At 30.2% G+C, this 57671-nt stretch carries 52 protein-coding genes (1 of these 52 running past the window's edge); 24 read left to right on the top strand and 28 right to left on the bottom strand.

Annotated elements, in window-relative coordinates:
- Positions 1-2040, top strand: the 3' portion of a protein-coding gene (locus tag HYY52_06300) for a tetratricopeptide repeat protein (protein MBI2996303.1). 9 nt of this gene lie to the left of the window's left edge; only the last 2040 of its 2049 coding nucleotides appear in the window; its start codon lies off the left edge, out of view; the stop codon is at positions 2038-2040.
- Entirely contained in the window at positions 2041-3993 is a 1953-nt protein-coding gene (locus tag HYY52_06295; protein ID MBI2996302.1) for a hypothetical protein, read from the top strand. It begins immediately after the preceding gene.
- Here the strand turns inward: HYY52_06295 and HYY52_06290 are convergent.
- Positions 3979-5391, bottom strand: coding sequence for an alpha/beta hydrolase fold domain-containing protein (locus HYY52_06290; protein MBI2996301.1), 1413 nt, complete (start codon positions 5389-5391; stop codon positions 3979-3981). The two genes, HYY52_06295 and HYY52_06290, sit on opposite strands and share 15 nt — an antisense overlap.
- Positions 5392-5437: 46 nt before the next feature.
- Complete coding sequence (locus HYY52_06285; GenBank protein ID MBI2996300.1) at positions 5438-7516, bottom strand: tetratricopeptide repeat protein; 2079 nt, start codon at positions 7514-7516, stop codon at positions 5438-5440.
- Between the two features lie 53 nt (positions 7517-7569).
- Here HYY52_06285 and HYY52_06280 point away from each other — a divergent pair, with 53 nt between their 5' ends.
- Both HYY52_06280 and HYY52_06275 read left to right on the top strand, forming a co-directional pair.
- A complete protein-coding gene (locus HYY52_06280; GenBank protein MBI2996299.1) occupies positions 7570-8361 on the top strand; it encodes a class I SAM-dependent methyltransferase in 792 nt (263 codons plus the stop codon).
- Between the two features lie 19 nt (positions 8362-8380).
- On the top strand, positions 8381-10075 hold the full coding sequence (locus tag HYY52_06275) for a hypothetical protein (protein ID MBI2996298.1): 1695 nt from the start codon (positions 8381-8383) through the stop codon (positions 10073-10075).
- Here the strand turns inward: HYY52_06275 and HYY52_06270 are convergent.
- Both HYY52_06270 and HYY52_06265 read right to left on the bottom strand, forming a co-directional pair.
- Positions 10072-11187, bottom strand: coding sequence for a radical SAM protein (locus HYY52_06270; protein MBI2996297.1), 1116 nt, complete (start codon positions 11185-11187; stop codon positions 10072-10074). The genes HYY52_06275 and HYY52_06270 overlap by 4 nt on opposite strands.
- A 6-nt stretch (positions 11188-11193) precedes the next feature.
- The gene (locus HYY52_06265; GenBank protein MBI2996296.1) at positions 11194-12243 is read right to left on the bottom strand and encodes a glycosyltransferase; all 1050 of its coding nucleotides are present in this window, start codon (positions 12241-12243) and stop codon (positions 11194-11196) included.
- A gap of 25 nt (positions 12244-12268) precedes the next feature.
- Here HYY52_06265 and HYY52_06260 point away from each other — a divergent pair, with 25 nt between their 5' ends.
- Positions 12269-12859, top strand: a complete 591-nt coding sequence (locus HYY52_06260; protein MBI2996295.1) for an N-acetyltransferase — start codon at positions 12269-12271, stop codon at positions 12857-12859.
- A gap of 1 nt (position 12860) precedes the next feature.
- On the opposite strand, the gene HYY52_06255 is transcribed toward HYY52_06260, so the two are convergent.
- The 7 genes from HYY52_06255 to HYY52_06225 are packed head-to-tail and all read right to left on the bottom strand — an operon-like array spanning position 12861 to position 20749.
- Positions 12861-14141: a nucleotide sugar dehydrogenase gene (locus tag HYY52_06255; GenBank protein ID MBI2996294.1), complete on the bottom strand. Its 1281-nt coding sequence runs from the start codon at positions 14139-14141 to the stop codon at positions 12861-12863.
- A complete protein-coding gene (locus HYY52_06250; GenBank protein ID MBI2996293.1) occupies positions 14131-15108 on the bottom strand; it encodes an NAD-dependent epimerase/dehydratase family protein in 978 nt (325 codons plus the stop codon). Before HYY52_06250 ends, HYY52_06255 begins: the two co-directional genes overlap by 11 nt.
- Position 15109: 1 nt before the next feature.
- Positions 15110-16114, bottom strand: coding sequence for a polysaccharide deacetylase family protein (locus HYY52_06245; protein ID MBI2996292.1), 1005 nt, complete (start codon positions 16112-16114; stop codon positions 15110-15112).
- A complete protein-coding gene (locus tag HYY52_06240) occupies positions 16086-17063 on the bottom strand; it encodes a glycosyltransferase family 2 protein (protein ID MBI2996291.1) in 978 nt (325 codons plus the stop codon). The genes HYY52_06245 and HYY52_06240 overlap by 29 nt, the downstream gene beginning before the upstream one ends.
- The gene (locus tag HYY52_06235; GenBank protein ID MBI2996290.1) at positions 17060-18190 is read right to left on the bottom strand and encodes a DegT/DnrJ/EryC1/StrS family aminotransferase; all 1131 of its coding nucleotides are present in this window, start codon (positions 18188-18190) and stop codon (positions 17060-17062) included. Before HYY52_06235 ends, HYY52_06240 begins: the two co-directional genes overlap by 4 nt.
- An 8-nt stretch (positions 18191-18198) precedes the next feature.
- Positions 18199-19713 carry a sulfatase-like hydrolase/transferase gene (locus tag HYY52_06230; GenBank protein ID MBI2996289.1) on the bottom strand — a complete coding sequence of 505 codons (1515 nt, stop codon included), beginning with the start codon at positions 19711-19713 and terminating at the stop codon, positions 18199-18201.
- Positions 19676-20749 carry a Gfo/Idh/MocA family oxidoreductase gene (locus HYY52_06225; protein MBI2996288.1) on the bottom strand — a complete coding sequence of 358 codons (1074 nt, stop codon included), beginning with the start codon at positions 20747-20749 and terminating at the stop codon, positions 19676-19678. The genes HYY52_06230 and HYY52_06225 overlap by 38 nt, the downstream gene beginning before the upstream one ends.
- A 92-nt stretch (positions 20750-20841) precedes the next feature.
- Here HYY52_06225 and HYY52_06220 point away from each other — a divergent pair, with 92 nt between their 5' ends.
- From HYY52_06220 to HYY52_06200, 5 genes are all read left to right on the top strand, one after another.
- Positions 20842-21618, top strand: coding sequence for a DUF1749 domain-containing protein (locus HYY52_06220; GenBank protein ID MBI2996287.1), 777 nt, complete (start codon positions 20842-20844; stop codon positions 21616-21618).
- Positions 21619-21747: 129 nt separating this feature from the next.
- Entirely contained in the window at positions 21748-22617 is an 870-nt protein-coding gene (locus HYY52_06215) for a glycosyltransferase family 2 protein (GenBank protein MBI2996286.1), read from the top strand.
- A complete protein-coding gene (locus HYY52_06210; GenBank protein ID MBI2996285.1) occupies positions 22614-24248 on the top strand; it encodes a glycosyltransferase family 39 protein in 1635 nt (544 codons plus the stop codon). The genes HYY52_06215 and HYY52_06210 overlap by 4 nt, the downstream gene beginning before the upstream one ends.
- Before the next feature lie 3 nt (positions 24249-24251).
- A complete protein-coding gene (locus tag HYY52_06205; protein MBI2996284.1) occupies positions 24252-25901 on the top strand; it encodes a glycosyltransferase family 39 protein in 1650 nt (549 codons plus the stop codon).
- On the top strand, positions 25901-27577 hold the full coding sequence (locus HYY52_06200) for a hypothetical protein (protein MBI2996283.1): 1677 nt from the start codon (positions 25901-25903) through the stop codon (positions 27575-27577). The genes HYY52_06205 and HYY52_06200 overlap by 1 nt, the downstream gene beginning before the upstream one ends.
- Here HYY52_06200 and HYY52_06195 read toward each other — a convergent pair.
- Positions 27570-28613: a methyltransferase domain-containing protein gene (locus HYY52_06195; GenBank protein ID MBI2996282.1), complete on the bottom strand. Its 1044-nt coding sequence runs from the start codon at positions 28611-28613 to the stop codon at positions 27570-27572. The genes HYY52_06200 and HYY52_06195 overlap by 8 nt on opposite strands.
- 32 nt (positions 28614-28645) lie before the next feature.
- Here HYY52_06195 and HYY52_06190 point away from each other — a divergent pair, with 32 nt between their 5' ends.
- Positions 28646-29542 (top strand): class I SAM-dependent methyltransferase, encoded by an 897-nt coding sequence (locus HYY52_06190; protein ID MBI2996281.1) that lies wholly within the window; start codon positions 28646-28648, stop codon positions 29540-29542.
- Between the two features lie 136 nt (positions 29543-29678).
- Here HYY52_06190 and HYY52_06185 read toward each other — a convergent pair whose 3' ends face one another.
- The 10 genes from HYY52_06185 to HYY52_06140 all read right to left on the bottom strand — a co-directional run bounded on the left by HYY52_06185 (position 29679) and on the right by HYY52_06140 (position 39580).
- A complete protein-coding gene (locus tag HYY52_06185; protein MBI2996280.1) occupies positions 29679-30788 on the bottom strand; it encodes a methyltransferase domain-containing protein in 1110 nt (369 codons plus the stop codon).
- 31 nt (positions 30789-30819) lie between these two features.
- Positions 30820-31989, bottom strand: a complete 1170-nt coding sequence (locus HYY52_06180) for a glycosyltransferase family 4 protein (GenBank protein MBI2996279.1) — start codon at positions 31987-31989, stop codon at positions 30820-30822.
- Positions 31990-32008: 19 nt separating this feature from the next.
- Positions 32009-32995: a dTDP-glucose 4,6-dehydratase gene (rfbB, locus tag HYY52_06175; protein MBI2996278.1), complete on the bottom strand. Its 987-nt coding sequence runs from the start codon at positions 32993-32995 to the stop codon at positions 32009-32011.
- A complete protein-coding gene (locus HYY52_06170; protein ID MBI2996277.1) occupies positions 32980-34065 on the bottom strand; it encodes a glucose-1-phosphate thymidylyltransferase in 1086 nt (361 codons plus the stop codon). Before HYY52_06170 ends, rfbB begins: the two co-directional genes overlap by 16 nt.
- An 18-nt stretch (positions 34066-34083) precedes the next feature.
- Positions 34084-34908 (bottom strand): methyltransferase domain-containing protein, encoded by an 825-nt coding sequence (locus HYY52_06165; protein ID MBI2996276.1) that lies wholly within the window; start codon positions 34906-34908, stop codon positions 34084-34086.
- Positions 34909-34959: 51 nt separating this feature from the next.
- On the bottom strand, positions 34960-35187 hold the full coding sequence (locus HYY52_06160) for a type II toxin-antitoxin system HicA family toxin (GenBank protein ID MBI2996275.1): 228 nt from the start codon (positions 35185-35187) through the stop codon (positions 34960-34962).
- Complete coding sequence (locus tag HYY52_06155; GenBank protein ID MBI2996274.1) at positions 35184-35390, bottom strand: type II toxin-antitoxin system HicB family antitoxin; 207 nt, start codon at positions 35388-35390, stop codon at positions 35184-35186. The genes HYY52_06160 and HYY52_06155 overlap by 4 nt, the downstream gene beginning before the upstream one ends.
- Before the next feature lie 74 nt (positions 35391-35464).
- Positions 35465-37513 carry a hypothetical protein gene (locus tag HYY52_06150; GenBank protein ID MBI2996273.1) on the bottom strand — a complete coding sequence of 683 codons (2049 nt, stop codon included), beginning with the start codon at positions 37511-37513 and terminating at the stop codon, positions 35465-35467.
- Positions 37506-38480, bottom strand: coding sequence for a flippase-like domain-containing protein (locus HYY52_06145; GenBank protein ID MBI2996272.1), 975 nt, complete (start codon positions 38478-38480; stop codon positions 37506-37508). Before HYY52_06145 ends, HYY52_06150 begins: the two co-directional genes overlap by 8 nt.
- 8 nt (positions 38481-38488) lie before the next feature.
- A complete protein-coding gene (locus HYY52_06140; GenBank protein MBI2996271.1) occupies positions 38489-39580 on the bottom strand; it encodes a radical SAM protein in 1092 nt (363 codons plus the stop codon).
- A gap of 58 nt (positions 39581-39638) precedes the next feature.
- On the opposite strand from HYY52_06140, the gene HYY52_06135 reads away from it, so the two are divergent.
- Entirely contained in the window at positions 39639-40244 is a 606-nt protein-coding gene (locus HYY52_06135) for an acyltransferase (protein ID MBI2996270.1), read from the top strand.
- Here HYY52_06135 and HYY52_06130 read toward each other — a convergent pair.
- Both HYY52_06130 and HYY52_06125 read right to left on the bottom strand, forming a co-directional pair.
- Positions 40239-42344, bottom strand: a complete 2106-nt coding sequence (locus HYY52_06130; GenBank protein ID MBI2996269.1) for a hypothetical protein — start codon at positions 42342-42344, stop codon at positions 40239-40241. The genes HYY52_06135 and HYY52_06130 overlap by 6 nt on opposite strands.
- Before the next feature lie 208 nt (positions 42345-42552).
- Positions 42553-44859: a hypothetical protein gene (locus HYY52_06125; protein MBI2996268.1), complete on the bottom strand. Its 2307-nt coding sequence runs from the start codon at positions 44857-44859 to the stop codon at positions 42553-42555.
- Positions 44860-44864: 5 nt separating this feature from the next.
- Here HYY52_06125 and HYY52_06120 point away from each other — a divergent pair, with 5 nt between their 5' ends.
- Together HYY52_06120 and tnpA are read left to right on the top strand one after the other, a co-directional pair.
- On the top strand, positions 44865-47201 hold the full coding sequence (locus HYY52_06120; GenBank protein MBI2996267.1) for a hypothetical protein: 2337 nt from the start codon (positions 44865-44867) through the stop codon (positions 47199-47201).
- A gap of 175 nt (positions 47202-47376) precedes the next feature.
- A complete protein-coding gene (gene tnpA, locus HYY52_06115) occupies positions 47377-47820 on the top strand; it encodes an IS200/IS605 family transposase (GenBank protein ID MBI2996266.1) in 444 nt (147 codons plus the stop codon).
- Here the strand turns inward: tnpA and HYY52_06110 are convergent.
- The 4 genes from HYY52_06110 to HYY52_06095 form a co-directional block, all read right to left on the bottom strand.
- On the bottom strand, positions 47772-48137 hold the full coding sequence (locus HYY52_06110) for a hypothetical protein (GenBank protein ID MBI2996265.1): 366 nt from the start codon (positions 48135-48137) through the stop codon (positions 47772-47774). The genes tnpA and HYY52_06110 overlap by 49 nt on opposite strands.
- Before the next feature lie 219 nt (positions 48138-48356).
- Entirely contained in the window at positions 48357-49544 is a 1188-nt protein-coding gene (locus HYY52_06105; GenBank protein ID MBI2996264.1) for a branched-chain amino acid ABC transporter substrate-binding protein, read from the bottom strand.
- Positions 49531-50676 carry a branched-chain amino acid ABC transporter substrate-binding protein gene (locus tag HYY52_06100; GenBank protein MBI2996263.1) on the bottom strand — a complete coding sequence of 382 codons (1146 nt, stop codon included), beginning with the start codon at positions 50674-50676 and terminating at the stop codon, positions 49531-49533. Before HYY52_06100 ends, HYY52_06105 begins: the two co-directional genes overlap by 14 nt.
- A 41-nt stretch (positions 50677-50717) precedes the next feature.
- Positions 50718-51470 (bottom strand): phosphate ABC transporter substrate-binding protein, encoded by a 753-nt coding sequence (locus HYY52_06095; GenBank protein MBI2996262.1) that lies wholly within the window; start codon positions 51468-51470, stop codon positions 50718-50720.
- A gap of 398 nt (positions 51471-51868) precedes the next feature.
- On the opposite strand from HYY52_06095, the gene HYY52_06090 reads away from it, so the two are divergent.
- The 10 genes from HYY52_06090 (at position 51869) to HYY52_06045 (ending at position 57261) form a co-directional block, all read left to right on the top strand.
- Positions 51869-52522, top strand: a complete 654-nt coding sequence (locus HYY52_06090; GenBank protein ID MBI2996261.1) for an adenylate kinase — start codon at positions 51869-51871, stop codon at positions 52520-52522.
- On the top strand, positions 52503-53291 hold the full coding sequence (gene map / locus HYY52_06085; protein ID MBI2996260.1) for a type I methionyl aminopeptidase: 789 nt from the start codon (positions 52503-52505) through the stop codon (positions 53289-53291). Before HYY52_06090 ends, map begins: the two co-directional genes overlap by 20 nt.
- Positions 53292-53298: 7 nt before the next feature.
- Positions 53299-53523 carry a translation initiation factor IF-1 gene (gene infA / locus HYY52_06080; protein ID MBI2996259.1) on the top strand — a complete coding sequence of 75 codons (225 nt, stop codon included), beginning with the start codon at positions 53299-53301 and terminating at the stop codon, positions 53521-53523.
- Positions 53524-53537: 14 nt separating this feature from the next.
- Positions 53538-53651, top strand: coding sequence for a 50S ribosomal protein L36 (gene rpmJ / locus HYY52_06075; GenBank protein MBI2996258.1), 114 nt, complete (start codon positions 53538-53540; stop codon positions 53649-53651).
- 133 nt (positions 53652-53784) lie between these two features.
- On the top strand, positions 53785-54171 hold the full coding sequence (rpsM, locus tag HYY52_06070) for a 30S ribosomal protein S13 (GenBank protein MBI2996257.1): 387 nt from the start codon (positions 53785-53787) through the stop codon (positions 54169-54171).
- Positions 54171-54545: a 30S ribosomal protein S11 gene (gene rpsK, locus HYY52_06065; protein MBI2996256.1), complete on the top strand. Its 375-nt coding sequence runs from the start codon at positions 54171-54173 to the stop codon at positions 54543-54545. The genes rpsM and rpsK overlap by 1 nt, the downstream gene beginning before the upstream one ends.
- A 61-nt stretch (positions 54546-54606) precedes the next feature.
- Complete coding sequence (locus HYY52_06060) at positions 54607-55611, top strand: DNA-directed RNA polymerase subunit alpha (protein MBI2996255.1); 1005 nt, start codon at positions 54607-54609, stop codon at positions 55609-55611.
- Between the two features lie 26 nt (positions 55612-55637).
- Complete coding sequence (gene rplQ / locus HYY52_06055; protein MBI2996254.1) at positions 55638-55991, top strand: 50S ribosomal protein L17; 354 nt, start codon at positions 55638-55640, stop codon at positions 55989-55991.
- A complete protein-coding gene (locus HYY52_06050; protein MBI2996253.1) occupies positions 55991-56959 on the top strand; it encodes a dihydroorotate dehydrogenase in 969 nt (322 codons plus the stop codon). The genes rplQ and HYY52_06050 overlap by 1 nt, the downstream gene beginning before the upstream one ends.
- On the top strand, positions 56956-57261 hold the full coding sequence (locus HYY52_06045; protein ID MBI2996252.1) for a hypothetical protein: 306 nt from the start codon (positions 56956-56958) through the stop codon (positions 57259-57261). The genes HYY52_06050 and HYY52_06045 overlap by 4 nt, the downstream gene beginning before the upstream one ends.
- Positions 57262-57671: the final 410 nt, after the last annotated feature.

Raw genomic sequence — 57671 nt, 5'->3', positions numbered from 1 at the left:
TTTTTAAAAAGCTATGTGTGGGTGCCAGGGTTAATAGGGATATTAGTATATTTTCAAAGTATTTGGTATGAAAGTGCCTGGGGAGATGATCAGCTTACTATCAGTCCTATCTCGAAAGATTTTAGTCTAATGTTAAAAAATTTTTATGACAATAGCAGTGTTCCAGGATTACATTTTTGTCCGCTATATTTTTTCCAGTGCTATTTAATTAATTTTATTTTTGGCAAGAATGCATTTCCACTTGGTTTTCATTTATATTCTATTATTTTACATGCTATCTCTTGTATTCTTGCCACAGTGATTTTTTATAAAATAACCAGGAACAAAATAGTTTCAATAATTGCAATTAGTCTCTGGACAGTACATCCATTGAATGTGGAAATAATAACAAGACTTGGTTGTGGACCAGCACAACTTGCAAGTGGTACTTTTTGTCTGGCTTTTATGTTTTGTGTCTTAAAGATTAAAGAGGTCAAGCATATAACAGCAAAGGTTGGCTTAATTATTTTTAGTATTTTATTTTTTTTATTCTCTATGACTACACATGAGCAATATATTTTCTTCCCGTTTGTTGCATTGTTGGTTTGTTTTTATCTTGAGGGTAAAAAGATATTTCAGAACAGAAAATATATAATCCAGTTAATTCTCCCTTTAGTAATAATTTATCCAATATATTTAGTTTGGAGATATTTTGCATGTGGAGGAACATTATATGAAACATCAGATGAATTAATAAAGTGGACAGAAGTTGGATCTTTAAAAGATATTCTTTTTAGAGCTTTTTGGCTTGCTCCTCAGTTAATTGTTCATTATTTTAGATTATTTTTCTTTCCTGATTTTTTAGCTGAGTCACAAGCAGACTGGTTTAAGGTAGGCGGATCTGTATTGAACCTATACAGTATTTTCTGTCAGGTGATCATAACTACGATACTAGTCAGCGGAGTATTTTTATACAAAAAGGTTCCCTTATATTCAATTGGAGTTTTTTGGTTTTTTATCACAATGATACCAGTGGTCCAGGTAGTACCTCTGTATGTAATGATAGATGAACATTATTGTTATGTAAGTGTGATAGGGATAATGCTTATGGTTTATAGCGTGTTAGAAAAATATTTGAACAAGGTAAAAGCTTGGATATTAGTAGCAATATTTGGGATAATATTTGGATTACTTTTATGGAGAACAGAGTTATATATTTCTACGGTGAAAGATAAGCTAACTCATCTTATATATCTTGCAAAAGAAGCACCTCCCTGGCTTAAGGTACAGCAAATAGCTTTAGCCTTAGTACAAGCAAAAGAAGAAAATAGAATTAATGAACTTCCTGACTGGTTAACTAGTAGAGCTATACAAGAAGGATTTCATACATGGCTTAGTATGTATTTAAATATGCAACCGGATCTCTCTTTAAAATATGGACCTATGCAAGTTAGCTATAACTATGCTTTCTACAGAAGTCTTTTACGGTATCTTTGTTATAATAATGCTTTTAAAGATGTGAATATCTTAATTGATCAGTCTTTAAAAGTAAAAAATAATTGGTTTGGTTTCTATCAACTTTCAAAATTTCTCTTAGAGATTGGTTACTATGAAAAAGCTTGGCATTCATTAGTTAAAGCAATAAACTTAAATCCTCAGCTTAAAGTTCCTTATAGTATAGATTTTATAGAGATTGTAAAAAAAACCAACAAATTCAATGAAGCAGAGAACATAGTTAAAAACTATATAAATATAAAACCTAAATCTTCTCATCCGTATCTTTTTGCAGGATTATTTTATAAAGAGTTTGGGAAAACAAAAGAAGCTCTGTCTTGTTTTAAAAAAGGAATATCAAAAGATAAAATTGTTAGCATTAATGATACTGGTTTATATTTTGTGGCAGCTGACTTATTTATTAAAAGTCACAGGTTTAATCTAGCAAGGGAAACTTTTAAAATAATTAGTTCCATTAATCCTTTTGATAAGAGGCCACGTAAAATGTTATTAATTGTTAGAAATCTTGAAAAGAAGTACAATTATCAAAATAAAACTAAAAATTAAATGGAAAAGATTTCTCAAAAATTCTTTTATTGGCTTCCAGTTGTAATAACCTTAGCTGTATATTCTCAAACCATCTTTTTTGGAACACCATGGAATGACGATAATACAGTAATTTCTCCGCCTGCTAGAGATTTTCATTTAATGTTAAAGAGCTTTTATCAAAATGTACCTGGTCTTCACTTTACTCCTGTGTATTATTTTCAGGCATTTATTATTAATAAAATATTTGGTGTAAATGCTTATCCATTTGGATTTCATTTATATAATCTTTTTCTTCATCTAATTTCTTGTATATTTGCAACTGCGGTATGCTTTAAATTATTCTCGAATAAGCTTTTATCAGCTACTCTTGTATCTTTGTGGACTGTTCATCCATTAAATGTAGAAGCTATATCAAGGATTGGAGTAGGTCCGGGACATGTGGCTGCTGGTACTTTTTGCTTAATTTTTATTTATTGTTTCTTAAAAGCTCTTGATAGCCGGCTTTGTATACAAAAAATACTGTTTCTTATTTCTGGTTTATTATTTTTCCTGGCTTCTATAACATCTTGTGAACAGTTTTTCTTTTTTCCATTTGTTTTGTTTCTCATTTGTATATTTTTATATGGTTTTAAATTTCTTATAAAAAAGGAAAATGTATTTTGGATTATTCTGCCTCTTTGTGAAATTTATTTTATTTATTTTTTATGGAGGTATTATGCTTGTGCTGGAAATGTCTTTGAAACTTCTTGTGAGCTTACAAAATGGAGTGAATTCGGTACTCTAAGAGATGCTTTATTTAGGGCTTTTTGGCTTGCCCCACAATTATTGGTTTACTATTTGAAGCTGTTTTTTTATCCTGATTTTCTTTCTGATGTGCAGGCTGAGTGGTTTAAGATTGGAAATTCTTTGTTTAGTTTCTATAGTTTGTTTTGCCAGGTTTTAGTATTTGGATTAATTTTAGTTTGTATATTTTGGTTTAAGAAAATCCCACTATTTTCGATTGGTGTTTTTTGGTTTCTTTTTTCAATGATTCTTATTGCCCAAATAATTCCTCTTTTTGTAATAGTTGATCAATATTATTGTTATTTTTCTATTCTTGGTATTTTTATTTCTTTGTTTGCAGTTATTGCTAAGCTTAATCAAAAGATTTTACTTGTGATTCTTTTATTAATTTTTTCTTTGCTAAGCTTTAGAACAATAATTTATTTGCAAAGTAACAAAGATACTTTTTCTTATTTTATCTCTTTGTATAAACACTCACCTCAGGAGACTAAAGTCTTACATTTGTTTGATGCACTTGCATATGCTGAAATGCAAAACAAATTAAAAGAATTGCCAAGTGATATTAATTATGAAAACTTTAATTATGAGGTTGATGCTTGGCTCAAAAAGTATTTAGATAAACCGATTGATTTGAGTCATAAATTTGGTCCTATTCAATATGCTCCTAATTATATTCTTTATAAGCTTTTATCTTTAAATCTTCATCATAGAGGCAAAAAAGATGAATTAAATAAGTTAATAAAACACGAGCTAAAAGTAAAGGATAATTGGCTTGGATGGCAACAACATGCAGATTTTTTAAGATATGTTAAAGAGTGGAGCCCAGCTTGGTATTCAATTAATAGGGCAATAGATCTAAATTCTGTTCATTACATACTTTATGATTCTAACTTTTCAGAAATCGCATTTAATGCTGGACGATTTAACGAGGCTGAAAAACTAATAAAAAATTTCATACTACTAAAATCCAATTGTTCTTATCCTTATCTTTGTGCAGGAGTGTTTTATAAAACATTTAGTAAGGATCTGGAAGCTTTAAATTATTATGAACAAGCACTTTTGCCTGAGAAAGTAATAAGCATTAACTATAAAAATATGTATATTGAAGCTGGTAGATTTTTGGTAACCAAGAAAAGGTATGACTTAGCTGCAAAGGCTTTTAGTATTGTTATTTCATTTGATCCTTAGCCCTTCCAATTCTTTTTTTAAAATATGGGCAAAAGTTCTAGTTTCATGGTTTCCGGGAACCTTATATAAAATTATATTTTTCCCAAATACTCTTCCCCATTTATAATATTCTTCAACTTGTTCTGGTGGAGCAGTTATATCTTCTGAGTTTGCAATTAAAACAATTTTAGCTTTGTCAGGTAAGGATTTAATATAGGTTATCGGGGAAGATTTTTTTGGAAGTGAACCATCAGGATCCTCATATATAAAATGCTTGTAAAGTCCATCTCTGAGCTTAGTATTCTTAGTATTCTTTAAGGTGTACACATAATCAGTAATTGGCAAGTAAACTAAAACACCTGTAATTTTATTTTTAATTTCTTCCTGTGCCAAGCTTGCAATATTTAATGCTAGTGATGAGCCAGCCGAACCCCCCACCAAATAGATGTTTTTAATATTATGAATCTTTAAAAGTTGCATTATATTTTCTAAAACACTTTGTGTAACTTTTGGTGAACCAAAATGGGTTTTTGGGTTTGTATCTATAGAAGCAAATATTATGTTTTTTCTGTAGGTGTTTGAAAAGTGTCCATCTTCAGGTAGAAGTTCAAGACCGCCGCCTAGATATTTTGTTAGCAAGTAAACACTGCTTAGTCCCCAGCCGGGGAAAAATAAAACAAGATCGCTCTTGTTTTCTATACTTAAATTTTCTAAATCTGTATAAATTAATATTCTATTTGAGCTGGTAGTTTTTACCTTAGTTGGTTTGAGTATTTTACTTATCTCTTTTTTATATAAATTAGTAGCTTCAATATTATCACTTGCTTTTAACAACTGAATGTTTTTGTGTTTCTTCTTTGCTTCTATATAAAATTCCCCTATTTGTTTATTTTTTTTAACCTGGGTTATTATTTTGATTTTTGTTTTTGGTGGAATCAAATTTGTTTCTGTAGAATTAATTAGTGGTGAAATAAACACTATATCTTTTATTTTACTTTTGATTTCATTACTAGCTTTAGCTACAATATTTAAAGTAAGCGATGCACCACTAGACTTGGCAAGTAAAATTATGTTTTTAATTTGATAAAGCTTGTTTAACTTGTTTATATTGTCAATTATTTTAGATATGTGTTCAGGACTTTTATAATTTTCTTTTGTACCTGAATCAAATGAAACAAATATCACATCATCTCTGTATTTATTTTCTAGATAATATTTAGCTGTCTGTGACTCATGAGAAAGTTCAAGACCTCCTTGTGAAAATTTGGATAAAAGTGATTTGCTGCTATTCCCGTATCCAGGCAAGAAAAGAACAAGATCAACTTCTTTATTTTGATTATAATTTTTAAAGCTTGCGTATAATAAGATATTGTTTTCATTAGGAACTGCTCCTGATTTTGCAGCGTTAAAAAAAAACATTATGATAATGCTGAGTATCATGTAAGCCTTGTTACTTATTACTTTTTTAATCATCTAAAAGTCCTGGAGCTACTTTTATAGCCTCTTTCATAAGAGTTAATGCAAGCTTATAATTCCCATTATCGTAATAGATCTTAGCTAATTCAAAATATGACAGAGGATTATAAGGATCTATTTTAGCGATTATTTTACAAGTATCTTTTATAGCAGCAACATCATTTTTTTCTTTAAAAAAATCTATTGCTTGTAGAAATAAAGAGATATCATCTATGCATGACTTTTTATTGATATGGATTGCTTGTTTTAAAAAAGAATCTGCTGCATCTTTAGCAAGTGTATTATAACTATAAAATAATCCTGTGCATAAATATGGATGTGCGTATTCAGACTTTAATTTTAAGTAATTTTGTAAAAGTATTTCAGCTTCATGAAAATTTTGTGTACCATATGCAGTCTTTACAAAAATTGCTTCGTATAAAGATCTAAACCCTGGGTTTAATTTGATTGCTTCTTTTAGCTGTAGCCAGGCTTCTGTAATGTAATTATTGTTTACTAGAACAACAGAGTCCAGAAAAAATCCTATATAGTTGTTTTTGATTAAACTAGCCTTAGCTCTAATTTTATTAAGTTCTGAGTATCTCTTATTTTCAAGTAAATAGCTACTAATAACATTTAAAGTATCGTAGTAAACCAGATCTTGTATTGGTCCAAATCTTGCAGCTAGTGTTACTTTTTTGTCAATATTTTCTTTTAGCCAGTTTTCAACAGAACTTTTAATTGCAGTATAGTTAACCCAAGCTGGTAACATATCATTTTGTCTTAGATTATCTGCAGTTAAAATAAGCTTTATAAGAAAGAAAGGCTTACAGATTTTTGGCGCATACTTTACTTCTGCTGTTAGATATGAAACTGGAGATTTAAAGATATTAATATAGGAACTTGTTCTCCCAAATAATATTAGACACAATGTGATACTAAGAATCATCAACAATTTTTTATTTAAAAAAATAAATAAGCTAAATGATGCAATTACTAGTCCTAAGCCTGGCATATAGATATAGGTGCTATCTACAATATGAGCAAGTGGTATTACCTGCAGCACAGGAAAGAATGTAATAAAGAACCAAAATATTCCTAAAGTAAATAAGGGAAGTTTCTTTATTAAAAGGCAACTTCCAATAATTAAAACCAAACAAATAATTTGACAAAGTATTGGATATAAGCTAAATACATTGTCTCCAACTTTGTAAAAAGCTATTTGACTTTCAGTATTAAAGTTTGGAAAGAAAAAAAGTTTTATATAGTGTACTAAAAGTTGTGGAAGAAGCCATAGAAGTCTAAATAATATGTCTTTTAGATGACCAATATTTGACCATCGGATAAAAGTTTCTGAATTTTCCCAAATACTATTTCCACATGATAGATATTTCCATAAATAGTAAAGAATTACAACTAGTGATGTAATTGAAAAAAGAAAATATAATTTATTTTTACTTATGGGTTGTTCTTTTGGAAATAAAATAATGACAAAGAAAAGGATAATTGGTAACAGAAATAACTGCTCATGTGATCCCAAAGATAGAAAAAAAAATAAAGAACCAATTACTAAATCCCTCTTTTGATTTCGTCTGTAAAATCTAAGTGAATAGTAAATAAATAATAATCCAAAAGTAGTGCTTGCTAATACTCCGGGAGCATTTTCTATGAATGCTATTGTTTTTATGTTTAGTGGATGACATATCCAGATTAAACTTATTCCAACGGATAGTAAATTGTTTTTAGTGATCTCTTGTAGTATTAAAGTTATTACTATGCCTGAGATACATAACAATATTATGCTGTATAAATGAAAGACTAAATTAGCATTTTGAATGCCAAAAATATTATTTATGAGGCATGATTGAAAATAATAAAAAGGGGCAAATATTTGCTCTGGAAACTTATAAAAAAGACTTTTTAAGAGCAGGATAAAATTTCTTGAATATGGCTGCGAAGGATCAATATTGGCAGTTACGGCAAGAGCGTTAAATAAAATTGGGTAATATAAGCAAATTGCTATAAATGCAGGAACCCATAAGTAGAGATTAAAAGCAGTTATTTTTGATGTAATTTTGTTATTTAGCATTGTTAATATAGATTGTTTCTTAATATTATAGCGTTTGTGTTTTAATTTACTTGATGAGGCCACTGGTTAAATCAGAACATTTAGTAGCAGCTTATAAGCCTGAGCAAATAATATCTAATAGATTTTTTCTTGAAGATACACACTGGTTTTATAGAGGGGTAAGAACTATTTTAAAAAATAATTTTGAAAAAATTTTAAGAGACTATGGGAATAACAAAGTTGGTGATACTATCTGTATTTTAGATGTAGGGTGTGGATCAGGTGCGACTTTAAAACTGTTAGAGCATTATGGCAAAGTTCATGGTATTGATATTTCGGAACTCGCAATTCAATATTCTAAAAAGAGAAACTTAAAAAACTTACAAGTCGGGTCGGCAGAAGATCTTCCATATAGTGATAATTCTTTTGATTTTGTTTTTTCTGTTCAAGTTTTTTGTAATATTCCAGGCTCTGATTTGAAAGCATGGAGAGAAGTTAGAAGAGTTTTAAAACCAGGCGGATACTTTTTTTCTTTGTTGCCTGCTTATAATTTTTTATTTAGTCCTCATGACATAGCTGCCGGGTCTTTTAGAAGATATGATAAGGCTTATATATTGAACGCTTCAAAGAAATCAGGCTTAAGAGTTACAAAGATTAGTTTTTACAATACACTGCTTTTCCCCTTAATTTTTATTTTAAGGCTGTTATCTAAGTTTTTATGCAAACAGCCTAAATCAGACTTAAATAATGAATTACCAATTTTAAATTTTATTCTTTCAGGCCTAATGTATTTAGAGGTAGCTTTGTCAGATATAATTAACTATCCTTTTGGGTTATCTATATTATCGATTCATAAGAAGGGTTAATTAGGATTTAATTATTTACATGGGACGATTTGTATTAGTTGTTGCATTGTTATTTTATGTTTTAGTGAAATTACCTTTTGATTTGTCAGTAGTTTGTAGTAGCGGCAATGAGGGATTTTATTTTGTATATGGCCAAAAGCTTTTAGAAGGCAGGCATTTATATACTGACATTTTGTCTGTTCGGGGTCCATTTTTTATTTTAATTTATGCAGTTCTTGTAAAACTGTTTGGATTTAATACGAATGCTTTAGTTGCACTGCATTTTTTTCATACAGTTGTAATTTTTCTAACTAGTAATTTAATTTATTTTATCTTAAAGAAACTGTCGTTAAATCCTCTTGTTTCAGCAATTGGAGTATTTCTTTGGGTCCTTTTGCAATTAAGCTCAAATGGTCTTTGGGGATCACAACTAGAACTAGAATCTTCATTGTCGTTTGAAGCTGAATATCTTTGTAATTTGTTTTCTTTATCCTCGATTTTTTGTCTTCTGGCTGCTTTTGAAAAACCAGAAAGGAGAAAATTCAATGTTTTACTTTCCGTTATTGCATCATTTGTGTCTTTTTCATCAGCTATGTTTAAAGCAAGTGGTTTAGTGATTGTATTGGCTACATTTTTGTGGGTTGGTTACTTGTTTTTATTTGCAAAAGATGTATTTAGAGTCAATCGATTAACTGTTTGTTCTTATATATTTGGAATCATTGTCTTCTTTTTAGTTTTTTCTATTGGAATTTATAACTACAATGGTAACTTTAATTCTTTTTTCGATAGCTATTTCTTGTTTGGGAATTACTCAATTGAAGGGAGGCGAGGATGTAGTTTACTGATAAGAATACTAAAATTTATGTTTAGGCATACGGATTCAATAAGTAATTTCATTTTATTTTTTATTTCTTTTTTGTTTTTAATATGGGGTTTATTGAGCCAATTTTTTATTGGTGAAAAAATATTTAATAGACATGCCAAGGTATTTTTGGTACTTATAAGTGCTTGGGGTATAGGAAATATTTGCTCTGTTATTGTAAGTGGCAATTATGCTTCTTATTATTATGTTTTAGTTTGGCCTTCTATTGCAATCCTTTTGGTGACTGGGTTTCAGTATTTGACTATAAAATTTGGTTTTTTAAATCTGCCTCTCAGTAGATATTTATTAGCTGTATTTTTAATATTATTTTTTATTTGCAGATTTTCTCAACTTTATCCTGCTTACACTGGTATGGCAAAAGAACACTTGAGTCTAAGTTTTTTTAACCAGCCGCAATCATTTCAGGATCCTGTCTTATCTTATGACCCAAATAAAAATAAAAGGTCTCCAGTATTGCAGATGGCAGATAGAATAAATAACTATCTTCCAAATAAAAATGACTCATTTTATATTTTTGCTTTTGCACAGGGACATCAATCATTTGGCCCTCCTATTTATATTTATGTAAAAAGGCCTTGTACGTCTGCTATAACTTCTGACTGGCTTCATTATGAAAAATTTTTAAATACTACAATCCCTATACTTACTAAACAACTATATGAAACACCACCTAAGATACTTATTATTCCAAGAGTTGCACATCTAGGACTGTGGCAAGTAAGATTATTAAAGCCATTCTTTGTAGTGTTAAATGATTTTATAAGTAAGAATTATCATTTGAAAGATTCTGTTAGTTATATCTGTTATGGCTTAAAAGAGCCTGATGTATATGATGTGTTTGAGAGGAACTAATATATAAGTGATTCTTTTATGATCTTTGGATAGGTCTTTGGATTAAAAATCATACTTGCAAAGAGCGCACATTCAAATGAGCAGTGACAGTTTACTCCTTTTATAAAATTTAATACCTTTTGTGTTTTTTCATTGTTTAAAAGCTTGCTTATATCCAGATCATAATCTTTGATATTTCCTAAGCAGAAATTATCTCCTATAGCTCCTGCATGTATTATGTCTATTATCTCGCAAGGATACACGTCCCCATTTTGATAAACAATTAATAATTTTTTGCCAGCAAGACAAGGATAAATCTCTTTATCTTCTTTTATAGTTTTTGCAAGAGTTGTCATCATTACTTTGCTCATGCTCTTAAACACATTTGCAAACTCATAGTTTTTTATCCTTTGAGGAAAGCTTTTTATATATTCAGTCATTTCTATGTAAGTATCTATGGGTACTTCTCTAGCATCAGGTTCTTTAGGATTTCCTCTGCATAAAAGGATAGTTGATTTATCAAAATTCCAATTAGTCATTAAATCTTTAATGTTGTCTTTCATGTTATTAACATTTAAGGAAGAAAGTGTAGAACATGAAGTAACGATTAGATTTGGGAATTCTTTTTTTAACTTTATTAGTTCACTATAAGTTTGCTTTAATTTTTTATATCCTCCTGGTACTTTTCTAATGTGATCATGCATTTCTTCGGTCCCATCTATGGAAATAGCAATCTCAACTCTGGCTTCCGGAGCATTTTTTAAAACCTCTTTTACCATAGGGATTTGCTTATCAGGTAGATATCCATTTGTTGGAATTGCAAAAAACATTGCGCCTGAATTCTTATAATAAGCACGAACAATCTCTGGTAGTTCGTCTCTTAAAAATGGTTCACCACCTGTTAAAGTTACCTGGATTAAGTTTTTAAAACTCCTAGATAGTTTTTCTATTTGATCAAATGACAATTCTTTTGATTTATCATGTGTTTCTATTGGCTCCCAGTAAAAACACATTCTGCATCTGGCATTGCATACAGCTGTAACATAAAAAATAATATAGTTTGGTGTATATGGATTTAATAAAGCATTAGCTAGCTTTGTAGTAAACTTTGGAATTTTATTAAGAGTGCTCATTAATTTTTATCTTTTAAGAATATATTTAATTACTGAGAAAAACATAGTTAAACAAATAACTATTGAACTAACATAGTGAAAAAAGATGCCTAGTAGAAAATATTTAATCCCTTTTTTTTGAAAACAAAAAATAAAAAACTTTAAATTTACAAGCAGATATAAAATAGTAGTAATTAAAAATATTGATAATAGATTCTTGTTAATTAAAGCTGGTATTAAACTTGCAAAACTTAGGATTCCTAAAAGTCTTGATATGGCTTCATTGCTAGAAGTAGCTCCACTAGTGTCAAACTTTTTATTTTTTACAAATAATGGAAACCATTTCATTCCTCTATCAATGTAATTTCTAGTATTTTTTATAAAACCAGGAAAGTGGTGATAAACTTCAAGCATTGGTTCATGAAGAAGTTTATATTTTTTTGCTATTCTATAACCAAGTTCATAATCTTCTACATCAGCACCTTTATATAATTCACTGAATCCACCTGCTTCAAGTAAGATTTGCTTTTTAATTGTACATGCATAAGTAACAAGAAAATTTACCTCAGTGCTTTCATTAGAGCCTCTATACCAGAAATGATTTATAAGTGCTTTATAGCTAGGGAATGATCCTGGGTTAGCTGCTTCCCAATGATAATGCCCTTGTAAGCCTGCAATGTCTGGATAATTTTTATGTCTTTTTTCTACAGCCTCAATTGCAACTGGTGTAAGGATTACATCAGAGTCTAGAAATAATATTATCTCTTTGTTAGCTACTTCTACACCTATATTTCTGGCTTTTGACGGACCAGAATTTTTATTTAATTTAATAGTTTTAATCCATGGATAATTATTTAAAACAATATTTATAGAGCCATCAACAGAACAATCATCTACAATAATTACTTCATATGGCTTTTTAATAGACTCCTCAATTGATTTAATTAGCTTTGTAATTGTTTTTAAGCTATTAAAGGATGGTATTACTATTGATATTTCGCTGGTAGGATTAAGTACTAAGCCTTTGTTGAGTTCAGTAAATCCCTTATCTATAAGTAAATTGCTTGCTATTGCCATAAGTATTTCAATTATAATAGAAAGTATGAAAGAGGATAAAAGCAAAAAAAACTATTTTGCTCATAAGACAGCACAGGTTGAGTCAAATTATGTAGGAAAAGGCTCAAGGATATGGGCATATGTACATATTATGAAGGGTGCAAAGGTAGGATCTAACTGCAATATTGGACACGGAGCTTTCTTGGAATCTGGTTCAAAAATTGGGAATAATGTAATCGTTAAAAACGGTGTATCTATATGGGATGGAGTAAGTATTGAAGATGATGTGTTTATTGGTCCTAGTGTAGCTTTTACTAATGATTTAAGACCGAGGGTAAAAAAAATTAAGCCAAATTTTAAAGCAATTAAAACTAAAATAAAAAAAGGAGCAACTCTTGGAGCAAACTGTACGATTTTACCAGGATTAACTATTGGAAGATATTCTATGATTGGAGCTGGTGCAGTGGTAACAGAAAATGTTCCTGATTTTGCGCTAGTAGTTGGTTCTCCAGCTACAGTTGTTTCTTATATTTGTGTTTGTTCTTATAGTTTAAAAGAAGAACCTAAATATTTTGTTTGTAAAAAATGTCATAGAAAATATTTGAAGTTAGAAAAAGGAGTTAAACTAAAATCCTAATTTATCTTCCTATCCCAAAATATTTAATTCCTGCTGATTCTACAGTCTTTTTATCAAAGGAATTTCTTCCATCAATGAAAACTTTACAGCCACTTTCTTTTAACTTGTACCAATTTATATTTTTATAACATGAATGGTTGGTTACAAGAAATACAAGAGGGGTCTTAGCTAAATAAATGTCTTCAACCGGATTAAACTTTCTGGTTTTTAATTCTTCTTGTGAAAAAAGTGGATCATGTAAAAAAACTTTATAATTTTTTTCTTTAAGTTTTTTATCAAGCAAATAAGTACTGCTTAGAGTATCTTCTTTTACATCAGGTCTAAAACCTAGACCAAGTATAAGTGCTTTTTTATCATTAATTTCAGCATCGACTAAATCAACGGTATAACTAGCCATTATGTCATTTATTCTTCTGCTTTCTTTTGCAAGAGAAAAGTCAAGCCCAACTTTATCAAATGAATTAATAAGGAAATAAGGGTAGACAGGTGTACAATGCCCGCCTACACCGATTCCAGGATAGAGTAAATTAGCCTCGCCGTCAGTATTTGCAAGTTCTATTACTTCTTTAGTATCTATGCCTGCTATTTTTGCAAATTGTGCAAGTTGATTTGATAAAGCAATATTTATATCTCTATAAACCATTCCGGCAAGCTTTATCATCTCACTAGTTTCAATAGAGCTTGTTTGTATTAGTAAGTCTTGTGGGAAAAAATAACTATATGCCTCAATACCATTTTTTGCAGCTTCGTTATTAATTCCACCTATAATTTTTGGATTTTGTAGAAGCTGTTTTAGCATAGTTCCACTTTTAACTCTTTCCGGACTGTATATAAGATAAAAATCAACCCCATGTTTTTTATGAGCTTTTTCTAGTAAGGGTAAAATTTTATTCCTTGAAAATCCAACTGGTATAGTAGTTTCAACTGAGATTATTGTTTTGTTGGTTAAAAATGGAGCAATTTCTTTTATGCAATTTAGGAAAGGGGTTTCATTGATGTTTTTTTCAATATCAATTAGTAATGGTATACAAATAATCATTAGAGATGAGTTTTGAATCTCTTTAAAATCTGAAGAAGCCATTAGTTTTTTGCTTTTTAAAGCATTAGTGATTATTTCTTTTACATCAGGTTCATTCGACTCAAAATTAAATTCTAAAAGTGAATTAATAAGTTTAGTGTTAGTATCTATTACAACAACAGGTAAATTATTTCTTAGTATGTTTGCAGCTACTGCTTGCCCTATTTTCCCAAATCCAATTACACTAATTTTTTTAAATTGCATTTTGTTTAAACCACATTAATGTTTTTTGTAAACCCTCTCTCAAAGAGACTTTAGGACTCCAATTATACAATTTTTGAAACTTGTGTATATTAGGTGATCTTTCCTTTATTTCTGGATATTTCATCAGCTCAAATTTTATATTTTCTTTTTCATTTAACTTTTTTCCATTAAAGGATACTTGTAGGACTAGTCTAGCAAGTTCAATGTTTGAAAGGGTTTCTTTAGGATTGCCAATATTAAAAGTTTCTACTGTGCTAGGCATGTTTTTTATTACTAACATTATTGCACTAATAAAATCATCTATGTAACACCAGCTTCTTATTGCTTTCCCGTCCCCTTCAAGTATTAATTTTTTGTTAGATACTATATTCTTACAAAAACTACTTATGGCTCCTTCACCTGTTTGTTTTGGGCCATAAATGTTAAAAGGTCTGATTATGGTTCCTGACCACTTGTATTCTTCTGCATATGTGGAAATAAGAAATTCCCCACCAATTTTACTTCCTGCATAACTCCATCGCCTGTGTTTTGGTGGTCCAATATTAAAATACGAATCTTCGCTTACATCTTTAGCATTAGGGCCAAAAACCTCACTTGTAGAGAAGTCTATAAGTTTATTAGTTTTGTTTTTTACCATTGCTTCTAAAATATTGTAGGTTCCAATTAAATTTGTTTTAAATGTTAAGTAAGGAAACTTGTGATAATTACTTACACCTGCAATTGCAGCAGCATGGATAATCAGATCATGTCCTTTCATCCTCTTTTCAACCAGCTCCTTATTAAGAATATTACCTTTTATAAAAGTTACTAGATTGCTTTTTAAAATATCAGTGTATTTGATGGAGTTTCTATGGAGATTATCAAACACTGTGACTTTAAAATTATTTTTAATTAATTCTTCCACCAAATGAGAACCAATAAAACCTGCACCACCTGTTATAAAAATATTTTTAATTTGCTTTTTCAAATTATTCTCCTAGTGTAAGTTGTATGAGCTTCTCTTTTTTTTCTTTTAAATGATTACTTACATTAGCTGCAGTTGTAATCCAACAAGTGTTATCACTTGTTATGTGTTCCAAAAATTCTTTATATACTGATAGCATTTCCTTATTTCCTGAAAACCCTTGATCTGGGTGAGTTAGAAGAACAATTAAGCAACTCTTTGATTTTAACCAGTTGTATTTATTAATCCAGAAACTTAAAATTTCTTTTGGTTTTAATCTTATTGCAATAGCTTCTCCATCCCGAAGTAGTGAAGTCGGCATTATTAGCAAATTATCTAAATAAAATGGTAATGAGGTTCTGCAACCATCTCCAGAAAATGGGAATAAATAACTAAAGTCTATAACGCTCATATCGTAAGAGAAATACTCTTTAATTGTGTGATAAAAGTTTTTTGATCTTAAGAATCCTGGAGATCTAATGCCTTTCACAGAATATTTATTTATAAAATCTTTTGATAACTCAAGTCTCTTTCTTATCTCATCTTTTGAAAGCATAGTAAGTCTTCCATCGTGATTATAATCATGAAGTGCAATCTCAAATCCTTCTTTTTGTAATTCCTTTAAAAACGGATGATTTAATTCATATAGGTGTGTAACCCAAAAGTTGGTTGATGTTACTCCTAGTTTCTTTTCAATCAGGGTAAAGTTTTTTAAAAACTCTTGTCCAAATTTTGAATCGATGTCGTGAGTTGAAATAAAAGCACATGTTTTACCTGAAGGCCAGATGTTGTCTGGCTTATAGATTGATTTATAGTCAATTGAATTAGTTAATTCAAAATCATTAATCAATCTTTTTTGTTTGAAGTTAGTGATACCAAGAAGTCTTCTTATAATACTTCTTAGATTAGGTGGTAAAAAGGTTTGATAGTTAAAACCTTTAATAAACTTAAGCTTATTATAATTACCTTCAAGTGATGAAAGAATTAAATTTTCATCTTCTTTAGAAAGTCTGTACTTTGTCTCTAACATAATGACTTGTATTTGTTGTTTCCTCTTGTATAAAAAACAAAGGCCTATTCTTTACTTCGTCAGATACCCTCCAGATGTATTCACCAAGTATCCCAAGCATTAAGAATTGAATACCATGAAATATGAACAATAAAATTATTATTGTTGTCCATCCTGGTACTTTTACTCCCACAACTAACCAGCACCATAGTGTGTACAATACTCCTAATATACTAAGTACAAATGTAATTATCCCTACTAAACTCATAAATCTTACAGGGAAATAAGAAAATGAAAGAAAAGTATCAAGTCCTGCTTTTATAAGCTTGCTTGTGGTCCAGCCAGAATTACCTCTTTGTCTTTTTAATCTTTCATATTCAATGTATTCTTGTTTAAAACCCTGATATGCAATTAAACCAAATGTAATTCTATTATGCTCTGGATGCTTGTTTAAATTATCAATTATTTTTCTGTCGATTAAGCAAAAAGATCCAGTGCCCATAGTCGGATAGGTTTTAATAGCATATTTCTTAACCAGTGTATAAAAGACTTTATTTATGCAACTTCTTAAAAAACTTGTTTCGTATTTTGTTCTTTTTCCCCAGACAATTTGTGAACCCTTAAGCCATTTTTTAACAAAGTCAATAATTAACTCTGGTGGATCTTGGAGATCACAAGCAATAATTACTGCAGCATCACCAGTAGCTTTTAAAAGACCAGCACAAATAGCAGTATGACTGCCATAGTTTCTGCTTAACGAAATCCCTCTAATATCCAGATTTTCTTTCGACAAATTTTTTATTTTGTCAAATGAACTATCAGTACTACCATCATCTATAAAGACAATCTCTTTTGTAAATTCTCTATTGGTTTCTTTTTGTAACTGCTTAAAGACATCTTGAATTCTTTCATAGAAAGCCTCTATGTTTTCTCCCTCATTATATATAGGTGTTATTATAGATATCTTCATATCTGTTCAATACCTTTAATAAGTTTGTCTAATATATACTCTTGTTCATTTTCTTCTAGGGAAGGGAAAATCGGTAGACATAATCCCTGCTCATACAGAAGTTCAGTGTTTGACAACTTAGTATTGCTATACTCAGAGAGATTAGAGTAGCAATTTTGTTTATGTATCGGAGGGATTCCACTTCTTGTATCAATCCCATGATCTTTAAGAAATTTCATTAGGTGCTCTCTTTTTAGCTTTCCTTCTAGGATTCTAATTTGAAAAGTCTGATAATTGGGTCTTGAGTCCGGGAGATATTTTGGAAGCCCAAATTTATTTTTATATTTTGATAGTTCAATTAGATAATTATTAGCAATTTTAGTCCTTTTTTCTAGGATCTCATTAAGCTTTTTGATTTGCATGTTTCCAATGACTGCATTTAATTCACTCATTCTGTAGTTAAATCCAAAAGAATTGTATTCTTCTTTAACACTGTCTATTTTTCTTCCATGTGATCTAAGTTCTCTGACTTTTTCATTTATTTTTGTATCGTTTGTTAAAATTGCCCCACCTTCGCCAGTAGTTATTATTTTGCGTGGATGAAAACTTAGGCATGAGGTATCACCCCAGGTACATACCGGATGATTTTTATACAAAGAACCAATAGCACAGGCAGCATCTTGAATTAAAAGCAAATTATATTTTTTTGCTAAGTTTTTAAATCCATCCAAGTCTAGTGGACTTCCGAATTGGTGTACTAGCATTATTGCTTTAGTTTTTTTTGTAATGAGTGACTCTGTTAACTCTGTAGTCATATTGTAAGTATGCATGTCTACATCAGTAAAAACAGGTGTTGCACCGGTAGTTTTAATTGAATTTGCTGTAGCAATAAAACTATACGATGGACAAATTACTTCATCTTCAGCTCCAATATTATGTGAAAGTAAACTTAGCTGTAGTGCACTAGTTCCAGAGTTTACTGCAACTGCAAAAGTACAACTACAAACAGATTGTAATTCTTTTTCAAATTTTTCAATTTCTTTTCCTTGAGTTACTTGTCCCGATTTAATAGGTTCAGCAAGTGCCAGTATCTCATTGTTTGAAAAGTATGGTTTTGAAATTGGAATTTCTATTGTGATTATTTTCATGGTGTGATCTATTGTTCAATATAGCCAAGAGCAGCTAGTCTTTCTTCAATTAATTTTATTTCTTCTTTTGTTTTATAAACGTTATGAGAGTCAATTTCTTGTTCTTGTGTAACGCTATATTTGTATAATTCGTTTTTAAGTTCCTCATAAGAGTATTTAATAGTTTCCCATGGTCTTAAGTATTTTGGTAGCTTAATAGCTCTAAGAAGATCAAATGATTCAAAAGGATCTTGTGTTATGTTAAATAGTTCATCTTTAACTTCATAACTATCTTCCGTTTGATTTGTTCTTACAAGTTTAAAATTATCTTTTAAAACTGTCTGCTGAAACAAGAAAGTATTGTACTTGTCTTGTGGCATGTGTCCAGATTCGGAAGCTCTTTTTAAGTAATTACTTAGCTCTCTTCTATTATGGAACCATGCTTCTGCATATATTGTTCTTGTTTTTTGTCTTTCATTTTTTAAAATAGTAGATTTTAAGGAAATACCATCAAAATAATTTTCTTGACTGATGTTTAAAAAATCTAAAATTGTAGGAGTGATATCTACAATACTGACAATGTCATTTGTAAAATGCTCTTTTGGACTTATTGAAGGTGAGTAGAAAATAAGAGGAACTCTAATAATTTCTTCTATAACAGTTTCGCCATGATCAAATTTCATAATTGGTTTATGGGTTCTTGAAAGAGCCATTTTGTGCTGTGGAATGATTGCCTGGCCATGGTCTGAAGTGATAACTATTAACGTATTTAAGTCAATTAAATTGTTGGCTTTTAAATTTTGAACTAGTTTGTTAAATCTTCCTTTGTCAAATTTATTAATCCCATTTAAATATCTGGGGAACTGTATGATGTCAGAAATCATATTTTCTTCACAGTGTATTCTGACTTTATTGCTAAGAGCAATTAAATTCTCTCTTATAATTTTATTATTGCCTGCTCTAAATGGCTCAAGGCTAATGTTTAGGCACCTTGCAAGCTCTTCATAATCTTTGCAAAAAACCTCATTATAATTTTCATCGGGTGGAAAAAAAGATTCTCCATAAGGTGGGTGAATATCACCTATATGCATAAACAAGTAAGTACTTTCATCTTTTTTTTCTATTAGTAACTTAATGACATCATCATCGTTTCGAGTAATTATTTTTTTAGAACCTCTAAGTATTTCATTTAGTTCAAAAATATCTTTAAAATCTATTGCAGCAATTGTATAAAAGTCTTGAAGATTTAAAATTTCAAATAAGGTTTTTACTTTTTGACTCAGTGTAGTGCCAAGAAATGGTCTTATGCTATGTTGGTTCTGGTAAGTGCCTGTTAACATGCTTGCATGTGATGGTGGAGTAAAAGGAGCAGATGTATAAGCAGCTGTAAAAAGCATGCCACCTTTAACAAAATAATCCATGTTAGGAGTATCTTGAATACTGTCAAGTCCATACTTAGTCAAATAACTTTTATTTGGTGAGATACTTAAGCTATCAAATCGTAAATCATCTATTGATAAGTGCAGGATCCTTTTGAACTTCATCCAGCTTTACCTCCCTAAAACCACAATCAATTGACTTTTGGCAGGCTTCAATGATGCTTATAACTCTATAACCAGAATAACCATTACTAACCTTACATTCTCCATTGATTATAGATTTTACAAAACTCGAGACTAATTTTTTTAATGGCTCCTGTCTATCAATTGCTGGAGTTAATATATCTCCTAACCTGTAATTTACAAGTGCTTCATATTTTTGTTGTTCCTCAATTATTTCTAAGCCATGATCATAGACTTTTACTTTTTCATCAGGTAGAAGGTCATTCCAAATAACCATTTTTTTATCACCGCTAATTAAGATTTTTCTTACTTTTACAGGAGATAGCCAGTTCAAATGAAGATGTGCAACAAAATTGTTGTCATAGAGAAGAGTAATGTAAGCTACTTCTTCAAACTGCTTACCATTTTTGTATGGTTGAACATGGCTTGTACCTACTGCAATAACTGATTTTGGTGATTTATCAACTAAAAAGTCAATTATTGATATATCATGCGGGCCAAGATCCCAGATTACATTTGAGTCATGTTGAAATAACCCAAGATTTACCCTTACAGCATCCAAGTAATAAAGATTTCCAAGTGTACCCTCATTGATTAGTTCTTTTATTTTTAAAGTTGCACCGTTAAAAAGATAAATATGATCCACCATTAATATAAGTTTTTTTGATTCAGCTAAAAGACATAATTCTAGTGCTTGCTTTGAGTTTTCAGTTATTGGTTTTTCAATCAGTACATGTTTTCCTCCTTCTAAAGAACATTTAGCTAACTGGTGATGAGTAGAAGTAGGAGTTGCTATTGCTACTGCATCTACTTCTTTATCATTAATAATTTCATCTATATTTTCTGCACCTTTTAGATTTGGATAAATATTTAAATAGGTCTGAACTTTTTCTTTTTTTAAATCACAAATATACTTGACACTGACAGATGAATTTTGTATTAGAGCATTTAATAGTTTTGGACCCCAATAACCAAGACCAATTAGTGCAACTTTTATTTTATGGTGTTTAGCTGTCATAAATATAAAGATTTTAGCATGTCATGCACGATCAGCATAGTCCAACTGAAAGCTATACTGTACTTATGCAAACAAGTTGTATTAAATCTAAAATGTTGTTGTTGATCTTTTTGTATATAATTTCCATTTCATTAGTAAATGCAAAAGCAACTGATACCCTTATTCATGTAAGTAATGAAATCTTAAGGAATAATAATCCTGTAGATTTGGTATTTTACTTTCACGGCTTGGGTACTCATGAGGGTTTTATTCTTCCCCCTTTTATCTATGGTGGACTAGATATTGTTGAACACAAAGAGGTATATAGAAAAGATCTTATTTTTATTGCGTTTCATATAAGCGATGAAAATTATGGTGCAGGTCCAGAAGAAATTAACGATATTGTTAAAAATATTAAAATAGTTGCAAGCAAGTTCAATACACGAAAAATATATTTAATAGGAGCATCATTTGGTGGTTCTATTGTCTTAAATGTATTGAATTATGCAGACAAAGAGCTAAGAAACAAATTAGTGGGGGCACTTGCATGTTTTCCTGTAACAGATTTTGAGTATACTCTTGCAAAGACTAAGAGGGAAAATATTTCGTCATATTTGAATCGTTACTTTGATAAGTATAAAAGCAGTAAACAGAATATTATTAAGTATTCATCACCTATAAATCAAACATCAATGATAAAAAACGATGCAGAAGTTATTTTAATAGAAGGTATAAAAGATACACACGTTCCTCCTCCACAAATAGAGAACTATTACAAAAAACTTAAGCTAAAGTTAATGAATAAGAAATTAATCAAGGTAAGTACTGATCACAATTTTACTGATATTGCGGAGATATTTCAGAAAGAAGTTATTAGCTTTCTTAAGTAACTAAAGTTCTTTGCTATTGATTACAGGAAGGCTGCATGACATAATTACAACTTGAAAACTTAAATCTGTTAGAAAATTATTTCTTGCACATTTAATTTCCCAACAAGTCTATTGTGGTTTTTAAGAGTTATGGAAAAAATTTCACTTGTAATACCATGTTTTAACGAAAGAGGGGCTATTGAGCAAACAATAGATGAAATAAACTTTTTGCTTGGGAAAGCACTTCATGAAATAGTAATTGTAGATGATGGTTCTTTTGATGGTACTTATGAGATTTTAAAAAACAGAAAAGATATAAAACTTGTTAGAAATCCTTATAACAAAGGTTATGGATACTCATTAAAAAAAGGTATTATAGCTGCAACTGGAGAAATTATTGTAATAACTGATGCTGATGGTACTTATCCAATTGAATCAATTTTACTAATGGTTAAAAAGCTTGAAGAAGGCTATGACTTAGTTATTGGTAAAAGACAGAATTTAAAAACATTTGATCCATTTTTAAAAAAGCTCTCTAGATTCTTTTTTAAGCAATTAGCTCAATTTGTTGCAGGTGAAAAAATTTTAGATGTAAATTCAGGACTTAGAGTTTTTAGACGAGATGTAATTCTAAAATACTTACCTAATACTTCTGCGGGATTTTCTTTTTCTCTTTCTACTACTTTGATCTTTATTTTAGAGGGGTTATCTGTTTTTTATTTCCCCGTTGAATATAGACCTAGAATTGGCAAATCTAAAGTAAAGTATCTAAGAGATATTTTAAGATCGGCACAAATCCTTTCTGAAACAATTACCTTGTATAACCCAATTAAAATTTTCTTACTAATTTCTTCCCTGATTAGTATTTTAGGTTTTGTCATTTTGCTTATCCCGATTTTTACTAATCTTTTAAGCAGTTCATTTGGGATAATAGGTTTTATGATTTTACAAGGAATTGCACTGTATACTTTTTCGCTAGGCTTAATTGCTTTTTTACTTAAGAAAAAGGATATTAGATGATAGCTAAAATTAAATATCCCCTTTTGCTTTTTTTAATATGGCTTGGTGCTTATATTTTTTGTACTATTGTCTTGGATCAGGAAATTGGTTGGGATGAAGTTAGTTATTTATCGACAGCTAAGGGAATTGCAGAAAATTTTGATTTTAGCAGTAGGTTTAATACACCTTTAGGATTGATTAAATATGGTTTCCCGCAGCATACCCATCATTATCCTGTTTACTCTGTGTATTTAGCAATTTTTTTTAAGTTATTTGGTACTTCTATTCAAGTGGCTTATTTCTCTACCTGGCTTGCTGCTTTAATCACGTGTATTTTTATTTACCGGATAGTTTTACTAATAACAGAAAATAACTATGTCTTGTCATTATGTACTTCCGTCTTGTTTTTATTTTTACCAAGGGTGCTTGATTATTGTGATTCAGCAATGATGGAAATCCCGGGCTGTGCTTTAATATCAATTTTTACATACTTCATTTTTAAGGATTTGGCAAAAGGCAAAGTCAACTCATTATTAATTTCTATTTCTGCAATATGGTTGTTCTTGTTTAAGAGTTTATTTATAGGAGCTGTTTTTGGACTGTTCTTTTTAATAATACTTGCATATAGTAAATTATGTAAACTTGAAATTAAAACAAAATCCTCTTTCTCTCTAGCGATTTCAATTTTTTTTTGTTTAACTAATCTTTTGTATTTTATTTTTACCAAGTTTGTTTTCTTACCTCTTGCTCCAATGATGAACTTTAATAAAAGGCAGGAGGATTTAGGAGTATATGCTGATTTTCTTGGAGGTTTTTTCCATGACCCAGTAACTAACTTACTTATAAACATAAAAAGCTTTTATGGGAATGTGGTTTTACATTACTTTCCGTCTTTTCCTGTAGTTTTGATATCTGATGTAGAGGGTTTTTATAATTCATCTCCTAGCTGGTGTGAATTTGGTCTTTTCTTCTTCTTTTATTTTTGTTTAGTTTCTTTCTTATTTATTTTTTGGAAAAAATTACTTCCTATACATAAAATATTTATTCTTTATACAACAAGTTCGATTTTCTTTTTTAATTTAATTTTTAATCTTATAGCAGATACACAAATAGGTGTTCGTTGCAGATATAACATGGTTTATTTACCTTTGCTTTTAATATCTATTGCAATCGTTCTTTGGACTATTAGGAGTAGTTTCCTTTCGTTTTATAGAGAATATAAAAAAGGTTGTATTTTTCTAATTGTACTTTTTGTTGTATTTGTTTATATCCCTTTTTGGATTGCTTCTCTTAAAGTTGCTGTGTGGAACAAAGCGCTTTATCATAACATTGCTCATAAAAATTCAGAACTTGTTAAAAAATACATTGGTAATTCAAATCCAATGTTTATCCAGATTCATGCTGGAACGCATACTGCTTGGGATTCATTTCCAACAAGAGTAATTGTTATGGATATTTCTAGTGATGAGGTAAGAAAAATAAATTTAAGAGTACCTAGGCCAATTGAATATTTATTTATTAAACCAGAACATAAATTATTCATGGAAAATAAAGACTTAATTTTACAAGGGAAACCAATAATAGATAACAAATATTATTTATATGCTTTTGACGAGGAGACTAAAACAGTGATTTATAGATTAGTAAGTTAATTTATGACAAAAGAAAAAACCTGCCCTAATAATAGAACCAACTCTTTAGTTTATATCGGACTTATAGTTTTCATTTGGTTCGTTACGTATGTAGTATGTCAATTTGGTTTTGATCAAAAGTTAGGATGGGATGAGGTTAGTTATTTAGCTACAGCAAAAGGTATAGCAGCCAATTTTGACTTTAGCAGTAGATTTAATAGTGTAGAAGGATTGCTTAAACACCCATTCCCTCAACATACTCACCACTATCCTGTTTATTCTACGTATTTAGCAGTTTTTTTTAAACTTTTTGGGACTTCACTTAAAGTTGCTTATTTTTCAACATGGCTTTGTGGACTTATTGCATGCATATTTATATATAAAACGATATTTGTGCTTACAGATAAAAGATTTCTATCATCTCTTGTAGGAATCTCTTTTTTATTTTTACCCCGGATTACAGAATATTGTGATTCAGCAATGATGGAAATTCCTAGTGTTGCTTTAATATCGGTACTTGTTTATTTTATTTTTAAAGACCTTAAAGAAAAAAAAGTTAATCCTATGTTTTTAGCTTTTGCAACAATTTTGCTTTTTTTATTTAAAAGCCTTTTTATCGGAATTACATTTGGTTTTTTATTACTCATTTATCTAGCTTATACTTTTAAACTTGCTACTTGGAAGATAAAGAAGAGTATTCCTTTTTCTTTATCTCTTGTTACATATATTTTCTTAAGCGGATTGCTTTATTTTATTTTTACTAAATGTATCTTTTTACCACTTGCTCCAATGATGAGTTTTCATAAAAAGCAAATTGATGAAGGTATTTATTCGGATTTTGCAGGTGGTTTTTTTAGAGATCCTGTAAATATTGCTATATCAAACTTACATAGTTTTTATACTACAGTAATTAAGCATTATTTCCCTATGCTAAGGCTTAATTTTTACCCTAGTGGTGAAGCATTTTCTGCAATCTCTCCTACATGGATTGAGTTTGGGATGTTCTCTCTTTTTTTCTTTTATACAGGTTTTGTTTTAATTTTCCGTTGGAGGAAGATTGATTTAATAAAAAAAATATTTATTTTATTTTCTTTGATTTCTATAGTATCTTTTAATGCGATTTTTATTATTATGGCAACAAGCGGTTTAAATTTGTATTGTAGATATAATCTGCTTTATCTTACATTATTGCTGATTTCTTTCGTTGTTTTGATTGAAGACTATTTAGTAAAATATAAAAAACAATTTTTAACAGCTTTATTACCACTAATTGTTTTTGTTTATATTCCGTTTTATTATGCAGATATTAGAGCTGAGGAATGGAGAAAGGATTTTTATTCTAATACTGCACATGTTTACTCTAAAGTTATACGAAAATTTGTTGGTGAATCAAGTCCAATGTTTGTATATTTTAATAATGGTACACATACATCCTGGGATTATTTTCCTACTAGGATTATAGTTATGGAAGCAAATAATGAAAAAATAAAAAGATTAAATAAACTGTTACCTAAACCAATTGAGTATCTTTTTATACAGCCGCAGAATTTATTGTTTACAGAAAACCGGAGAAAAATTCTAACTTCACAACCAATAATTGGTGGCCTATATACTTTTTATGGTGCTGACCAAGATACACAAGTCATTGCTTATAAGTATAATAGGAATAATTAATGATGAAAATAAATTCTGAGATGAAGAATAAAATTGGTTATACTTGTCTTATAGCTTTTATCTGGCTAGCGGCATATTTGGTTTTTCAATTTGCATTTGAACAGAAACTTGGATGGGATGAAATTGCTTATATGTCAGTTGCTAGGGGAATAGCACAGGATTTTGATTTTGGTTCAAGAGCATATACAATAATGGGTTTATTAAAATATGGATATCCTACAAACCTAATTAACTATCCTATTCATGCAGCTTACATAGCTGTTTTTTTTAAATTGTTTGGAGTCTCTCAGCAAGTTGCTTATTTTTCTACTTGGTTTGCAGCACTTGGAGTCTGTATATTGATTTATTTTACTTTTCTTTTGCTTTCAGAAAATAATCACAAACTTTCTTTTCTAGTCTCAATGTCTTATTTGTTTTGCCCTGGCATTTTAAAAAATTGTGATACAGGGATGATGGAACAATTCGGGTGTTTTTTAATTTTATTTTTTGTTTATTTAGTTTTAAGAGATTATGCATTTGGTAGGTTTACTTATTTTACTGTTTTGAAGTTTGCCTTGCTGTTTTTAGTTTTGTGGTTGTATAAAAGTCTTTTTATAGGAGTATTTTTTGGAGGACTTGTTTTTATTTTTCTTGCTTATAATTCTAAAATTACTGGAAAAGAACTAGCTACTAAAATCTCACTGCCTGTTTTTATTTTACTTGCTTATGGTACATTTGCTTTACTTTATTTCATTCTCCAGAAATATATTTTTTTACCAGTAGCACCAATGATGAATTTTTCTCCTGAGCAAGAAATTTCCCAACAATATGCAGATTTCTTAGGTGGATATTTTAATGATTTTCCTAATAACTTTTTAAAGAATATAATTTATTTTTTTCAGCAAATTGTAGGTCCATATTTTATTTACCCAACAAATTTTTTCCCATATACTGGAGAAATACTAAACACAACTGGATATTTCGTTTTTGATGGAATATATTACTTTTTGCTTTTTTTGATGATTATACTTTCATTTGTATCTTGGGGTAAATTTTCACCAGTTAGTAAAGTTTTTGTTGGTTTTGTATTAGTAATGATTGTAAGTTTCAACTTAATTTTTATTGTTTTATTTAAGTCTTATCATAGTAATATCTGGCGTTATAACACTTACTATTTGCCAGTGTATTTATGTTGTTTGTGGTTAATATTTAAGACAAATTTAGAATATATAAAACCATTTTATAATTCTCATCCAATTGATTCTCAAGCTATTTTATTATTGTTTATAGTTTTTCTTTATGTGCCACTTTTCTTATCAACCCTGATTCATTATTTATATAATGAAGATTACTATCATGTGCCGGCTAGAGAAAAGGCAAAACTTATTGAGACGTTTATTGGAGGTGCAAGACCCAAATTTATTTACTATAATGATGGAACTCATACTACATTTGTTTCATATCCAACCAGACAAATATTTAAAGATGCTACAGATGCACAGCTTCTCCAGGTTAATAAGATATTACCTGAGCCCATTGAATTTTTATTTTTAAGACCGACAGATTGGATCTTACAAAATAATAAAGAAAAAATAATTAAAGGTGAACCTATATTGGATGGGAAATATAATCTTTATGGATATAGTGAAAAAGCCCGTGTCGTTGTTTATAAGTTTAATAGAGCTCTAACTAATTAACTTTTAAACTAACCATTGAATCTCTTTTTAATCCAATCCCAGTCCAACTATGACCATTTCTAAAGTATGTCTTAAATTGTAAGCTATTTGTTTTAAACCAATCTTCAAATTCATCTTTTGAAATATAGTAAGAAATGGTTGGTACCATTTTGTCAAAAACTGTTCTCCAAAAATCCTTAAACCCTCTTTTTCTAAAATAATCAAAGTATTCATTCATAGGAAGAATTTTATTTGTGTTATTGAGTCCCAAAACTTTATTTACAGGGAAATATATTAACCGAATTATTAACCAAACAATTACTGATATTAGGAAAGAAAGCAGTAAATTAACTTTAAAAGGCAGCTTAGAAGTTATATATTTTCTTAAAGGATCTGCAAAAGTTATATAAAGAAAATTACCTTCTTTGCCATATACCCACACTAACAGTTCTCCATTTTCTCTTAAATTTTTAGTAAGAGAAGTAAAACCATGTTTTGGATTTGGTAAATGGTGCAAGACTCCAACTGAATATATAAAATCAAAAGTAAAACTTTTTTTAAAAGGTAGTTTGTTTATATCAGCTTGAATGATTGTTGCGTTGTCTAAATGTTTTGTGTTTTTAAAAGCAGTAAATACAGCACTTGATAAATCAACTCCTATTATTTCTTTTGCTTTTGTTTTTTTTGAAACTATATAACAAAGTCTACCGCCACCGCAACCAGCATCTAAAATAGTCTTACTGTCTAAGTCTTTGTAATCAACAAAAGGATGAAAATAACTATCTAGCTCATTCTTAGCAAGACCTTCATCAATAGTATTTGTAAAATAATTCCACTCATCTCCAAAGTTTTTTCTGTTTTGATCTACAGTCTTATCTTTTAAACTTAAACTAAAACAAGGGACTCCTTTTATAATTGGATAGATTGCTTTACAGGAAGTACACTGTAACTTGCCTTCAATAATGTGTCCTGTTGAATCACAAGAATTGCTTTTTAATAGCTCAATATCTGCTTTACAAGCAGGACAGCTAAGATATTGAATGACTCTTTCTTTCATGTGTGAATAATCATATAATATTCTGGTAAATAATGCTTACACTAATTTCAAAGGATTCACAAATTGTTGAAAAACTTGCAAGTGCTTTAAATGAAACTACTAGCAAACTTCTTGACTTGAATACACAAGCTATTGCTTCTGAGTTTTTATCAATTGACAGAGCTGTTGAACAACTTGAATTGTTTAAAACTGTTATTAACAAAAAAGAAAAATATGATTTTAAAGGAAAAAAGTTATTAGAAATTGGTGCTGGTGTTGGTACTTTCTTAATTACTGCAAGAACTAAATATGAGATTGAATCTTATGGAATTGAGCCTTCAGAGGATGAGTTTTCCCCGTTTAATGAAATCTCGTCTAGCCTTTTAAGTGAATATAACTTGCCTAAGGATATTGTTGTACGTGGACTTGCAGAAGCTCTTCCTTTTCCAAGTGATAGTTTTGATTTAATTTATTCTACAAATGTTTTAGAGCATGTACAGGATCCAAAAAAAGTTTTATCCGAGTCGATTAGAGTTTTAAAACCAGGAGGTTATTTGCAGTTTGTAATTCCTAATTATTTTTCTTTTTGGGAAGGGCACTATGCAATTTTTTGGCCTTGTATAACAAATAAAACTTTTGGGAAATTATATGCCAAACTTCTTGGCAAAAATCCAGCCTATATTGATACCCTTCAATTAATAAGCCCTTTTTATCTAAGAAATATAATCAAGTCATTTAAAGATCAAATTGAAGTTTTAGGATGGGGAAAGGATGTATTTAAAAAGCGCTTAGAAACAGGAAATTACTCAGACTGGGCATCACTACAAAAAATAAGGCCAATTGTTAATTTGATGCAGAAATTAAAAATTGCATCAGTAATTGCAAATGTATTAAATAAGTTTGAGATGTATACGCCTATTGTGCTTACAATTAAAAAGATCAAACAGTAGCCGTTTCTTTATTTAACGCAAGTTTGACAAAGTTTTGAATAAACCTCATTTTCGACCCAAGTAGATGGCAAACAGATGATTCTTCGGCCTACAAAAAACTTTAGTTTACAAACCTAAGCTGATTTTCCTCTATATTTCATTTCTTGCCTATCAATGTCCATGTTGTACTATGTGTGTTTGTCAGTTCCGATATAATAACTTTGTTTGACTTGGCCATTTCTTGAATCTCAAACTTTCTAAAATGATGTGATATGGGAGCATGGATTAAGTCAAAGCAAGTCATACAAAAAAACTTAAATGAACTCTTCGACCAAAACATCATATGCTCGAACAAGGGTAATTTCTCGCAAACTTGCTTAGGGAATATCTTCTTAGCAGGGATATAAATAAAACGTATCAAAACGAAGATAATGACTGCTGGCAATCTAGCAATATTTTGCTGTATTTTAAGAGGGAATCTATGAAAAATAAATTTCAAAGGTTCAATGATATGGGTCATCAAAAAATTATTTTCATAACTATATACATTAATTGCTATAATTCCACCCGGCTTAAGAGCATCTAAAATCTTCTTAAAACCCAATCGGTGATCTGACACATGTTGCAGCGCATGGTCACATATAGAATAATCAGCAAAGCCATCCATAAGAGGATTATTTGTCATATCGCAGCGAATTAATAAGGGTTCGGCATTTTCTGGAAGTATTGCATTTATACCGTAAATCTCATCACCGATTTCATTAACAACGATTAATCGAGGTTTATATTTAGATATGTGATAGGACTCCCTACCCTTGCCGCCACACCAGATTACAACAACTTTATCACTAAAATCTGCTGGCGTAATGGGAATAAATTTAAAAAATGAATTTTCTCCAAAAAAATCATCCTTATCAAGATCCTCTTTCGAATAATTGTATACTTCATTCCATTCATAACTCCAGTTTTTTGCCACGTCCAATTGCTTTCTCTCTATTTTATTAAGTTCGTTCTTTAAAAATTCATATTTTAAACCTAGTTGACAACATGTTTCTTTTTCTTTTTCATTAAGATAATATCTTAAAAGTTTATTTGGGAAAAATACGCCAATGCCATTCATTATGGGATAAAGGGAGCCGCATTGCGAACAAGACAATACTCCCAATTCTATCTTGTTATGCCTTATTTTATAATGATGATCCTCGGATAAATTAAGCGGTCCTCTGCATTTTATACATCTTAATAAATTAATATAATCTCTTTTCATTACATGCCTATTGTTTTAACGATTAAAAAAATTAAACAATAACTTCCTCTAAAGTTTTACTATAAACACTTTTCTCATAAAGTTCTAAATATTGTTTAGCAATAGTTTCCCATAAAAATTGTTTTGATTTTTGAATACTGTTTTTAGACATTTTCTGTCTTAATTCAGGCTGCTTAATTAATTTTTCAATTGCACTAGCAAAATCAAGAGCATTGTTATACTCAGCACTTAAGCCATTGTATCCTTCTTCAAGTACTTCTTCATTTCCTTTTACTCTTGAAACTATTATTGGCAAGCCGCATGCTATAGCTTGTAGTGTAACACTTGCCATACCCTCCATAACTGATGGCAAAATAAAAATATCAGCACTTCTATAAATATCAGGTAATTCTTCAAACCTTTTCCAGCCTAAGACATTTACCTTATCGCTTATTTTATATTTGTCAATCAGTGAAAACATTTCATCTTTTAGATGACCCTCACCAATAACTGTAAGTTTGTAGTTTGTAACTCCTCTTTTTTTAAGAATGCCACAGGCTTTAATTAAAGTCCAGATGCCTTTTTGAAAGGTCAACCGACTTACATAAAGAAGATTTACATTATTATTAGGGTTAGTGGAATTGAATTGTTTAGGATAAAAAATCTCCTCGTCAACACCATTTGTTATTACTTTGATCTCCTGGTTTGGAGAAAACTTTTTACAAATACTTTTTAAGGCAGGACTATTTGCAACTACAAAATTAGAATTTTCCCAGACTGGTTTTGAAAGCCCTTTTGTAAACTCATGATAAACATTAAGTCTCCAGTCACCAATATTAAATCCTGGGACATCAGCACCTAAGACTGATGTTATATATGGAATATTAAATTTCTTTTTACAATGTAATCCAAAAGCACCAGATGGAATTGCAAAAAAACAATGTATAAGATCTGGCATGGTTGTTTTTATTATTGATTTGGCATAATAAATAGTAGTTAACATAAACCTTGCTAACTCTGGAATATGAGTAGTTGTTAATTTCTTTTTTACTGGTCCAACATAATGAAGCTTAAAGCCATCCGGGTGATTGTAGATGTCTTGAAGTAATGGCTTTGCAGTTAAGACATCTACATTAACTCCAAGCTTAGCTATATATTTTGCTAGAAATCTTGTCGTTGTGCCGCCACCACCGCCTATTGGTGGGAATTCGTAATTGACCATTAATATATTTAGTTTTTTATTACTTGACTGCACTGTATTGTTTAGTTCTTCTCTCAATCCATTCTTTATTATTCTTATACCAGTTTATTGTTTTATCCAGTGCTTCTTCAAAGCTATATTTCTTTTCCCAACTAAGTTCTTTTTTTATTTTACTTGAGTCCATTGCATACCTACGATCATGACCTAACCTGTCTTCTACAAAACTAATTAAATTTTCTCCTTTACCAAGTCTTTTAAGAAGTGTCTTTGTTAAATCTAAATTAGTTAACTCATAGTCTCCGCCAACATTATAAATTTCTCCTGGTTTATCTTTTTCTAAGACTAATGAAATTGCTTTGCAAAAGTCTAGTACATAAATCCAGTCTCTTACATTTAAGCCATCACCATAAACAGGGACTTTTTTATTTTCAAGAGCTAATGAAATAAAATATGGAATTACTTTTTCGGGAAATTGGTATGGTCCAAAATTATTTGAACATCTGATGATCGTTGTATTTAAACCATAGGTTTTGTTATATGCTCTTACCAAGTGATCTGCTGCTGCTTTGCTTGCTGAATAAGGACTATTTGGTTTTATAGGACTGCTTTCAGTAAACTTGTCAGGTGGCATGACTGAACCATAAACCTCATCAGTACTTATTTGAATATATTTTTTTAATTTTTGTTTGAGAGAAACTTCTAACAACACATGTGTGCCAACTATATTAGTTTCAATAAAAGGCTGGGATTTTTCTATACTTCTATCTACATGCGTTTCTGCAGCAAAATTAATTATACAATCTGGCTTATAGGTCTTAAATGTATTTTCAATGAAGTCATAATCCTGAATATTTCCTTTAAAATACTGATAGTTTTTTTTACCTTCAATATCTTTTAAGTTATCCAATCTTCCTGCATAAGTCTGGGCATCAATATTTGTAATAAATACATCCTTACTTTCAGACAATAAATGTCTAATGAAATTAGAACCTATAAAACCTAGTCCACCAGTTACAATGATATGCATTTTGTATCGTCTCCTATAATGAACTTGATTTTCGATTTTCGATTTTCGATTTTCGAGTTAAAAATCATTTCAACATTCTTTCCACAAACACTATTTGAAATAATACCAGAAGGATTTGTAATTTTTGTATTTTCTCTAATTATTGAGTTTTCTATTTGTACATGTGTTAGATAAACGTTCTTACCAAGACTTACATTAGAGTCTATCTTACATCCTTTAATAGTGGAATTCTTTGCAATCATAACAGGACCTGTAATTTCAGAATCTTCAATAGTGACGTTTTCTTCTATAGATACATTTCCTTTTATTTTTACAGAATTATTTAGTTTTGATTTTATGGTATTTTGGATTTTGTTTAAAAGAGCTTGATTCCCTTTAAGTAAGTTTTCTGGGGTACCAACATCAAACCACCAGCTTTTAATTATGTAATATTCAATAACTTTATCTTGACTAATTTGAAAGTCAACAGCATCAGTAATTTCAAGCTCATCTCTATAGCTTGGTTTTATGTTTGCAATTGCATAAAAGATTGAAGATTTAAAGAAATAAATTCCTGATAAACAAAGATTTGATTTTGGGTTTTGTGGTTTTTCAATTAATTTTGTAACTTTACCATTATTTACTTCTGCAATACCATAAGGTCTTGGATCTTCTACTTCTTTTAATAAAACTAAACTTTCAGGATTGTTTTTTATAAATTGGTTATATGCATTTTTTAATTCATCTTTGTCAATTAAAATATCTCCTAAAAACATAAGAAAAGGCTCATTCTTTATATGCATATTTGTAATTTGAACTGCATGAGCAAGTCCTAACGGTTTATCCTGGAAAACAAAATCAAAATTAAAATCTTTATTGTATTCTGAATTAAGAATTGTCTCTTTAACCTGGTGACCAAATTCTTCACTTACTACTACACAAACAGATTTAATCGGGGTTTCCTCTTTAATTAAATCTAAGATGTGAAACAAGGTTGGTTTGTTTGCAACAGGTAAAAGTTGTTTAGTTATTGTGTTTGTAAGTGGTGCAAGTCTTTGTCCAGAGCCACCGCTTAATATCACTGCTTTCATAAGTGCTTAGATTATATCTTATCTTTTCTTAGCTATAACGAAATACCCAATTGTATCTCTAGGACTTCCTAGGAGTTTGTCCAGGATTAGGAACACAATGTTAATAACAGGAATAAGGATAATTGATAGCAAAATTAAAGGTGATTTGTAAATTGTATACAATATGCTTTTTGTAATGTTTTCTGATTTTTTGCCACCTAAGAAATTAAAAATGTTTTTTACATGATTAAGATCAAAAAGTAAAATCATTGCATTGCAAAATGCCTGACCAACAACTGCAAAGGACCTTCCTTCTTCTTTCATATAAACAATTTCAAATCCTAATCTAGTAATTTTTTCATTTAAAATGTGTTTTGTGAATCTTAAGTAGTCATGTGGTTCTTCATGAAGGTGCCAATATTGTGGGACTGAAATTATAAATATTCCATTAGCTTTTAAGATTCTATTGAATTCTTTAATCGTCTCAAATGGTTCAGAGACATGTTCAAGTACCGACCATGAAATAATTGTATCAATTGAATTATCTGGTGCATTGATTTTAGGTAACTCAGACAAATAATCATATTTAATATTTTCTTTAGCTGCTTCGGGATGTTCATGTTTTAAATATTTATCCACATATTTTATGAAATAATCTTTAAAAGGTGATGCTCCACAGCCAACATCAAGCAATACTCCTTTTGCAAAATGAGCATTTTTTTTAATTTCTTTTAAGAGATAAAAATAAACCAAGAAGCAGTAGTTAAATATGGATAAGCTTATCTTGCTATCTTGCCTAATAGCATTTTCTCTCTCTCTTTTTATTTCTATTTTTATATCTTCTTTTTCTTTAATTAGAACCATGCTTTTATATTAGCATTAGGGAAATCCTGACGATATGGGAATAGCTTAAGACTACAAATATTTCTCAAACTCTTCAAGGCTGATACCTGCTTGCTTCAAAATATGTGAAAGTGTTGATCTTTTAATTGGATTGTGAGCAGGTACTGTTAGTTTTAAAATCTCGCTAGCAGTATGTTTATGTAACCTGATATGACTTCCTTTTTGGCGAACTACAATCCATCCTGCTCTTTGAAGTGCTCTAATTACTTTAAAGAAATTTAAACTTGGAACTTTCTTCACAAGGAGATTTCTCTTACTATATTTTTGTTTTTATCAAAAATCCAATCATCATCTACCGGCTCAAGATACAATTCAATTGCTTCTTGAATGTTTTTAACAGCATCTTCTTCTGAATTACCTTCACTAACACATCCAGGTAATGACGGTACATAAGCAGTAAAACCACCTTCATCGCTTTTTTCTAAAACAATTTTAAGTTTCATAAAATTAACCTTAATCTCAATCTATTTTATACCACATCAAGGTTAATTTTTAATCAACCAGAGACTATAAAACTTTATTTTTTAATATTTTCAAGTATATTACTAGCCTCAGTTCTAATATCTTCTGGACAATCTTTATGCTCAATTGCTTTTTTTAATTTTTTAATTCCAGTTTGCTTATTGCCTTTGTTTAAGTTAATTGCACCGTCAAGATAAGTAAGGGTTGGATCATCCGAGAAGCTATGTAATCCTCTTTTAACTATCTTATAGGCATTATTTATTTGATTTTGTTTTAGATAAAGAGTTGCTAATAAGATATAAGATTCAACTTTGTTTTCAAGTAAAGTTGCAATTTTATAATACTTGATAGCATTTTTGTAGTCATGTTTATTTAGTTCGAGAAATTGTGCGTAAGTTCTAAAAGGAGCTACGTTTGATGGAGAAATTTCAGAAACTGCTTTCTTTAAATATTTCTCATAGTTATTAAAATCATTTAACTTTAAGTAACAAAGAGCAATTGCATAATTAATTGTAGAGTTTTCAGAAATAGAATTACTTCTGTTATAAAACTCAATTGCTTTGTTAAAATTATTTTTTTGAAAGTAATATGTCCCAAGATCTTTAAAGATAGCTGCTTGAATTTGTGAGTTTGGCCTTGAAAAAGCTAGTGCTTTAAGTAAATATTCTAATTGTTTATCCTTCTCGTTTAAGATTTCGCTATTTGTAGCTATTCTTAAAGCTGCTTTTGCAAATAAAGATTTATTATCTAATTCATATTTTAAAAGAAATGGATTAATGTTTTTTTCTAAAGGTGTATTTTGTATAAATAATTCCAAGAGATTTGAAGACAAGTTTAATAAATCTTCTTTTTTATTTTTATCTTCCTGACTAATTGCTAAGTTATAAGTCCAGATTCCTTTTTTAAAGAGTGATTTGCTTGTGTTAATTGTACTTAGAAATAAAGAAGAACTATCTTTCCATTCAAGAATCCTTGTATATGACCTTACCCCCAGGACCAAACACAAAGAAATCAGTAAGGGCAAACCAATGTGTTTGCCCTTTTTAAACTTGTGCTGAAAGATAAAAGATACAATTCCAAAAAGTAAAAATGCAGATCCAAAATAGTTATATCTTTCTGCTACAAGTGAATAAAGAGGAATGATTTGTATAAAAGGTAAAAGAGTTATTATGTAAAGAATTAATCCGTATGAAAGATTTTTAAATTTGTTTTTTAATAACAAACTTAAAATCAATACTGAAATAAAAATAGCTATGCCAGTGAGGCTTCCATTAAGATTTAAGAAATCAATCTGATCAATGCTTAAGTTTTTTGGAAAGAAAATAATTTTTAACTCATGAAGAAAAATCTGAGGAGAAAGAAAAATAATGTTTGTGTTTAAGTTTTCAGCATGACTTTTTGCAATTAATAAATTTCGTAAAATCCAATACAAGACAACAACAAATGAAGGAAGACTTATTTTAAGAGATGTAATTTTATCTTTAGTAAAATAAAGTGCTGTTATTAAAATTGCTAGTGGAATAGTTATTGTATGTTCAGTAAAAAATATTTGAGCTGTTGTAATAAACAAAATAAATATTGTTGTTGGAGTTGAAACAATTTTATTTAATGTGTAAAAATAAAGTGCCCCGCCAAGTAATTGAGCCCAATTAGTAGCCCATATAACTGGCTCAACGTTTGTTGGATGTAATGTCCATGCAAGTGCTGAAAATAAAGCAATTTTTTTATTTGAAGTAATTTTATAACATAAACAAGTAAAAAAGTATACTGCAAGGCAGTGTAAGAATAAATCCCACAAATGAAAAAGAAAAGCTTTCCCATGAAATAAATAACTAATTAAATAAAAAAGTGGTATTCCTAAAATGCTTACATGGATATTTTTAACACTAGAAAAAGTAAAACCATGTGCTTCTGTAGCACCGCCAAAATGAATTAAAAAAAGCTTTTCAATATATTCCCCTAAAGTTTTTGGTACATAGAAATTTTTAATTAAAACATCCTCATCAAAATTTCTAAGCGGATAAGAGAGAGAAACCAAATATACTATTAGTGTAATTAAGATTGGAACAATTAAAAAATAATATTCTTTTATATATTTATTCATTTATTGTTTTTTGTTTAAAATCTGATAATAACTCAATTATTCCACCAATTAATGCTGCTAGTATACCTAATAAAAAAATAAGCAAGGATAAACTTAAAGCACTTGAGCTTGATATTCCAATTTTTGAGAGAATTGCAACTACTATTCCTTCTCTTACTCCAAGTCCTGCAAAGCTTATGGGTAGTATTGTTGCAAGTGAAACAGTTGCAAATAGCCAGGCATTTTGTATTAAATTTAAGTCAATGTTTAAACTTAAAGATAAAAAATAAAATGCAAAAATATGAGGTGCCTTGATTAGTAAACTCCAAAAGAAAGTCTCTAACATTAATAAGTCATGCTTTTTATATTCTTTAAAGTAAGTAATAGAGAATTCCTCTATTGATTTTGTGTTTAAATTAAAAGTTCTTAAGCTCCTTAGAATAAAATCCTTAAGTATGGAAACAATTTTTTCTGTGTTTTCACTAAATAAAATAATTGTTGTAAAAAAGAGTAGGATAGTTAATAAAGAAATTACAAGAATTAATCCCGTGTTTTGTCTAAAAGTTTTATCAGATAAAGTTGCAATAAATCCTATGACAAAAACCATAAAGAGATTTGTTATTTTGTCAATGAATATTGGTATCCAGACTTTTTGAACAGCTTTTTCTTTTTTACTTAGTTTAATTCCTTTGATTAATTCTCCTGAAGCTTGTCCTGGTATAAAAGTGCTGTAAAAGATTGAAATATAATTTAGCTTTAAAAGTTCTGTAAAATCACTTTTTATTTCAAGCGGGCTTGCTAGCCTGTGCCATTTGATTGTAAGAAAAATGCTTGATAGATTGTTTATTATAAATGCAAGTAAGAAAAAGAATAAATTAGTTTTTTGTAAAACTTTAATAGTTTCATTTACATTTACTACCTTGAAAATCCACGCAAAAATTACAATAAGTAAGATTAGTTTTACATATAGAAAAATGTTTTTTCTCATTGAGCTTGCTATTTCTTAACTTTGTAATTATGGCATCCTACACATTCCTTTGGTTGTTTATCATAAAAATTAGCTCTAAAATTAACAAACTTTTCAGAGTTCCATATTTGTTCAAAAGGTGTATTAAAAATATTTCCCATATTTATAATGTTTGGATTACTTATAGTACAACATGGTGTTACAAAACCTTCTGCAGTAACATTTGGGCTAAACCATGGCAGATTACACTGACCAAGATTATTTGATGACTTTCCAAAACTTTCAGTGATAATTTGTAACTTTACTTTTTTCTTCCATGTCTCAAGCTTTTTTGAAAATTCTTCTATTTCAGAAGGACTTAAAGATGATTCCATTAGATTTTTATCTGCAATGATACTCATAAAAAGTTGTATATAGAGGACATCAACACCAAGCTCATCTGATTTGTAAATAAGATCTTCCATATAAGGTTCAGTTTCTTTCATTAAAATTGCTCTAAATGAAACAATTGGTTTTTTTGTGTTTTTAACTTGCTTTATTTGAATAAACTTTTTAATATTTTCAGATATTTTTTTAATTGAAGCACCTGAACGTGTTTCAGCAAAAACTTTTTCATCAAAGCTGTTTACTGAAATAGACAGATTTGATAATCGTGCTTCTATTAGTTCTTTTGATTTTGTTTCAGTAAGTACTGTGCCATTTGTGTTTATGTATGTTGATATACCTCTTTGACTACAATAAGCAATCATTTTAACTATGTCTTTATTTAAGAGAGGTTCGCCTACACCTTGCAAAGTCACATAAACAAGTGAAGGAATTTGATCAATAATATTTTTAAATTGTTCAAAAGCTATATCTGATTTGTTATAGCCGTTATAAGCTTGCTCAGTTCCTAATAGACAAGTAGGACATGCAAGATTACATCTGTTTGTAATCTCTACAAATAAACATGGAGGCAGATAATTTAATCTTGGAGGATGTCTTTCTTGTATGGCATTAACAGATACATTAACAAGATTAACAAGCCCTTTTGCTCCTTGGTATTGAACTACTCTCTTAAATACATCTGAGCCAACCTGCCTATTAACTTTTTCTTTTAAATTTTTTAAGTATGTAATCACGAATAATATTCTATATTATTGCAAAAGTGTACAATGATCAATACTTGGAAATGTAAATATGATAAAAGATTTTTTAACTGATTTTAAAAATGTGTTTAATGGAAGTATAACTAGCTTGTTAAAAAGGTATCTGTTTTTAACTTTATATGGCTTGTTTAAATATCTTCCAACACCAATTGGGGATATTCTTAGATTTATCTTCTTGAAATTCTTTTTAAAAAAGTTAAGTACTTTTTGGATAAGGGAAGGGATTACATTTCACTTTCCTGAAAATATTTCTGTAGGAAAAAGTGTAATTAGTGAATATGTTTATTTAAATGGCTATGGAGGAGTAACAATCGGTGATATGGTACTTGTTGGTGCAAACAGTATGTTTTACTCTCATGATCATGATTTTAGTGATTTATCAAAACCAATTAGATATCAAGGCTTAATTAAAAAACCAATTATAGTAAAAGATAATGTTTTTATAGGATGTAATGTTGTTATTTTAGGCAATGTAACAATTAATCAAGGTGCAGTTATTGGTGCTGGAAGTGTTGTAACTAAAGATGTGCCTGAAAATACAATAGTTGTAGGGGTTCCTGCAAGAGTTATAGCTACACGTGATAGCAAATCAGAAATTTTGAATGCTACAGAAAAAGTAAAACTTAGTGTACTATGAGTCAAATTTTTTGTTTAAGACAATATTTAAATTACTTTGCTTAATTTGATCTTCAAGATTTTGTATTATTATTGCTTGAGCGGTTATTAATTGTTTTTTTAGTTCTGGTTTTATTTTACGTAGTGCTTTTAATTCAAATAGTGCATCTTTAGAACTTGGAAATAAAGAGAGGTAAGTTCTAATTTGTTCGCTAATTTCTATTGGTTGGCCATATTTGTTAACTAATATCCAAGCTGTTTTTCTTTTAACTTCATTGGTATATTTTGTTAAATCATTGGTATGATATATTTCATATTTTTGGCCTGAAGATTTTTCTCTTCCAATAAATACAAGATTAAATATTTGAGAATTATTTAAGAGTTCTTTTGTTTCTAAAGAGAGGGCATTTTTTGAATTTGTGCTTAAGACTAGCCACTTGATATTTAATTCATGAAGTAAGTGTGGATCTAGAGTAGTAATAACTGTTAAATAAATACTGTCATAAGATGAATATACGATGTCCTTATAAAGCCATTTTCCTGCTGGGATTAGAGAGTATATCCCACTGTAAATTGGCAGATCTGTAAAACTGGATATTGCTACATCAAGTGGTTTGCTATTTGACTTTAAAAAGCTAAGCTCTTCTTTGTATTCATTAAATGGCTTGTACTTATAATTAAGTACATGAGTATTAAGTTGCTTGAATAATTCTCTTAGTTCATCTACAGAATTAACTGTTTCTAGATTGCTAAAAAGTTCTTGTGTAAAAATTTTATCAGAGTATACAAAAGGAGTAAAAATTGTTGCACTAAATAATCCTGCAAGTGGTGAAAGGCAAAATGCTGTTGAATATGTAAGAATAAACAGCTCGTTCTTTATTAAGTGTTGAAATACTGTTACAATGCAACAGCAAATTAATAATATTATTATTGAATTACCAAAACAAAACAGTCTATTTAAATCTATCGGGTTAGCTTTAAAGTCAAGTACTAAAGGTAATGGCATAGTAGTAGTAGCACATGAGAAGAGTAAAATAGCAAATTTATTCTTAGTTTTAAATAAGTAGATTAAAGCAAGTGGGAGAAGGATGAAACTAAGTCCAAATTCAGAAATAAATTCCCATGAGAAAAAATTAACTTGTTGATAGTTCATTAATTGAGTCGATAATCTTCCCCAGCTTAGTATAGAAAATGGTTGACTTTTAAAACTAACATCAAAGATATTAGCTCGCCCAAGTCTTTGAATTTCATCTTGAAGGAATAATGGATTTCCCAATGTTTTTATTAGAATCCAAGACATTAAAAGTAGTATAAAGGATAACAAAACGATTTTCTTATCTTTTTTTATTAATCTGATTAATGAGAAACAAAGTATTCCACTACAAAAGGTTACACAGAGCCATTCTGCTGTTAAAAAAAGAGCTAGTAAAAACACAATTAAAAATATAAAATGGCTTATTATTTCTCTTGTTGATTTAAGTTCATAAATCCTAAAAAAAATCACAAGTGACAATATAAGGATTGGATTCCCAAACCCAAAGGTTGATAAAAAAGTAGTAAGTGATGGAGCATCTATAATACCACCATGAATCCCAATATTAAAAAATGTTTCAAACAGGCTCCAGTCTTTAGCGAAGTCAGGCAACAGCTTTAATAGGTATCGGGCTATGGAGTCTAGCCACAAGAGCCCTCCTCCAAAGTAAGTACAAAAACTACAAAAAAGAGAAGACTTGAAGTCTTTTAATAATAACCAAGCTAAAGAAAATAAACTTAAAAAGGTTGTGGCACTTAATATAGAAGAAGTGAATTCATAACACCTGAAAATATTTATTTTACAAATGTAGTTAATTGCTCCATTAAAGAGGTCACCTCCGTAATGATAGAGAAGTATGTAATCAGGTCTGTAAATATCTCTTAGCGGATAGACATTGTTATGGAAAATTGAGGTTGCTAGTGATATATGAAATTCTTTATCAAATGTTCCAAATCTGTAGATGGCTAAAAATGAAAGTATTGAAATAGTTAATGCAATTATAAGTAAAGTTAGAAACTCTTTTGATTTGATTCCTAATTCAGGCTTATTCTTTTGTGTAAAAAGTAATGCAATCGAAGAAAGAAGCATAAGTAATAAAGAAACAATTGAACCTTCTCTAGGGCTTGTGAAATAAGATAATAAATGGAGAGTGAAAATATACATAGAAATCCCAGCAGATATTGAAAACGGGATTAATAGAAGTAATGAGTTAATCCTAAGAATTCTGTTTAGTAAAATAAAGCCAAAACTTACAATAGGAAATAAAAACAGAAGAAATTTAATTAATGAAATCATTTTAACTTTTCATTTCAAGGTTTATTGAAAGCATATTTTCTTTTAGTTGTTGCTCAGTAATACTTATAACTATAGGTTGTGCAGTAATTAGCTCATTATTAGTTTTAGGATATTTTTGGTGAATTTCCTTTAGATATGCTAAGGCTTTTTTTTCTGTAGAAAACAGACTTATATTGGGGTCAATATTTTTAATTATTTCAATAGGAGAACCATCTTTGTTTACCAAAATCCATCCTGTTTTTCTCGAGGTAGCTTCTATATATGGTTGTAGATCTTCGACATGATATATTTCATAAAACAGTTCTGTGTTTTCTTCAGGTCTTATTTTATTTTTATATACAGGCATAAAAATCTTATTGTTACTTAAAAGGTCAAATGTTTCTTTAGAGAGTTTGCTTTTTGAAAGTTCATCAAATCCTATCCATTTTACGTTTAATTCATGTAATAAATGTGGATCAAGTGTAGAAATAATTGTTGAGTAGATATTGTCAAAGCTAGAATATATTTGGCCTTTAAGTCCGTACATCATTGATGGTATAAGGGTGTAAACACCAGAATATATAGAGATGCCAGGTATGCTGCTTATGGCTACATCACCTGAATCCCCGTTTTGCTTAAAAAAGTCAGTTTCTTTTTTATACTTGTTTATAAAGTAGTATTTTACTTTAAGGGCATCTTTATTTACGCTAATTGATTTTTTTATGAAATCTGTTAACGAATTTGAACTTGATAATTTTTTTAAAGCATTTTGGGTAAATTGTGTATCTAAATATAGTTTGGGAGAATATAGAGTTCCAAGAATAAGTCCTAGAATAGATGATAAACACATAAATCCTGCATACATCAAAATTAAAATTTTATTTTTATGAATATTTATGATTTTACATAGAGCAATTGTTCCAATTAAAACCAGCATTATATTTCCAAATACAAACAATCTGTTAAAGTCTACAGGATTTAATTTAAATTCAAGTAAGAGTGGGAGAGGCATTGTTAGAGCAGAAGCGATAATAAGCAATTTAGATAGCTCATCTTTGTGTATTCTTAAGTAAATGCATATAAGAGGTATTAAAAGTAAACTAACTCCAAAGGCAGAAATAAACTTGAAATTAAGAACTGAGATTACGTGAGTAAAATTATCCTTAGAATTTAAATCCCAGGCGGTTATAGTAAATGGGATACTTTTGAATGTCATGTTGAATATATTTGCTCTGCCTAGAAAATGCTCATGTGAATACATTTGATTTCCAAAGAATGTATTAAGGATAAAAAATGCAACTAAGGTTACGATTACTTTTTTAGAAATATTGAATGAAGGGTCTTGACTAGTCATAATGAATATAATCCAGAAAGCAAATGATGAAATTAAAAAAGTTAAGCTAAGCCAACCGGCAAAAAGACTTAGCGAAAATAGCAAGATAACTATAGTGCTTATTAAAGTAGCCTCTCTTTTTAAGTTAGCAGGTTCATATAGTTTTATATAGAGATAAAAACACAAAATTAAAACCGGGATTCCAATACTAGCACTTGAGGAAAAGCTTAATAAAGAAGGAGCATCTATAATTGTTCCATGAATTGCTCTGTTTAGAAAATATTGCAGAAATGATTCTTTGTGATTAGTTAGGATATATTTTATAGTTTCATATAGCCAAGTTAAACTGCCACCAAAGAAGCTACAGAACGATGTTAGAAGTGCAACATTGTAATTTTTTACAATACCAAAGCTTAAAGTAAATAAGCTCAAGAAAGTAACACCGCTAAATATTCCAGCTATAAGTTCGAACGAGTTATAGATATTAAGTTTGCAAGTTTTTTTTATAGAACCTGCCAACAAATCACCTCCGAAATGATAAGCAAGTGGATAATCTGGTCTAAGAAAATCTCTTGGAGGATATATATTGTTTTGAAAAATACTTTCTGCTAGTGGAATGTGCCAGCTGTCATCGAATACTCCAAATTTGTATGCTGAAAAAAGAGTGCCTGCTGATATTCCTGCAGAGACAAAAACCAAAAAAGCAAATTTATTTCCAGAAAACGCTAGATCAAATAGCTTTGATCTTGGGTTAATGATATGAATTATAACTGTTGAGATAAGTAAGAGTGTTAATGCTAAGAAAGGTGAATTCCTGGGTCCAATAATAAAAGACGATAAGTGACAAATAAATACGAAGAAGGAAAATCCAACAATTACTGAAAATGGAATTAAAAATAAGAGCGATTTAATATTTGTGATTTTATTTAAGAATAAAAAACCAAATAGAGTACAAATAAGAAAAAAGACTACTACTAAACACACTGATATAATCATTGTTTATGCTTATTCTGTTAATTGTGGCATTCTTTTTAATAATAGCTCTTTTTGGTCTAAGTGTTCTTAAGTCACTGTTAAATATTAGGTCAATTGTTTATTTAATACCATTTTCTTTTGTGTTTGGGCTTTCTTCTTTTTTAGTATTACTTTATGGACTAGCTTATTTTTTAGGAATATTTAAAGGTAGTGTTGTTGCAATATTGTGGCTATTTTTAAGTTCAATCTTTCTTATTTTGCGATCTCAAAAAGTATTTTTCAGATTTGAAAATCCATTTAATAGAATTCAACTTTCAATTTTATTTTCAATTTTATTGTTTATTTTCTTTTTTACGTACTTAATTTCTGAAAAGTGGGTTGTTTTGGATTTTAAGTTTCATATATCTATTGCAAGTTATTTTGTAAACTCAGATAAATTTCCTCAAGGTGTTTCTAATTGGCCATCTTTATTTATTCCTTATCACTATGGGTTTGATTTATTAAGCGCGGCTATTGTTAAGTTGACAAAAATTAGTGTTGTTGACTCTTTTAGATTAATTGTCCTTGTATCTTCACTAGTGGTCTTTTTATCGTCTTTTGCAATATCAAATTTCTTTCTAAGTCATTTAGAGCATACTTCTTTAGAATTAAGAAAGAATAATTTTTTATGCTCGCTTTTTGGAGCGTTGTTTTTTTATTTTTCAGGAAATTTGCTTTGGCTTGATGCTTTAGTTAGATTTTTACTAAAGCTTTTTCCTGTGGATCAAAACTGGAGCTTGTTTCAAGCTCTTTGTTCACTTGGATTACATGGGAGCATGATTAATGACGTAGGAAGTGGCGGTGTTTTATTTGCTTCTATGGCTATTGGACTGCCGTATTTTTTATTGCTCTTATTTTTATTTCTCGTGTTTCTTGATGAAAATAGATTTTTAAAAAGATATTTAATCTTAATTTTTATTGTGTCACTAGCGTTATTTCATACTGCTGAATGGATTTTGTATATTTTTCTTTTAGCATTAGTACCTTCTTTTTTCTTTTATCTACTCTTGAATAAAGGTGTAAATAAGAAAAACATTTTTGCTAAGCACTTTAGTTGTCTTATAATTTTTACCTCAATAATTGTTTTAAATGGAATTGCATATAGAATTTTAAACCAAGGCTATACTTTTATTCCAGGTTTTTTAGAACTTTCAATAAATCCTAGTTTTTTATCTGTAGAGACTTTTGGAAGATTTGGTAATCTTAATGAACATAGAAATATTAATTTGCTTTCATGGGATTTTCTTAGTGAATTTGGGTTGCAATTTATTTTTTTGTTGTTTGTTATTCTTTGGCTACTAAGAAACAAATTTAAGTTCTTATATTTTATAATCAGCTTTTTATTTATTTCTTTTATAAGTCCTTTTGTGCTTTACATGAAAACATCTCCACCAGATGTTTTGAGATTGTTTCATCCAGGATTTGAAATTTTAAGTCTTTTGTTTTCTTTTTGGTTATTTATGTTAAAAGACAAACTTTCTACTTTGTATTTTAGAAGTGTGATTAACTTTACTCTAGTGGTGGTAATCTTACCTTGTATTTTGAAGCTTGTTTTAAGTGGTATCTTTTCTCCTTCTATATATTTAAACTATGCATATATATCTCTAATGAATTCTCAAATTAGTGAACTTATACAAAATAGAAACCTGTCAGCTTTTGTAGAGAACTTAAATAGTGCTATTACTTTAATTAAAAAAAATGTTATTTTAGATGATTCAGATAAAAAAATATCAGACTATTTGACTGCTAACTCAAAAGTAAATGACTATGGACTCTCATCTTATCCTCTTCCTTTTGATTTTGTGGGGATACCTTGTTATTCAGCAATTAGGGGTTCAAGTTTGCCTAGAAAGATTACCTATATTACATTGCTTAAAACACTTGATCCTTATTTAATTAAGGAATTAAGTATTAGATGGTTGCTTTTAGAAGGGTCTACAGCATCTGTAATAAATTCAGATGCTTTAAATTCTCTTATACAAGGAGGATTTTTAAAAGAAGTTTTAAGAGTTACAAATTCCATTGGAGCTCAGCTTGGGCTTTATGAATTTAATAATCTTGAAAAGTATATAAAAACAAACTCAAGGAAAACATACTGGACATTTTTTAATTATTTAAGCGATGATTTGATTCCTGTCGTTGATTCAAGAAGAGAGAAAGTAATTTGTTTGTTTAAGTCTGAAAAAGAAGCCACTTCATTTCTAAAAAGGCAGATTAAAATGGATCCTGCATTTAAAAACTATAAACCTTTTGTAGATGCAATGAAAGAAGATATTCTTAAACAAACAGAGAGCAATACAGGAATTAAACTTATGTATATGTGATTATCGCAAGTTTGAAGACTGATTGAGCAAAACGACCTGATTCTCTTCTATCAGTGACAGCAGAGGACCACGTCCGTGAGGACGTGGGGGAATGCTGCCCAAAGACGTAAAATTGTAAAATATATGAGTGGAAATAAAACTAAGTTCACATGGAGCATATAGGTACCAATATCCTGTGGTGTGGATACCGAAGTATAGGAAAAAAGTTCTTGTAGATGAAGTCAAAGTATTAGCTGAGAAATATATAAAAGAAGTAAGCAATTATCATCCGGATGTTCATGTTGTACAAATGAATATGCAACCAGATCATGTGCATTTGATTGTAGAAATACCACCGAGATATGCAGTATCAGAAATTATAGGAAAGATGAAACAGAATAGCGGGAGAAAAATCAGGAGAGAAGTAAGAAGTATACGGAGAGTATATTGGGAAGAAGGAGTATTTTGGTCGCCCGGATTTTTTTCGTCGACAGTGGGAATGGATGAGGAAGAAATAAGGAAATATGTAGAGAATCAGGAAGAAATTGATAAAGGAGAATATCAGCTGAAACTGTTCAAAGTGCCACGTCCTTACGGACGTGGGTATCTACTTACCACCATCATAAAAATTTCTTCATGATATTCACCTTCAAAAATTACGTTAAAATCCAAATCATGCCATAGTTTTCTAAAAACTAAACATGGACCTACACTCTTTGACCATACATGAGCAAGTTCTTCATTTAGGTTTACTAAGCTTGTAATATTTCCAAGTTTTGCAAGTTTAAAAGTAGCCTTCTCAATTTTCTCTTGGAGTTTAGGATCATCTTTTCTACCTACAGAAAAACACACTCTATGTTTGCGTTTACCTTCTTTACTAACATATGATTCGATCAGTTGAACATATTCAACTACAGTTCCATTCTTATTCGTTCGTTTTTTTATCTTGATGTGCATCAGCAAATATGCTTTAATAATCTACAAGATGTACTCTTTATGCAAGATACAACAATTCGTGGGCCTACCGGTTTTTTCACTTTTTAGAACTTAAACCACTTTATTTTGCCCTATTTTCACAAAATCACTACTTTACCCTATTGTAAAGTTTCAAACTTGCATTAATGGCCATTAAAAAAGTTATGGGATTAGATCATTTAGTTTACGGGCTAGAAAATATTATTTAATAGCCATAAACATTCCATTTTTTACTTGGTATATAGAAAATGCAGGATTTAATAAATCACCATTTGCATCAAATGAAATTTTGCCGCTTAAGCCTGGATAATCTTTTGTTTCTTTAATTACACTTGCAATTTTTTCTGGGTTCTTTTCTTTTACTTTTTTTATTGCTGAGACTAAGATATTTGTTGCGTCAAAAGAGTTTGCAGAATAAGCACCAAGTTCTTTGTTGAATTTCTTCTTGTAACTTTCTAGAAAGTCTTTGTCTATAACTGGCTTAAGAGAAATAACTAAAGCTCCCTCACTTGCATTTTTTGCAGCTTCTATAAACTCTTGATCAAATACTCCTTCACTGCCAAGAAAAGCTACACTAAGTCCTAAGTTTTTCATTTGCTTAAGAAACTTAGCTGCATCACCATATTCACCTACAAAAAATACAAGATTTGGAGATTTACTTTTTATAGAATTAATTTCTTTCGCATAATTTTTTGTATCAACTTTATAAGTTTCATAAAAAACAATTTCTGCATCCTTAGGATTTGAGTTTATTTCTTTTACAAACTCAGATGCAAGACTTTGTCCATAACTTCTATTGTTATACAGAACAGCAATTTTTTTATAACCTTTTTCAAGTACAAAACTTGCTGACACCTTGCCTTGCTTGTCATCTCTGCCAATTGTTCTAAAAACATATCCTCTTACTGGTTTTCTTTCAGTAAAAAGAGGGCTTGTTGAAGCAGGAGAAATTTCAGGGATCATTGCTTTTGAATAAACCTCAGAAGCTGGAATTGATATGTCTGAATTTAAATGTCCAATTACACCTAAGACCATTTGATCAACTAAACTTCTTGCTCTTAGAGTAGCTTCACCAGCTAATCCTCCATCATCAACATTAACTAACTCAATTTTCTTACCACCAATGCCGTCACTTTGATTAATTAAGTCAACGGCAAGTTCTGCGCCATGAACTATAGACAAACCTAATGCTTTATATGGACCAAATTGAGGGGCTGCAACTGCTATTTTGTAAGTGTCATCATTTTTGCTTAATGACTGACTAACAGTTGGTGATTTGCTGCAACCCACTAGGAGAAAGACTATAGACCATAGACCATAGACCATAGACCTTTTTATGGCCCCTTGTCTATAGTCTATAGTCTGTGGTCTTGTTCTACGTGTTTCCATTTTCAATCACCTCAAACTTTCCATTTACTACCTTATTTAAAACAAATCCTTTTGTAGTTAAATCACCATTTTTGTCAAATGTAATTACTCCTGTTACACCATTAAAATGATTTGTTTTTGCAACTTCCATTGCAATTTTTTCTGGACTTTTTTCCTTTACTTTTCTAATTGCACTTATTAAAATATTTGTAGCATCATAAGTGTTTGCTGAATAGCCAGTTGGTTCATGTTGAAAATGTTTTTTATATTTTGTAACAAACTCTTTATTTACAATGGGTGGAGCTGATATTACAACTGCACCTTCTGTCCTTTTTCCACCAATTTGAATAAACTCATTGTGATAAACACCATCGCCACCAATAAACTTTGTACTTGTTAAACCATACTTAGAAAAATCTTTTACCAAATATCCTGCATCGTTATACTCTCCTGCAAGAAAAACTATATCTGGTTTTACAAATGAAATTTGAGATAAAAGTGCACCATAATCTTTCTTCCCACGTTCAATTTTATTATAAAAAACAATTTCAGGTCTTAAGACTGGCTTTGAATTTACTTTTAAAGACTTTGCTAATTCTCCCGCCAAACTACGACCATATTCCCTGCCATTGTGTAATATTGCAACTCTCTTAAAACCATTTTTAATAATATAATCTGCAAGAATTTTACCCTGTGTATCATCTCTCCCTATAGTTCTGAACACATATCCATTTACTGCTTTTCTCTCTGTAAAATATGGGCTTGTACTACCTGGAGTTATTTGTGGAATCATTGCACGAGCATAAAATTCAGAAGCAGGAATAGAAATATCTGAGTCAAGATGGCCAATTACTCCAAGAACCATATCAGTTCTTGTCAAACGATAAGCAAAAAAAGCTCCTTCACCTACTAAGCCACCATCATCTTCTTTTATTAAAACTAATTTCTTCCTTTCAATTCCACCTTCTTCGTTAGCCTCCTTTACTGCTAGCTCAGCTCCATTAATTACTGACTCTCCAAGAGCTGGATCAGTACCAGTAAGTGGTGCAACTACTGCAACTTTATAAACATCTTCAATTACATCTTGTTTAAGACAACCTGTTGGGAGAAATAAAATCAAGAAAATTAAACAGCTTGCAAAATATTTTTTCATTATCTTTTCCTTTACTAATTAACCTGCTTGTTTTTTTAATTCTAATCTAATTTATTTAACTCTTCTACTGATGTTATCAATTTAACTGGCAAAAAACCTTCTTGAACTACTATATCCTGCCCTTCCTCGCTTAACACATAGTAAATATATGCTAACTCTAAGTCAGTAGAATCTTTTTTAATTGCATAGTAAAGATCCCTAAAAAGAGGATATTTTTTCTTGTATGCAGCTGCATAAGTTGGTGGAACATTATCTATAGATAATGTTTTAACAGTAGTATCAAGATAACTAAAAGGCAGATAGCCAAGTGAATATTTAAAAATTGCAATGTTAGCTTTCATTTCTGAACTTGAATTTGAAACAATTGACTTTAATGTGATGGGAGTACCTTTTATTCCTTTTTCTTTTGATTTCTCCATTACAAGCTCTTCAATTGCTGCACGTGTACCGTTGCCTGATGAATCATTGATTAATTGAATGGGCTTATCAAATGGAGCACCAAGATCTTTCCAGTTTTTAATTTTGCCTGATAAGATATCACGCAGTTGCTCCATTGAAATATTATTAACTGGGTTTGAAGGGTGAATAACAATTGCAAGAACATCATGTGCAACTACAAATACTTTTAAATTATTTGCTTCTTCTTGTGTAAACTTTCTTGAACTTGCTGCAATCTGAGCAATATTATTTAAGACTGCAATTGGTCCAGCACTTGAACCTCCCCCTTGAACTAAGACTTCAGCACCAACATCTTTTCTGTATTTTGTAGCTAAGTGTTCTGATAAGGGAAGCATTGTTGTAGAGCCAACTATTACAAGGCGAGGAGCACGGGCATAGGACTTAGAATTGAGAATTGAGAATTGAGAATTGAGAATTAAAAGGAGACAAAAGATTATAGACCATAGACTGTAGACTCTTTTCTGGTCTCTGGTCTTTGGTCTATGGTCTTTGGTCTCTAGTCTCTGGTCTCTCATCAGTTCCATTATAATAGCTTTTAGCTAAAAGCTTTAAATGAACTTCTTTATGCAACACGAACTTCAAGATCTGAGGAGTCTTTAGGTAAGCCCAGCCAGCTTTATAACATTTAAAACTCTTTTTCAATTTTCAAAACTACGATTACTAACATTAAACTAGACTTCTAATTAGAAATCAAATAAGATGTATCTCTGTCAAAACACTTATGAAAAAGAGCATAAATATAGTCTTTCTTGGAGCCCCAGGAGCCGGGAAAGGCACTCAAGCAAAAAAAATATCTCAAGGGTTAAATCTTCCTCATATTGATACAGGAAGTTTAATCCGTGAAGCAATTAAAAATCAAACAGAACTTGGAATAAAAGCAAAGGAATTTGTTGAAGCAGGAAAATTAGTTCCAGATCAATTAGTCATTGACCTCATAAGGGAAAAAGTTAGAGCATTTAATGGATTTATTTTAGATGGTTATCCACGAACAATAGCACAAGCAAATGCATTAAATCAATTGCTTAATGAATTAAGTCTTGAACTTACTTTTGTAATAAATTTACAAGCACCAGAAGAAATTTTAATAAAACGTTTAAGCTCAAGAAGGCTGTGTTCTAACAAAACCTGTGGAGAGATTTATAACGTAATTTCAAAAAAACCAAAAATAGAAAACAAATGTGACCTATGTAATTCACCTTTGTATCAAAGAAAAGATGATACAAAAGAATCTGTACAGGAAAGACTAAGTGAATATTACAACAAAACTGCACCACTAGAAAAATACTATAAAGATCAAGAGAAGTTGCTTGATGTAGATGGTGCAAAAGATCCAAATGATGTTTATAATGAAATATTGAAAGCATTAAATGCCAATAACAATTTATGATAAAGATCAATATGAACTCATTAAAAAAGCTGGCAAGTTAGCATGTGAAGCTCTTGACTTAGCATGCTGCTCCATAAAAGCTGGGATGAGCACTTGGGAAATTGATCAAATTGTTGAAGAGTGGATTAGATCTAATGGAGCAATACCTACCTTTAAAGGTTATCTTGGTTTTCCTGCTTCTTTATGTACATCTGTAAATCATGAAGTAGTCCATGGTATCCCAAGTAAAGAAAAGATTTTGAAAGAAGGTGACGTTATAAGTTTGGACATAGGAGTTACTGTAAAAGAAAAGTTTAACAACAAGGAATGGAACTATGTTGGGGATACTGCTAAAACTATTCCTGTAAATCCAGTAAGTAACAATGCTTTAAAACTTTTAGCTGATACAGAAGCTTCACTGTATAAAGGAATAGAAGTTTGTAGAGCTGGAAAAACAATTAAGGACATCTCAACTGCAGTAAACAAGGTTGCCACTAGTGAGAAGTATGGAATAGTTAGAATGTTTGGTGGGCATGGAATTGGATTTGAATATCACAGTGAGCCATTCATACCAAACTGGCCTGAATATTTTGCAAGTAATCAAGATACTGAAATAAAAGTAGGTATGCTTTTATGTATTGAACCAATGTTTAATCTAGGGTCTGACGATGTCCGTAGACTAAAAGATAACTGGACAATTGTTACTGTGGATCATAAGTTATCTGCACATTTTGAACACACAGTTCTTATTACAGAAGAAGGACCTTTTATAACAACTAGTACGCTATAATTATCATATGCCTAAAGATGCAATTGAATTTGAAGGTGTAATTAAAGAGTCATTGCCAAATGCAATGTTTAGAGTAGAGCTTGCAAATGGTCATTTAGTATTAGCTCATATCTCAGGCAAGATAAGAAAGAACTTCATAAAAATACTGCCTGGTGATAAAGTAAGAGTTGAACTTACTCCATATGACTTAAAGAGAGGAAGAATAACTTACAGGGTTCAGGATACAAGATAAATGAGGAGTTACCTATGAAGCATAGGGCATCGGTAAAAAAAATTTGTGCAAAGTGTAAAATTATTAAGCGTAAAGGGCGTGTAAGAGTTATTTGTGAAAATCCAAAGCATAAACAAAAGCAAGCGTAGAGACGCAATTAATTGCGTCTCTACGCTTCGTGCAATTGCTTTTGTCTACCTACTTGTCGTAATTGCTTAAAGAAGATAAAATTCTTACTCTGTCATTTATTTATAAATTAGAATATTTAAAAGAAAAATTACTATGGCACGATTTGCAGGAGTTGATTTACCACAAAATAAAAGAGCAGAAATTTCACTTACCTATCTCTATGGTATAGGTAGATCTTTAAGCAATAAGATTTTAGAAAAAACTGGAATAGATAAGAATAAAAGGATGAAAGATTTATCTGATGCTGAAATAAATAAATTGAGAGAAGAAATTGAAAAAAATTACCAAGTTGAAGGTGATTTAAGAAGGATTGAAGGGCTTAATGTAAAAAGGCTAATTGAAATAAATTGTTACAGAGGGATGAGACATAGAAAGGGTTTACCAGTTAGAGGCCAAAGAACAAGAACTAATGCTAGAACTAGAAGAGGCAGAAAGAGAATGACTGTAGCAGGAAAGAAACAAACACCTAATCCAAAATAATGAAACCAAAAAAGAAGGAAAAGAAAAGTGTATCAAGTGGAAGGATCCATATTCAGTCTACTTTTAACAACACCATTGTTACTGCAACTGATTTACAGGGTAGTACCTTAGCATGGTCAAGTGCAGGAGCTTGTGGTTTTAAAGGTGCAAAAAAAGGTACGCCGTTTGCAGCTCAACAAGCAGCAATATCTGTTGCAAGAAAAATTATTGACAATGGAATGAGACAAGTAGAAGTTGAAGTAAGTGGACCTGGCGCAGGAAGAGAAACAGCAATTAGAGCACTTCAATCAGCAGGCTTAAGAGTAACACTTTTACGAGATGTAACTCCAATACCACATAATGGTTGCAGGGCACCAAAAAGGAGAAGAGTATAATCTGGAATTAATTGAGAATTGAGAATTGAGAATTAATTAAGGAATTCAAAAGGAGTAAACAATGAGCAAGATAGAAGTAAAATGTCTGGAAAATAAAACAAACAATGATGGTTCATTATATGGGAAGTTTTTAATTGAACCATTTGACAGAGGATTTGGAACAACAATTGGTAATTCTCTAAGAAGAGTACTATTGTCAAGTACTCTAGGTTCAGCTGTAACTGCAATTAGGATTGAAGGAATTACGCATGAATTTTCTAGCGTGCCAGGAGTTGTTGAAGATGTAATTGATATAACACTAAACTTAAAGGGCCTTGTTATTAAGTCATTCTCAGATCAACCACAAACATTAAAAATTTCTGCCAAGGGTCCAAAGGCAGTTTATGCAAAAGATATTATACTTCCAGCTGACGTACAAATAATTAACCCTGACTGGGGAGTTGCCACCTTATCAGGAGACGGCAAGCTTGAAATGGAAATTATCATTGAAAATGGTGTTGGTTATGTACCAGCTGATAAACAAAAAGCACTAAACAGAGCAATAGACTTTATCCCAGTAGACTCTGTATTTATGCCAATTAGAAAAGTTACTTACTCAATTGAATCAGGAAGAACGCCTGAAGGAGCTGACTTTGACCGTGTAATAATGGAAATCTGGTCAAATGGAAGTATTGAACCAACTTTAGCACTTGGACAAGCAGCTGCAAAACTTATTGAAAAGATGGCTTCCATTGCACAATTTTCAGGTGAGTTAATTAGTATTCCAGTGCAGGTTGAACCACAAAAAGTTGAAGAAGTTATAGATCAAAGAAGAGAACTAAGCATTGAAGAACTTGAACTTTCAGTAAGAGCATATAACTGTTTAAAAAGAGCAAATATAAACTCACTTGGTCAACTCTTAAGTTTGTCTTATAACGATCTAATGAACATTAAAAACTTCGGAAGAAAATCTGCAGATGAAGTTTTAGAAAGATTACATGCAATGGGTTTACACCTTTCTGATGAAGCTATACCAGCAGGCTTACCTGAAGAAAGTAGTGCAGAAAGTGAAGCATTTTCTACATAAGAGGAACACATAGACATAACTGAAGAATGAGACATTTACGAAAAAGAAATAAATTAGCAAGGCCTGCTGATCAAAGAAAAGCAGTGTTAAGATCACTTGCAAATTCTTTTTTTAAAACAGGCGAGATAAAAACTACTCTTGGAAAAGCAAAAGCTGTTCAAGGTGAAATAGAAAGGTTGATTTCTCTTGCAAAACGTGGAGATATGCATGCAAGACGTCAAGCAGCAGCTTTTTTGTATGAAAAAGATGTAGTAAAAAAACTTTTTAATGAGATTGTTGGTAACTTTAAGACTAAAAAAGGCGGATACACAAGATTAATTAAAACACTGCCAAGGCGTGGTGATGCTGCTCCTGCGGCAATTTTACAATTGGTTAGTTAATGGCAAATCTTATTATAAATGCAGGACCTGTTAAGTTAAAAAACCCTGTCCTTCTTGCATCTGGTACATGTGGTGTTGCAGCACGTGAGTTTCTTCCTTATTTTAATTTAAACGAACTTGGTGGAATAGTTACTAAAAGTCTTAGCATAGAGCCAAGAGATGGTAACCCAACACCTAGAGTTGTAGAGATTGGAAACTTTGGCATGCTTAATTCTATTGGTTTACAAAATCCTGGAATTGAACATTTCTTAAAAAATGACTTGCCATTTTTAGTAGAACAAAATGCAACAATAATTTTAAATGTTGTTGGTGAAACATTAGATGACTATATTAAAGTAATAGATCATATTCAACATTGTAGAGACGTATGGCCATACGTCTCTACAATAGAATTAAATCTTTCTTGTCCAAATGTAGAAGGTGGTCTTGATTTTAGTCAGGATTCAAAAAAGGCCTTTTTACTTATAAGTGAAATTAAAAAAATTACAAAGATTCCTATCTGGGCAAAACTTTCTCCAAATATCACTGATATTACAGAAATTGCAAAAGCTTGTATTGATGCAGGTTCTGATGGACTATCATTAATTAATACAGTACTTGGTCTTGCTATTAACAAATGGACAAAAAAACCGACACTTCCAAGAGTGGTAGGTGGTTATAGCGGGCCAGGAGTAAAGCCAATTGCACTTAGAATGATTTGGGAGACATACAAAAAATTTCCAAACACTCCCATAATTGGAATTGGAGGGATTCATACTACTGATGATGCTATTGAGTTTTTGCTTTGTGGTGCCAGTTGTATACAAATTGGCACAGCAAATTTTGTAAATCCAATGACAAGTATTGAAATAATTAAAGGACTTCAGGATTACTTAGAAAAGAATAAATTAAGTTCTATAGGTGAATTAACAGGGCTTGCACATAGAGAGAAAGTGGTAACGTTTGCAAAAGGGGTTAATATATTGTGAATGAATCAATGTCTTACTTTCCAGGAATAATCTTTACAAACAGTCCTACAGGAAGAAGGGCTTCAGTTAGTGGAACAGGACTTGATGTGTGGGAGCTTATTATGATTTACAAAAACTACAATAAGAATGTAAGAAAGATTCTTGAAGCTTATCCTATAACACAATCCCAGCTAAACTCAGCATTAAGCTATTATTCAAAATATAAGGATGAGATAAATGAAGAAATAAAAGAAAATGAAGATCTTGAAACACTTCTCTCATCTCCTAAAGAATTCCCATGGATTAAGAGAATAAGGGTTTAAATGAAACTTTATCTTGATGAAAATATCCATCAAAAGGAAAAAGATTCTCTCATAAATCAGGTTATCTATTTAACGAAATAACCATCAGAACATCACAAGGAATTTTTTAGAAGAAAATCAGTTATATGCAAATGATCAATTCCTTCATAGTAAAGTTTTAAGCATACTTAAAATATGCCACTCTAATAACAAAAGTTTTAAGTATACTTAAAACTCTAGAACTTAGATAAAACTACAGGAACATAATATGCTTCTTAACCAACATTAAGCTAGAACGACTTGTGAAAAATTAAGTTCAAAAGCAGCTTAATCCACTTTGAGAATGTATGAGCAAGGTGAGCAACTCTCATTTCAAGTTTAGTGTAAATAGATTTATAACATCTGACATAACGATTAGCCATATGTTCTTG

Source organism: Candidatus Melainabacteria bacterium (assembly GCA_016193285.1).
In the GTDB taxonomy this organism is placed as follows: domain Bacteria; phylum Cyanobacteriota; class Vampirovibrionia; order 2-02-FULL-35-15; family 2-02-FULL-35-15; genus JACPSL01.
Note: the sequence above shows the minus strand (reverse complement) of the source record. Positions and strands in the feature narration are given on the sequence as shown.

Excerpts from the sequence above, each read along its gene's own strand:
- HYY52_06255 (MBI2996294.1), bottom strand. The coding sequence starts at position 14,141 with ATGCAATTTAAAAAAATTAGTGTAATTGGATTTGGGAAAATAGGGCAA.
- HYY52_06190 (MBI2996281.1), top strand. The coding sequence starts at position 28,646 with ATGCTTACACTAATTTCAAAGGATTCACAAATTGTTGAAAAACTTGCA.
- HYY52_06260 (MBI2996295.1), top strand. The coding sequence starts at position 12,269 with ATGAAAGAGGATAAAAGCAAAAAAAACTATTTTGCTCATAAGACAGCA.
- HYY52_06230 (MBI2996289.1), bottom strand. The coding sequence starts at position 19,713 with ATGAAGTTCAAAAGGATCCTGCACTTATCAATAGATGATTTACGATTT.
- rpmJ (MBI2996258.1), top strand. The coding sequence starts at position 53,538 with ATGAAGCATAGGGCATCGGTAAAAAAAATTTGTGCAAAGTGTAAAATT.
- HYY52_06185 (MBI2996280.1), bottom strand. The coding sequence starts at position 30,788 with ATGAAAAGAGATTATATTAATTTATTAAGATGTATAAAATGCAGAGGA.
- HYY52_06280 (MBI2996299.1), top strand. The coding sequence starts at position 7,570 with ATGAGGCCACTGGTTAAATCAGAACATTTAGTAGCAGCTTATAAGCCT.
- HYY52_06180 (MBI2996279.1), bottom strand. The coding sequence starts at position 31,989 with ATGGTCAATTACGAATTCCCACCAATAGGCGGTGGTGGCGGCACAACG.
- HYY52_06150 (MBI2996273.1), bottom strand. The coding sequence starts at position 37,513 with ATGAATAAATATATAAAAGAATATTATTTTTTAATTGTTCCAATCTTA.
- rpsK (MBI2996256.1), top strand. The coding sequence starts at position 54,171 with ATGAAACCAAAAAAGAAGGAAAAGAAAAGTGTATCAAGTGGAAGGATC.
- HYY52_06100 (MBI2996263.1), bottom strand. The coding sequence starts at position 50,676 with ATGAAAAAATATTTTGCAAGCTGTTTAATTTTCTTGATTTTATTTCTC.
- HYY52_06135 (MBI2996270.1), top strand. The coding sequence starts at position 39,639 with ATGATAAAAGATTTTTTAACTGATTTTAAAAATGTGTTTAATGGAAGT.
- HYY52_06165 (MBI2996276.1), bottom strand. The coding sequence starts at position 34,908 with ATGGTTCTAATTAAAGAAAAAGAAGATATAAAAATAGAAATAAAAAGA.
- HYY52_06205 (MBI2996284.1), top strand. The coding sequence starts at position 24,252 with ATGACAAAAGAAAAAACCTGCCCTAATAATAGAACCAACTCTTTAGTT.
- HYY52_06235 (MBI2996290.1), bottom strand. The coding sequence starts at position 18,190 with ATGAAAATAATCACAATAGAAATTCCAATTTCAAAACCATACTTTTCA.
- HYY52_06130 (MBI2996269.1), bottom strand. The coding sequence starts at position 42,344 with ATGCTTCTTTCTTCGATTGCATTACTTTTTACACAAAAGAATAAGCCT.
- HYY52_06095 (MBI2996262.1), bottom strand. The coding sequence starts at position 51,470 with ATGCTTCCCTTATCAGAACACTTAGCTACAAAATACAGAAAAGATGTT.
- HYY52_06270 (MBI2996297.1), bottom strand. The coding sequence starts at position 11,187 with ATGAGCACTCTTAATAAAATTCCAAAGTTTACTACAAAGCTAGCTAAT.
- HYY52_06155 (MBI2996274.1), bottom strand. The coding sequence starts at position 35,390 with ATGAAACTTAAAATTGTTTTAGAAAAAAGCGATGAAGGTGGTTTTACT.
- HYY52_06290 (MBI2996301.1), bottom strand. The coding sequence starts at position 5,391 with ATGTTTTTTTTTAACGCTGCAAAATCAGGAGCAGTTCCTAATGAAAAC.
- HYY52_06050 (MBI2996253.1), top strand. The coding sequence starts at position 55,991 with ATGGCAAATCTTATTATAAATGCAGGACCTGTTAAGTTAAAAAACCCT.
- HYY52_06210 (MBI2996285.1), top strand. The coding sequence starts at position 22,614 with ATGATAGCTAAAATTAAATATCCCCTTTTGCTTTTTTTAATATGGCTT.
- HYY52_06170 (MBI2996277.1), bottom strand. The coding sequence starts at position 34,065 with ATGAAAGCAGTGATATTAAGCGGTGGCTCTGGACAAAGACTTGCACCA.
- HYY52_06285 (MBI2996300.1), bottom strand. The coding sequence starts at position 7,516 with ATGCTAAATAACAAAATTACATCAAAAATAACTGCTTTTAATCTCTAC.
- rplQ (MBI2996254.1), top strand. The coding sequence starts at position 55,638 with ATGAGACATTTACGAAAAAGAAATAAATTAGCAAGGCCTGCTGATCAA.
- HYY52_06120 (MBI2996267.1), top strand. The coding sequence starts at position 44,865 with ATGCTTATTCTGTTAATTGTGGCATTCTTTTTAATAATAGCTCTTTTT.
- HYY52_06245 (MBI2996292.1), bottom strand. The coding sequence starts at position 16,114 with ATGTTAGAGACAAAGTACAGACTTTCTAAAGAAGATGAAAATTTAATT.
- HYY52_06200 (MBI2996283.1), top strand. The coding sequence starts at position 25,901 with ATGATGAAAATAAATTCTGAGATGAAGAATAAAATTGGTTATACTTGT.
- HYY52_06145 (MBI2996272.1), bottom strand. The coding sequence starts at position 38,480 with ATGAGAAAAAACATTTTTCTATATGTAAAACTAATCTTACTTATTGTA.
- HYY52_06240 (MBI2996291.1), bottom strand. The coding sequence starts at position 17,063 with ATGAAGATATCTATAATAACACCTATATATAATGAGGGAGAAAACATA.
- HYY52_06125 (MBI2996268.1), bottom strand. The coding sequence starts at position 44,859 with ATGATTATATCAGTGTGTTTAGTAGTAGTCTTTTTTCTTATTTGTACT.
- HYY52_06265 (MBI2996296.1), bottom strand. The coding sequence starts at position 12,243 with ATGGCAATAGCAAGCAATTTACTTATAGATAAGGGATTTACTGAACTC.
- HYY52_06105 (MBI2996264.1), bottom strand. The coding sequence starts at position 49,544 with ATGGAAACACGTAGAACAAGACCACAGACTATAGACTATAGACAAGGG.
- HYY52_06220 (MBI2996287.1), top strand. The coding sequence starts at position 20,842 with ATGTTGTTGTTGATCTTTTTGTATATAATTTCCATTTCATTAGTAAAT.
- HYY52_06110 (MBI2996265.1), bottom strand. The coding sequence starts at position 48,137 with ATGCACATCAAGATAAAAAAACGAACGAATAAGAATGGAACTGTAGTT.
- HYY52_06060 (MBI2996255.1), top strand. The coding sequence starts at position 54,607 with ATGAGCAAGATAGAAGTAAAATGTCTGGAAAATAAAACAAACAATGAT.
- HYY52_06195 (MBI2996282.1), bottom strand. The coding sequence starts at position 28,613 with ATGAAAGAAAGAGTCATTCAATATCTTAGCTGTCCTGCTTGTAAAGCA.
- rpsM (MBI2996257.1), top strand. The coding sequence starts at position 53,785 with ATGGCACGATTTGCAGGAGTTGATTTACCACAAAATAAAAGAGCAGAA.
- HYY52_06275 (MBI2996298.1), top strand. The coding sequence starts at position 8,381 with ATGGGACGATTTGTATTAGTTGTTGCATTGTTATTTTATGTTTTAGTG.
- HYY52_06295 (MBI2996302.1), top strand. The coding sequence starts at position 2,041 with ATGGAAAAGATTTCTCAAAAATTCTTTTATTGGCTTCCAGTTGTAATA.
- map (MBI2996260.1), top strand. The coding sequence starts at position 52,503 with ATGCCAATAACAATTTATGATAAAGATCAATATGAACTCATTAAAAAA.
- HYY52_06215 (MBI2996286.1), top strand. The coding sequence starts at position 21,748 with ATGGAAAAAATTTCACTTGTAATACCATGTTTTAACGAAAGAGGGGCT.
- rfbB (MBI2996278.1), bottom strand. The coding sequence starts at position 32,995 with ATGCATATCATTGTAACTGGTGGACTAGGTTTTATAGGTTCTAATTTC.
- infA (MBI2996259.1), top strand. The coding sequence starts at position 53,299 with ATGCCTAAAGATGCAATTGAATTTGAAGGTGTAATTAAAGAGTCATTG.
- HYY52_06225 (MBI2996288.1), bottom strand. The coding sequence starts at position 20,749 with ATGACAGCTAAACACCATAAAATAAAAGTTGCACTAATTGGTCTTGGT.